Raw genomic sequence first — 57,671 nt, 5'->3', positions numbered from 1 at the left:
CGAGGTCGAGGGGGCCCGGGCAACCGATCCCGACGCCGACGATATCGTCGCGCGAACCGCCGTGGCCGTCGAGGACTTCCGCGATCGCGTCTCCGGCCATGCGCTTGATATCCGCCACTGCAGCGTCCGCACCGCGCTCGGGCTCGGTGGCACGAGAGCGCAAAGCCACCGGATCGCCTCCCCCGACCGGGACAAGACCCACAACAAGGTTGGTGCCCCCGATGTCGACGCCGACGACCCAGCGGCCGCTCACGCGGTCGTCTCAGGGTCGATGCGCACGTCCACCTCGACGGCCTCGGTTTCTGCCAGACCGCTCGGCGCACGCGTCTCCCGATGTCTACGAATACGGTCGCGGATGTCCCGGTTCGCCTCTGTCGCCGCTGGGTCCTTATAGGGGCGCTCGTGGTGCAGGTGCACACAAACCGCTCGGTGCCGAATCTGCTTGCCGCGGACGCCGGCGTTCTCGAGCCGCTCGCCCACGGCCCGGTCGAGACCACCCCACCCCATGTCCAGGTCGAAACCGTTGACGCTCACGAGGTGTTCCTTCCAAGTCGAGGCACTGTGTCCGTTCCAGGTCGGTCGTGTCGGCGTGATGGCGTCGAGTGCGCGAGCGAGCATGAGGCTCCTGGTGAGCCGCAAGGCTCGACGCCCCGGACGGTATCCCTTCCTCCGGAGCCACGACACATCGAAGACGTCTCCGGTGTCGATGGCCGTCTCGTTCACCGCCCGTGTCACCGACTCCGGAAGCTTCAGGTACCCACCTGACAGGAATCGGTCCGGTTCTGCAAGGCGGACGTGTGTGGCCACGAAGTCGTCTCTGGGAACGCAGTCGCCGTCGCTGAAGATCAGGTACGCGCCGTAGGCGGCAACGATCGCGCGATTGAGCGCCTCGGTCTTCCGGAATCCCCGGTCTGCGTGCCAGACATGGCGCACTTCGAGTCCCTGGTCGGCGGCCCGTCGCACGACGCTCGCCGTCTCCGGCCCCGAACCATCGTCGGCGACGACCACTTCGAAGTCCGAGAGGGTCTGGCGTGCGTATCCGCGCAAGGCCAGCGCCAAGGGGCGCGGCTGTTCGTACGTCGAGAGGACGACCGAGACCCGCTCGTTCAATCGTCACCCAGGTGCAGCACGGCGAGAAAGGCCTCCTGAGGGATCTCCACGGTCCCGACCAACTTCATGCGCTTCTTTCCCTCTTTTTGTCGTTCAAGCAGCTTGCGCTTACGGGTGATGTCACCGCCGTAGCACTTGGCGGTCACGTTCTTCCTGAGCGCCTTCACGCTTGCGCGGGCGATGACGTTGTTGCCGATGGCCGCCTGGAGCGTGACCGCAAACTGCTGCCGCGGGATCAGTTTCTTGAGCTTCCGCACCAGGTCACGGCCATACAGGAAGGCCTTGTCTTCGTGGATGATCACGCTGAACGCGTCCACCGGATCGCCGTTCACCAGAATGTCCAGGCGGACGAGCTTGTCCGGCCGCATCTCGATGAACTCGTAGTCGAGCCCAGCATAGCCACGCGTACCGCTCTTGAGGCGGTCATAGAAGTCGAGCACGATCTCGGAGAGTGGTAACTCGAAGTCCAATTCGACGCGCTGGGGATCCAGATAGTTCATGCCTTTGAAGGTTCCCCTGCGCTCGTGGCAGAGCTTCTGCACGTTCCCGATGTACTCGGACGGGCAGAGGATACGCGCCCGCACGATGGGTTCGGCGATCGACTCGATTCGCCCGGGGTCGGGGAGCGCGGTCGGGCTCTCGACGTGCAAGTCCGAGCCGTCGGTCAACGTTACGTAGTATTTCACGTTCGGAACCGTCGTGATGAGCTCGACGCCGAACTCTCGATCGAGGCGTTCCTGAACGATCTCCATGTGGAGTAGCCCGAGAAACCCGCACCGGAAGCCGAAGCCGAGCGCGATCGACGTCTCCGGTTCGTAGTGCAGGGACGCGTCGTTGAGTCGGAGGCGCTCCAGCGCGTCACGTAGGTCCTCGTAGTCGTCCGTGTCCGTCGGGTATAGGCCTGCGAACACCATTGGACGGGCTTCCTTGTACCCCTGCAGGAGCTCGTCCGCGCGGTTCTCAGCATCGAGGATCGTGTCTCCTACCTTGGTATGGGCGACCGCTCTGATCGTGGCGACGACATACCCCACCTGCCCTGGCGTGAGCTCCGGACGGGGCACGCGGCCCAGGCGTAGGCTCCCGACCTCGGTGACTTCGTACTTCGCATCGACGGTGCCGAACGTGATCTTCGTTCCGGCCTTGATGGTGCCGTCCACGACCCGAATCGAGGGTACCGCTCCGAGGTACTTGTCGTAATACGAGTCGAAGATGAGTGCACGCAGCGGCGCATTCTTGTCACCCTCGGGCGCGGGCACTCGTTCGATGACCGCCTCGAGGATCTCGTCGATGCCGATGCCTTCCTTCGCGCTCGCCATGAGCACGGAGGCAGCGTCGACGCCCAGCAGGTCGACGACTTCGTCCCGCCGTCGCTCGGGTTCCGCCCCCGGCAGGTCGATCTTGTTGATGACCGGGATGATCTCCAGGTCGGCTTCGAGCGCCAGAAAGAGGTTCGAGAGCGTCTGGGCCTGTACACCCTGGGTCGCGTCGACGACGAGGATCGCCCCTTCGCAGGCCGCCAGCGAGCGCGACACCTCGTACGTGAAGTCCACGTGCCCCGGCGTGTCGATGAGGTTCAGCTCATACTCCTCCCCGTCCCCGGCCTGATACGCCATGCGGACCGCGTGCAGCTTGATCGTGATCCCACGCTCGCGCTCGAGCTCGTTGTCGTCGAGCACCTGCGCTCGCATCTGCCGGGGGCTGAGCGTCTGAGTGCTTTCCAGGAGCCGGTCGGCCAACGTCGATTTGCCGTGGTCGATGTGCGCCACGATGCAAAAGTTGCGGATCCGATCTGTGTCCAAGAATCAGCGCGTTTGTAAGAGGCACGAAGGCTGGAGCGAGCCAAAGTTAATCGTGCGCCGAGAGGTCCCGAAGTCCTGGGCGCATGGCTGCTCTTGGCATCAAGAACGGCAAGAAGTGCACGATCTCGAGCAAATTTTGCCTAGCTCTCGCCGGAGACGCCCTGAACTCTAGCGATTCCGGAGTCGGCACGGATCTCGCAGCGCGCCCTCGAGTGGAGTCCTACAACCCATCTCCACCGGCCGACCTCCGAACGTGAGCGGTGCGTCAGGAGATCTCCCTTGACCCGGAGCTCCCTTGCACACCGAGAATCCGCAGTCGCTCGCACCCGTCGGCGCTCGTCCGTCGCGCATCGTTCTCTGGCTACAACGCATCATTCTCTGGCTGCATATGCATAAGGAGTAGCTCATGAAGCTTCCCTGGCTGGCACCCGTTGCTGCGGGATGCCTTCTCTTCGCCGGATGTGAAATCCCCACCGAGCCTCCGATTCTGGAGCAGCGGTGGATCATCCCGATCGAAGAGACGACTTTGTCGGTCGAGCAATTGCTGCCCGCGGGTGTCGCGGTAAGCGGCAGTAACTTCAGTGTGAGCATCGACCCGTTCGTTACGAACCAAACGCTGGCCAGTAGTTGCGCCGGCTGCGTGGCTTTGAATGGCCTCACGGTGCCTGCCCCCCCGTTCACGACTTCCTTCAGCGCGAGTGAGGACCTGCCGGCCGGCGTCACGGCCGCCATGATCTCGAGCGCGTCGATTGAGATCCAGATCGCAAACGGCTTCTCTTTCGATCCGATCGCGGGTGGCGGCACGCTCACGGTCACGATCTCCGACGGGCAGGGCGGCGCCGAGCTCGGCCAAGTCGTCATCGACGGCGCCACAGAGGCGATGACCGCAGGCGGCACCCTGACGAGAACGATCTCGATCGCATCGAAGAGCATTGGCACGACGTTCTTCGCCTCCGTGGACGTCGTCTCCAAGGGGGGGCAGGTATCCCTGATCGATACCAGCGACCAGATCACCGTTACAGCGACCACGACATCTCTGCTCGTCAGCTCGGCGACCGTGAACGTCACGGGCCAATCGGTCGAATTCGACGCCGAGCCACTGGACGTCGAGGACATCGACAGCCAACTGATCGACCGAATCCAGGAGGCCTCGCTCGTACTGGATATCGTGAACCCGTTCGGCATTTCGGTTTCCGCGACGATCGTCATCGGTCCCACGTCGAAGACCCTCTCGATCGATGCCAGCGCTGCGTCCAGCACAAGCATCACCTACACGAACGATGAACTGCGGATGTGGCTCGGCCAGCCCGACATCACCTTCTCGGGATCGGGAACCGCGAGCGGTGGATCGATCACGGTGACCCCGGGCCAGGAAATGACCATCCAGGTCACGCTCGACGCAACCATCCGAATCGGTTAGGAGAGAAACCATGCGCACGAACAGATTTTTCGCTTCGATCGCCTTGGCGGCTCTCGCCGCCGGGGGACTCATGCCAGTACCGGCAGCGGCCCAACTCGCCAACGCAAGCGCGTCGACGCTCGGCCTGTCCGGCAACAATACCGCCACGGTACGCGGCTTCGGCGCGATCAGCGTCAATCCCGCGGGGCTTGCCATGCCCGGGTCGGGGTTCAGCCTCACGTTCCCCCTCCTGTCGCTCCAGCTTCGGTCCGGACTAGATCCGATCACCTTGAGCGACCTAGCCAAATTCGATGGGATCCTCGTACCGAACGCCACCAAGCAGACTTGGCTGGACGAAATCACCGCTCAGGGCGGCCAAACGGGCACGGTCGGCGCCGACGTCTCCGAATTCGCGCTGACCCTCGGCAACATCGGCCTTCAAGCGTCCACCATCGTTTCCGCCGCCGTCAACCTGCCCCCCGGGATGATGGAAGCGTTGCTGTTCGGAAACGCCGGCAGGACCGGCTCGGCCGTCAGCCTCGATCTGGGCGGAGCTTCGATAGACGCTTTCGCCATGACGACTGCAGGCGTCAGTCTCGGCATCCCCTTGAGCACCGCCTCCGGGGACATGGCGCTCGGCGTCACGTTGAAGTACACGGTTGGCCACGGACTCGCCATCGGGCGCGGCTCGGGAAACGTGCAGCTGGATCCGATCGAGGTGAACGCGAACTTCCCGATGGTACACTCCTGCGAAGTCGTTGACAGGGGGGATGGCATAGAATGCGACGACTTCGATCCATCCGGCGGCGGTACGGGGATCGGACTCGACCTCGGCTTCATGATGAAGCAGGATCGTTTCTCGCTCGGAGCGTCCGTGACCAACGTGCTCAACACCTTCGAGTGGGATGTGGCGAAGCTGGCGTACCGACCGGGTACAGCCTCGTTGGAGCTGGGTAGCAGCGACAGCAGCTTCGATCCAGAGGCTTATGGTGGCGCGCCCGCCATGCTGAAGGCGGCGGTCGACGCACTGACGTTCAAGCCGTCCCTTCAGGTCGGGGCCGCGCTCGACCTGTCCGAGGACTTCACGATCTCAGGGGACCTGCACAATCGTTTCAGCGACGAAGGGATCGCGCTGTCGCCCAAGTTTCATCTGGGCGCCGGCGCCGAGTTCCGGGGCCTCAAGGTCCTGCACCTCCGGGGTGGCGCAGCGGTCATCACCGACGGAATTCAATACAGCGGCGGTGTGAGCCTCGTGCTCGGCCCGCTCAACCTCTCTACGGCTGTCGCGCTGCAAACCGGCGACATCGGAGAGAACCTGCTGGCGCAGGTCGTGATTTCATTCGGAAACCGCTAGCCCTCCGCTAGCCCGGATTCCCACGCGACGGGGGAAGCGGTCGGGCTACTTTCATTGGCGTGACCTGGAGAAACTATGGACTAGGGAGATCGTCCAGGCCCATCTCCGCCTGACAGGTGCCAGGTCGGGCGTTAGGTGGATTCCTTCTCAGCCCGCTCCATCTCGAGGACTCGAGCCCACTGGGGCTCCAAGGCGAGCTCTTCGACCCACCGCTCGATTCGGACTCGGTCCAGGACAGGTCCCTGAACCATGAGGATCCCCAAGACGTCTCGTAACTGCCGATCGGACTCCCCCAACTTCGCCCACTCGAGCTTGGCGACAACCATGTCGTCGGGACGGACGAGGCTCAGAGAGAGACCAGCTACCTCAGCGGATACCCTGCCATCGAACTCAGAACGACTGAAGGGGCGGTCCTTCAGAAGGATGAAGTCGACTTTCCACCCAGAACTCTGATCGATGGCGTTGAATACCCCCCTGACCTCTGAGGCGTGCTTGATCGCCTCCGCGTCGGCGTAGAAGCCAGACTCGCGAAGACGCGCTCCCAACGCATCAAGGGCTCGTCGCTCACCATCGATGACCAAGTCGATGTCCTGAGTCGCTCTCGGATCACCGTGAAATGAGCTCGCCAACGATCCCGTGAGCATGTAGCCAATGCCCAACTCCTCCATGCTCTCCACGAGCAGTCGGAGAATCCGGACCAGAGTCACCGATCGCCGCGGTGGTCGGCCTCGAGATCGACGGTGTTCACGACACGTTCGCTTGCCGCGCGCTCCCGGAACCGAGCACCCTCCCGCTGCATGGCGAGCGTGAATTCGCTCAGCGCGAGCGCTTGCCCGAGGCGCTGCCCTCCGTCAAGTGCAGCAAGCACCGCCCACCGCGCCCTCGCCGCTTCCGGTGTCGTGTCAAAGGCCATGGACTCATACTACTTCCGGGCGGTTCGACAGGGAATCCACGCGATTCCGACGGCCCTTCTCTGCGCGGTCTACCCGCCGCGTCCACGGCGCCTCGGTGGGGGTTTTGGCCGGGTCCTTATAGTCGGGCGCCTCGCCGGAGCCGCGCGCGTGCTCGGCCTGGACATCGTCGGCCGCGCGCCACTCGCCGCGGGTCTCGCGCGCGTCGTGATCGGGCGTGATCGGGACACGGTCGGCCTGGACAGGGCTGGCGGCGAGCGGCGGGCCACCGGCGCGTTACGAGTCACAGGCGCGCGACGGGGCTGCGAAGCCCTAGGTTGAGCACGCGGGCGACTCGGCAGAACCACACGTGTTCGCGAGCCTGACCCTGCGGGAGTGCGGGTCGTACTCGGCCGGGAGCCGTTCGGCCGCGACGTGTTCGCGCGGTCGAACGTTCCGCCCCGGGTCGTCGTTGAAGGCGGCCGGCGCTGTAGCGTGGGCCGAGAAGGAGTCGCCGAGCGCGGAGTTGCTGAGCGAGCCGTGCTCGGGCGCGTGGTGGAAGCCCCGGGCCTGGAGGTCGACGTCCGCGGGGTCGACCCGGACGAGGACGGACGTCGGGGTGTTACGACGGACGGGGTCACGGGCTGCGCCGCACGCCGTGCCGAGTTGGGAGTCACCGCCGCCCGGCCCGGCACTGATGTGAACCGGCGGGGGACGGCACCCTGTGCCGCTGCACTCGGAGCCCGAGTCTGAGGGCGTCGGGCAGGCGTCGCCGATCTCGGTGTCGTGGCCACCTCCGGCTCCTTGTACTGCGTCACCCGGCGCGGAAGTGGCGGCGCTTGGCGCGTACGTACCAGCGGAGACCAACCCTCGCCGGGCGCGCGCACAGCGACCGTGTACCTCGGACGATTACGAAGAGGTCTCGGGAAGACGACGCGAGTGCCCGCGTAGCGATACGCGGCGTAGTAGTACGGGTCGTCCCAAAGCACTACGCGAAAGTCCGTGCACGCGTAGGTGTAGGGGTTCCAGCTCGTGTAGGGCCGATATCCGTGGCAATCATAGCAGAGAAATCGTGGGTAGCTGTGCGCTTCGCCCACGCTGTATTCGATGAAGTCCAGCGCATACGGGGCGACCTCCCAGTCCGAGATGAGCTCTGCCACGTAGGCGTCGATGGCGACGTACGGGTCCTCGTAGACGGTCTCCCCGACGCGACCCAGGTCCCACCGATCCTCGTCCGGGACGAACTCGAAACGAGAGAAGTCGAGTGGCTGCTCCGAGGCGACGATGAAGTAATACCCGATCCCTGGATCCTCTGCGACGACCCATTGCGCCGACTGGGGGAACAAGAGGCGATAGTCACGACCCCCTCGAATGAGCTCCTCGGCGCCGGGATGCGCGGGCTGCACCAGCGTGACGCGGCCGTCGGTGTCGATCCTGAAAATCGCGGTATGCGCGTCCACCGACGTCCGGTAGTACACCCTCACTCGGTCGCCTCGCTGAAGCACCGGATCGTCACCACGGTCGAGCCAGACGCGCGCCTCGAGCGGCGAGTCATACGCCCTTTCCTGGCCCTCCACCGGTGGTGAGACGAAAGCGGCCAACAGCCCCAGCGACAGCACTCTTCGCATCTCCGATCCCCCTCTGTTGACCCTTTAGAAGGGCAACAGCCGTGCCATGTCTCGAACCCCTTCATTCCTGGCGCTTGGAGCCGTTCACGTCCCCAGCCGAGGACACGCTCACGACGCGGGAGGACAGGGTCGTCGAGGCGCCTAGCGCCCCGTTGAGCGGTGCCCGGCACGCCAGTAGCTTTTAGCGTTCTATGGACAACCCACGCACCGCTTCGCCTACATCGCGACCCGATCTGCTCGATCCCGCGACGCTCTCACAGCTCGGTGGCATCGAGTTCATCGCCCGTAAGGTCGTCGAGGGCTTCTTGATGGGACTGCACCGCTCACCCCACCGGGGTTTCTCGGCGGAGTTCGCGGAGCTGCGCGCCTACCAGGCCGGGGACGATCTCCGCTACATCGATTGGCGCATGTACGGCCGCTCGGACCGTTTCTACGTAAAGCAGTTCGAACAAGAGACGAACCTGCGCGCCTACCTGCTGCTGGACGTCAGCGAGTCGATGGGGTGGAGCTCGGACCCCGGGGTGCTGCCAAGCAAGCTGTGGTACGCCAAGCACCTGGCTGCCTCGCTCGCGCTCATCCTCTTGCGCCAGGGCGACTCGGTGGGGCTTGTGGCGTTCCACGACAGAGTCGTGGAGCGCGTCCAGGCGCGGGGCGGGCGGCGTCACTGGAGGGAGCTCGCGCGCAGACTGACGGCGCTCGACGCGGCCGGCGGAACGTCAGCCGAAGGGGCGCTGCGTGACCTGGCGGTGCGCCTCCGGCGCGCCGGCCTCGTGGTCTTGCTCTCGGACCTACTCGTCCGCACGGACGAGACCCTGACCGCGCTCAAGTTCCTGAGGCATCACGGCCACGAGGTGCTCGTCTTCCATCTTCTGGATCCCGGCGAGCGTGAGTTGCCAGCGGCTTCGGAGGCGCGTTTCTACGATCCGGAGACGAACGACGAACTGTTGGTGAGCGTAGCCGACATTCGGGTCGAGTACCGGGAGGCCGTTGCAGATGCTCTGGCGGAGTGGAAACGGAAACTGCGGCCCCACGGCATCGACTATCAGGTGATCGATACCGACCAACCGCTCTCGTTGGCTCTGCGTGCCTACCTGCGCAAGCGAGAGCGTCTCGGATGACGACGCTCGCGGGGGTCGACTGATGGGGGCCCTCAGTCCGCTCTTTCTCGTGTCTGTTCTCGCGGTCGGGGTGCCCATCTACCTCCACTTGTTCCACCGGCACGAGACCCGGCGGGTGAGCTTCCCCGCGCTCCGGTACCTCGAGCGCACGGAGCGCGAGCACGCCCGGCAGATCCGACTTCGCCAACTGATCCTGCTCGCCATGAGGGTCGCCGTTCTGATCCTACTGGTCGGTGCCGGTGCTCGCCTCTTCTTCAACGGCCGTGGCTCCGCGCACCCCGCGACCGCGGTGGTCTTGGTCATCGACAACTCGATGAGCAGCGGCCTGGTGGTTGGAGAGGCCCGGGTACTCGATCGACTCAAGGAGCTCGCGCACCGAACTCTTGACGGTGCCTCCGACGAGGATCGGTTCTGGGTCCTTCGCGCCGGCGAGCCGTGGCTACCGGCCCTGCCCGCCTCGGCGACGCAGGCGAGAGAAGCCGTCGACGCCATTGAAGCGAGCGACGCGGCAGGAGACTTGACCGCCGCGCTCGAGCGAGCAACGGAACTGCTGCGGACCGTGGACCTCGAACACCGGGAAATCCATGTGCTCTCCGATCTTCAGCGCTCCGCCTTTCAGAGCGCTGAGGAGGCGCCCGCCGGGACGCTGCCGGTAGTGGCATGGGTCTCAGGCACTGCCCCGGCGCCGAACCACGCGCTGAGTGGGGTGCTGGTCGGAGGGGGTCTGCCGCCCCTGGAGGGCCAGCGGACCACGGTGACTGTGACCGCGCTGGAAACGGGGGACACCTCGCGACTACCCCTCAGGATCGTCGTCAACGAGCGCATCCGCGGTGCGGCGACCATCCCGCCCGGCTCGGCGACGTCGGTGGTGCTACCACCGGCTGGACGCGGCTGGGTCCGCGGGTATGCCGACACCGACCCCGACGCCCTTCGCGCCGACGATCGTCGGTACTTCGCGTACCGTTCGCGCCCGGCGCCACTGCTCGCATCAACCGGTGACACGGGCATGTTCATCGACGAGGCCATCTCCGTGCTCGAGTCCGCCAACCGAATCATCAGTACCGGGCCGGCCGATGCGGAACTGCTCATCTCGGCTGGTGGCGACGGTCTGGACCAACTCGGGGCGAAGGGAGCGGCGCTGATCGTGCCCGCATCAGATCCCACGCTGCTGCCGGCACTCAATCGCCGTCTGGCGGACGCCGGTATTCCGTGGCGGTACGGGGTGCACGCGCGATCGGGCGCCGCGGCCCTGGGTGGCCGCGCGCTTCCCGCCCCACTCGAAGGCGTGCGCGTCGAGGCGTGGTACGGCATGACGCTCACCACCACCCCGACCACACCGACCCGAACGCTGGCCGAGGTGAGCACCGACCCGTGGGCCGTTCAGGGCACCGACGCGTTCGGCCGTCGCTATCTTCTCCTAGCCTCCCCGCTCGATGCACGGTCTACCTCATTGCCGGTATCGACAGGTATGCTGCGATTCATCGACTGGGCGGCAAGCGCGTGGGCTGGTCGGGCGGGCTCCGCGGGCGAACTGGAAGCAGGTACACACCTACCCGCGCCCGTGGGGGCCACGCACGTGCGCTTCCCATCCGGCGAAGAGTTCGAAATTGATGGCACGCGCATGGTCCGTGGCACGGGCAGGGCCGGCTTCTACACGTTTCTCGCTTCGGATACGACGGTGTCGGTCGTCGCGCTGAACACGCCGGTAGACGAGTCGGGCTTGGAACGCGTCTCGGAGGACGAACTGTCCAAGGTGATCGGACCGGGCGTGGTGTCCGTCGATCGAGAAGAAGATTGGGCTGGCGCCGTCTTCCGGACGCGGCAGGGTCCCGAGCTCTGGTGGCCGCTCCTTCTGGCCGCGGCGGCTCTGATGGTGATCGAACCACTGATGGCGGCCGCGGGTCGGGTCGAGACGTCCACCAAGAAGCGACGGAAGGCTCCGAGAAGCCCCGTGCCCGATGCCGCGGCCTGACCCGATCCTAAGCGCAGTCGCTTCGTGCCCGACGGTCGAGGCCCTCGCCAAGAGGCTTCCGACACCAGGTACGGTGGCCCGGGTCGGGGGAGCGATGGGTTCGCTCGGCCCTCTGGTGCTCGCGGCGCTACACCGAGCGAATCCGGAGCGAGTTTTTGTCGCTTTGGCTCCCACGCCGCTGGACGCGATCGCGGCGGAGGCCGACCTCGAGACAGTACTGGGCGGCCCCGGGGCTTCCCACCTGTATCCGCAGAAAGAGGCACTGCCCTACGAGGAGTCGGAGCCGCATCTCGAGATCGGGGGCTTGAGGGTCGAGGCCGTGCAGGCCCTGTTCTCCGGCCGGACCCAGATCCTCGTGACCACCCCGCGGGCGCTCCAGGAGCGAGTCCCGATTCCGGAACGACTGGCCGAGCTGAGGCGGACGTTCCGAACGGGTGACGCGGTGGTCTTCGCGGAGGTGCCCGCGTACCTCGAGGCGCAGGGCTTCGAGAGGGTGGCTCTGGTCGAGGCGGTGGGCCAGTTCGCCGTACGAGGTGGTATCCTGGACATCTTCTCGGTTGCCGCAGGGGACCCGGTGCGCATCGAGTTCTGGGGCGACGAAATCGAGTCGATCCGCAGCTTCGACATCCTGGATCAGCGCTCTACGGGAGAGCTCCCGGAAACACACGTGCTACCCGTCGACTTTCGGCGAAATGAAGAGAACGCGGATCGTACCGTTGCCAGATCCCTGCTCGAGTTGCTGCCCGCCGACGCGATCATCACTCGTCTCGGTGCATGGGAGATCCCGGAGGATGTGCAACGCACGTGGACACGGGTCTCGACGTTGTACGAGGAGCTCGTCCACTCGGGCGCGACTCCGCCCCCGCCCTCCTCGCTCTTCCTGGAGCCTGAAGACTTCGCTCGACGGGTGGGGCTCTTTCCCGGACTCGAACTGGACGAGGCCCCCGGAGCTGCCGCGAACCTTGCGGCGAGCGCGCCACCGGCGATCGATCGGGACATGACGAAGCTGGAGGCCTACCTCCGCGAGGGCAGCGCTAGCGGCCACGATACGCTCCTGCTCTGCGAAAACGACGGTCAGCTTCAGCGGCTCGAGGAGATCCTCGGCGGCGCCGAGCGGCTCCCGCCGGGTACGCGCATCGGTCTGGGGTGCCTCTCGACGGGGTTCGAGCTGACCTGTGGCGATGTGCCGCTGCGCGTCCTCAACGACCACGAGATCTTCCGCCGAACGCGCAGAGTTCGTCGCAGCCGCCGCTTTCGGGGGGCAGTCGCTCTGGAGAGCCTCGCGCAGCTGACCCCCGGAAACTACGTGGTGCACATGGATCACGGCGTGGGGCGCTTTGTCGGCCTGGAGCGCCTCGAGATCGCCGGCGAGGAGATCGAGGCGTTGACGATCGAGTACGCCGATGGCGAGTTGCTTCGCCTTCCTGTTTACCGGCTCGATCTGATCGAGCGTTGGGTCGGCGAGTCGGACGACGCCAAGCCCCCGAGTGTCCACCGGATCGGCGGCAAGCGGTGGAAGAACCTCAAGAGGAAGACCGAGCGGGTCATCGAGGCAATGACCGTGGAGCTGCTCGAGCTCTATGCGCGCCGGGAGACCGCCACGGGCTTCGCCTTCTCGAAAGACACCCGCTGGCAGATGGAGATGGAGTCGTCGTTCTTGTACGAGGATACTCCGGATCAGCGGCAAGCCAGCGAAGACGTGAAGCGGGATATGGAGTCCGCGCGTCCCATGGACCGCCTCATCTGCGGAGACGTCGGCTACGGCAAGACAGAGGTCGCGATCCGAGCCGCCTTCAAAGCAGTCCAGGACGGCAAACAGGTCGCGGTACTGGCGCCGACGACGATCCTGGTCGAGCAGCATCGCCACACCTTCGAGGAACGCCTCGCGGACTACCCTGTACGTGTCGCCGCCCTGAGTCGATTTCGCTCGGCCAAGGAACAGAAGGAAATTCTCGCCGGGGTCGCGACCGGTGAGATCGACATCATCGTCGGGACCCATCGTTTGCTCTCTGAGGACGTCGTGCTGAGGGACCTGGGCCTGCTTATCGTCGACGAGGAGCAGCGCTTCGGCGTGAGGCACAAGGAACGCTTCAAGAGGCTGCGCGCGTCGATCGACGTGCTCACCCTCTCGGCCACGCCGATTCCCCGCACGCTCTACCTCTCGCTCTCGGGGATTCGCGACATGTCGCTCATCCGCACGCCACCCCGAGACCGGATGCCGATCTTCACCAACGTTCTCCCCTGGACCGACCAGCTGCTCTCCGAGGCGCTCCACCGCGAGCTCGACCGCGGAGGCCAGACATTCTTCCTACACAACCGCGTGGACACGATCTACACCATCGCGGAGGACGTGAGAGCACTCGCGCCCGAGGCGCGGATCGAGGTCGCGCACGGACAGATGAGTGCCCGGGAGCTGGACAAGGTCATGCGCGACTTCGTCGACGGCGAGGTCGACGTGCTCGTCTGCTCGTCGATCATCGAGAACGGCCTCGACGTGCCGAATGCGAACACACTCATCGTCGATCGCGCCGACCGCTTCGGCCTTTCCCAGCTATACCAGATCCGAGGAAGGGTTGGGCGCTCCCACCGGCAGGCGTACTGCTACCTCTTGGTACCGGACCCGGTAGCCGAGGATGCGGAGCGGCGACTACGGATCCTCGAGCACCACACCGAGCTCGGCTCGGGCTATTCGGTGGCACTTCGTGACCTCGAGCTTCGTGGGGCCGGCAATCTGCTCGGCGGCGATCAGTCGGGCTTCGCACATCAGGTCGGACTCGACACGTATATGCGTCTCGTCAAGAAAATCGTCGATCGGCTCCAGAAGGGCGAGCAGCAACCGGAGTGGCCCGATCCCGACGTCTCATTGGCGGGACCCGCATACTTGCCGGAGGGGTACGTTTCCGACCCCGGTCAGAAGCTCCATATTTACCGGCGGCTCTCGCGGGTCGAGGGCCGGACGCAAGTGGAGTCGCTACGGCTCGAGTTGGTGGACCGCTTCGGGTCGCTCCCCACCGAAGTCGAGAGTCTTCTAGACGCGGCGGTTCTCCGGGTGTTGGGAAGGAGCCTGGGCATCGATCGCATCCTGGTACGGGAGGACTCTGCGCGAGTGACGTTCAGGCAGGGTTTCGTGCCCCGCATGGCGGTGCTCGAGAGTCCTCTGCGGCAGAGGCAAGCCGAGGTCGAGATACGTCGTCTGGAGCCGCTTTCGATCGTGCTTCATCAAGTTGGTATGGACCCCATCCTGGAGACGCTGATGGTCGCGCTCGAGGCCCTCCGGTCCGCCCACTCGGCGGCCGCGTGATTGTGTTGGAACGTGGACGCTAGGAGAATCGATTCGATGAAAATGTGCTGGACGCTCGGTATCGCGGCCCTTCTCATGTCGGGCGCAGTCGGCTGCAGCAACACCGGCTCGAACGAGGGCCTCGTCGCCCGCGTCGGAGACTATGAACTGACGGTTGAAGACGTCGCCGAGCTCATGGTCAACGAGGAGCGGCTTCCGGCCCAAGTCACCGTCATCCAGCAAGTCGCCGATCTTTGGATCCAGTACACGCTACTCGGGGCGGCAGTGTCGCTGGATACGGCACTGGGCTCCATCGAGTTCGAGCCATTGGTCCGCCAACAGTTGGATCAGATGATGATCTTCCAGCTCCGCGATTCGGTCGTCCAGATCGACACGGTGATCCCCGATGACGAGCTCCGGGAACTGTATGCTGCGGAGGACCCTGCGCTCGAGATGCGGGCGCGCCACATTCTACTCCAATATCCGTCCAACGCATCCGCCGCGGAACGCGGCGCTGTGCGCAGGGAGCTCCAGAGTATCCGTGACCGGATCGTGCGCGGCGAAGCGTTCGAGTCGCTCGCCGAGCAGTTCAGCCACGATCCAGGCTCGGCGTCTTTCGGTGGGGACCTCGGCTTCTTCGGGCGCGGCGACATGCTGCGTCCCTTCGAGGAGGCCGTACTCGAGCTCGAACCAGGCGAGTTGAGCGGTCTGGTCGAGACGCAGCAGGGTCTTCACCTCATCCGACTCGAGCAACGGCGCATCCAGAACTTCGACGAGATCGCTCCGGGCTTTCGTCAGCGAGTCCTTACGGAGCGGTTCTTGCGAGCCGAATCCACATACATCGCCGACGTCGAAACGCGCGCGGAGGCGGAGCCCGCGGAGGGGGCGCTCGCGGTGCTGCGAGAGCTCGCGCGCAACCCGGGCACTAGGCTGAGTGGCCGAGCCCGACGCCGCCCGGTCTTCGAGTATGCTGGTGGAGAGCTCACTGTGGGTGAGGTCCAGCTCGTGGTGCAAAGCCAGACGGCCGAATTCCGGGATCAAGTCGTCGCCGGGGACGAGGAGCAGCTCGACCGATTCCTGCGCGGCATGGTCCAGCGCAAAGTGCTCGCGGCGGAGGCGGAGGCGGCAGGGTTCGGGGTCCCGGCAGAGCGCGTCGATTCGATGATCGACGACGCCCGGGCGCAACTCCGCGGTGCCGCCGAGGTGCTGGGGTTGGTATCGCCCGATCGTGCGCCGGGAGAGGAGCTGGAACGGGCCGTTGCGCGCGCTGTCCTGGAGGCCGTAGGCAAAGTGCTGACAGGTGCGACCGAGATGATCCAGCTCGGAGGGATCGAATTCCAGCTCGGGGAAGGCTCGTCCGCGGCGGTCTTCGACCGGGGCGTGGGCGAGGCGATCCTCCGGATCGCGCAACTGCGAATGAACCGTAGTCCATCCTTGTTGGAAGAGGCTGCGGATACCTCGAGGAAACCCTAAGTCCACATCGGTTTACGACGGACCATGCCGAAAAAAGTGATTCCCTACCTTCTGGGGCTGGCTCTCCTTCCAGGGCCCGCCGAAGCGCAGACTTCGACCAACGACGACATCGTAGACCGCGTCGTCGCGGTTGTCGGCGACTCCGTCGTCCTCCAGACCCAGGTAATGGAGGCGGTCCAGCGCGTCCTGATGATGCAGGGCCTCTCGGACCTGGAGCCCGGGCCCGAGCTCGAGAAGCTGATGAGTGAAATGCTCGACCAGCTCGTGAGCACCGTTTTGATCTCTCAGGAGGCGGCACGCGACTCGCTCATCATCGTGGACGACGATCTCATCGAGGAGCGCGTGAGCGAGGAGGTCAACCGGGTGATCCAGGAGGTGGGGGGGCAGTCTGCGCTCCAGCAAATACTTGCCGGCCAGGGCCTCACTCTCGCCGAATACCGAGACATGCGCCGCAGCGACATTCGCGTCGAGCAGGTGCAGCAGATGTTCATACAGTCGCGGCTTCGCAACGCGCCGCCGATCGAGTTGACGGAGGACGAGTTGCTCGCCGCTTTCCAGGCGTCGAGGGGACAGCTCGACCAGCGCCCGAAGACGGTGACCTTCGATCAAGTGGTGATGATGCCGACGCCGTCCGACGCCTCGGTCGACAGCGCGCGGACGCAGCTCGAAGGGCTGCTCACCCAGATCCGAGAGGGAGCGGACTTCGCCGAATTGGCCACGGAGCACTCTGACGATCCCGGCACGGCCGCGAACGGTGGCGACCTCGGATGGTTCCGGCGAGGTGGCATGGTCAAAGAATTCGAAGAGGCGGCGTTCGCGCTATTCGACGGACAGGTGAGCGGTATCGTCGAAACGCAGTATGGACTCCATATCATCAAGGTCGAGCGGTCCCGGGCGGGCGAGCGAAGAGCTCGCCACATCCTGCTCATTCCACAAGTGACCGAGACCGACCTCCAGCGCATGCGTGACATTGCGGCGGAGGTGCTCGCACAGCTGCAGAGCGGCGGCGACATCGATCCATTGGTCGCACAGTACGCCGATCCCGAGGCTCCCGATTCGGTGACGATTGATTTCGATCAGATCACGTCTCTACCACCCGGCTACGAGGCAATCGCTACTGCGTCGGCCGGCGACGTAATCGGTCCGATCGAGTACGATACCGGTCAAGGGACCAAGCGGATTTCGGTGCTCAAGGTGACCGACGTGCGAGAGGCCGGGGCGTACACTTTCGAGGACCTCAGAAGTCAGCTCGCGGATCGACTGCGACAACAGAAGCAGGTTGCGAGGATCATCGAAGACTTACGCGCCAAGACGCACATCGACATCCGGCGTTAGCGCGCAGGGGATGCGCACTCGCATCGCGGTCACACTCGGAGATCCCCGGGGCATCGGGCCGGAAGTGGCCTTCCAGGCGGTTGCGGAAGAGGCGCCCCCAGACGTTGAGATCACTTTCTTCGGAAGCGATACGCTCCGGCCCCAACTCCCCATGGGTTGCGACTTCGAGTCCGTAGGCACCTTCGACGGAAGTGAGGAGAGCGCCGGGAGCGTTTCGGCGCTCGCGATCCAACGCGCGGTCGAGCGAGCGATGGGGGGAGAGTATCGGGCGATAGTGACGGCGCCGGTCTCCAAGCCGGCGCTGCGCGCCGCAGGGCGCGACGTTCCGGGACAAACCGAGCTGCTGCAGCAGCTCACCGGGTGCCGGCGTGTAGGCATGCTGATGGCCGCTGAAAGGACCCGGCTCGGGCCGCCGCTTCGGGTTCTGCTCGCCACCACGCACCACGCGCTGCGGGACGTGCCTAAGCTGGTCACAGAGGACCTGCTGGCCGGGCAGGCGCTTCTGCTTTCCGCGGCGCTTCGGCGGGACTGGGGTATCGCCGAGCCCCGGCTCGCACTGTGCGCGCTCAACCCCCACGCATCCGACGGGGGCCTATTCGGGGACGAGGAAACCCGAGTCTTCGAGCCCGCCGTCCGCCGCGCTGCCTCGGCCGGCGTCGACCTCTCCGGCCCGCTTCCCGCCGACACCGTCTTTCAGCGAGCATTGGCCGGACACTTCGACGCGATCATCGCTCCGTATCATGACGTGGGAATGGCGGCCTTCAAGACAGTATCGTTCGGTAGCGGCGTCAACGTGACGCTCGGGCTCCCCTTCATCCGCACTTCCCCGGACCACGGCACCGCCTTCGACATCGCGGGCACGGGGCGTGCGGACCCATCGTCCATGCGTGAAGCACTCCGCCTCGCGCAACAACTCGCGTCCGCGCGCTTTGACACAGATTCTGCCGATGTCTAACCTTTCGTCCCGGGACTACGCTTCCTCTGCCAGCCTTCTCGAAGCCACGATCCGGTGATCAAGCTCACGAACGTATGCAAAGAGTATGCGAAGGGTCGCTTTGCGCTTCACGACGTCTCGCTCCACGTGAAAAAGGGCGAGTTCGCGTTCCTCACCGGACACTCCGGGTCGGGAAAGTCCACGACGATGCGGCTGGCGCATATGGCCGATCGCCCCACCAGCGGGGAAGTACGGGTCACCGGGTACTCCTCTGACCGCATCACCCGACGAGCGCTCTGGAAGATCCGGCGTCGCGTCGGGTTCGTCTTCCAGGACTTCCGGCTCCTTCCGGGTCGTACGGCTCTGGAGAACATCTCGTTCGTGCTGGAGGTGACCGGAACCCCACGAAAGGACATCGTGCCTCGCGCACAGCGACTTCTGACGCAGGTCGGGCTCGCTCCGAAAGCCAGCGCGCTCGTGAACGAGCTCTCCGGTGGAGAGCAGCAGCGCGTCGCGATCGCGCGGGCTTTGGCCAACAGTCCGTACGTACTGCTCGCGGATGAGCCGACGGGGAACTTGGACGACCGTGCGACACGCGGGGTGATGGACCTCTTCTGGGATGTCAACGCGAACGGCATGGCAGTGCTCATGGCGACGCACGACCTGGAGCTCGTGCGCCGCTACCCGCGTGCGCGTGTACTCGAGCTGGACAACGGCCGGCTCGTTTACGACTCGGCCGCCGCCTAGGGGCAGCCGCATGTACGCGCTACGAGAGGCACTTTCGGCGTTTCGGCGCGCCCCCGTGCTCACGGGCCTCGCCTCGGCCATGGTCGGCCTCGCGCTCTTCGTTGTCGGACTCTTCGGACTCGCGACCTACAACCTCCAGCTCGCGTTGAGCGCGATCGAGGATCGCGTACAGATCGCGGTGTATCTGCGCGACGACGCGAGGCAGAGTGAGATCGACCTCGCTCAGGCCGAGTTGGGTGACATCCCCGAGGTGCGAACGGTGCGCTTTATCTCGAAGAGACAGGCTCTCGAGCGCGCCCGCGAGGAGTTGCCGGAATTCCGCGAGCTGTTCAGCGATCTCGATGTCAACCCGCTGCCCCAGTCGCTGGAGGTGGAGCTACTCCCCGGGCAGCGCAGCCAGGAAGTGGTGGAAAAGATCTCGACGGCCGCCATGCGATACCCGTTCGTGGAGGACGCCCGGTACGGCCGTGAGTGGGTGGACCGGCTCTTCGCGCTGCGACGCATCGCGGCCGCGACCACCGTCGCGCTGGGTTCGGCGTTCGCCCTGGTCGCCGCCCTCATCATCGGAACCGCGCTGCGCATCGCGATCTTTGCCCGCCGGGAGGAGATCTACGTTATGCGTCTCGTCGGGGCCACGAACGGCTTCATCCGCGGACCGTTCCTGCTCGAGGGTGCCATCGCAGGACTCATCGGTGGTGGCCTCGCGTGGCTGATGACCTGGGGTACGTACTGGGGCGCGCACGCCTTCCTCCAATTCGAGGTTGCCTGGATCCCACCGACGTGGATCTTCGCGGGGCTCGCCACGGGCGCGGTCTTCGGCGCTATCGCGAGTACGCTCGCGATCGGCCGGCACCTCCGGGAGGTGTGAGCGTGCGCTGCGTTCGAACCGTCCTCGGCGGTTTCGTTGCGGTCGGTGCCCTCGCATTCATGGCGGGGGGCCTCGCGGGGCAGACCGACCTACGCCGCGAGATCCTCGAGAGCCAGCGCCGGCTCGAGCAGATCCGTGCCGAGCGTGCGAGGCTCGAGGGCGAGATCGGCGACGTACGGAACCGGGTGAGGGACGCGTCGGAAGATCTCGTCAATGTTGAGCGTCGACTCTCCGCGTCGCGCTCGGTGGTAGCAGAGATCCAGTTTCAGTCGGACGCGGTCACCCAGTCGATCCAGGAGACTACGCGTGAGCTCGTGCAGGCGCGCGAGCGGCTCGCGGAAAGAGAAGCCGTGCTGAACCGACGCCTGCGAGACATCTACAAGATGGGGCCATTGCACACCGTCGGGGTTCTCCTGAGCGCGTCTTCTTTCACTGATCTGCTCAACAGGTACCGCTACTTGCAGCGAATCGCATCGTTCGACCGCTCGTTGGTCAACCGAATTGAAACGATCGAGAACGAGCTCGCGGACCGCGATGACGACTTACGGCAGCGCATGGCTGAGCTCGGGAGCCTCCGACAAAACCGGCTCTCAGAGGTCGCCCAGTTGCGCTCTGTCGAGTCCGAGCGTCAGACAGCCCTCACCGAGTTCCGCAGCCGTGAGCGACGCACGGCGAGCCGGCTCGATCAGGTCGACGCCGATGAAGTTCGCATGACCCGACTCATCGGCGATCTGGAGATCCGACGCCGCGAGATAGAAACACGCGCCCTATCGGCAAGTGCGGATGCTTCACTCTCGCCTGATGATGCAGGCTCACTGGACTGGCCACTCGACGGCGATCTGATCTATCGCTTCGGCCGTGAGCGACGCCCGAACGGGACTGTCCTGCGGTGGAACGGGATCGGGATCGCCGCTTCGCCGGGGACCCCGGTCAAGGCGGTACGGTCCGGAACCGTCGTGCTCGCGGGTCCCTTCGAAGGGTACGGGCCGACCGTGGTGTTGAGCCATGGAAATGGCTTCTACACACTGTATCTGTATCTGGAAGAGATCGGGGTGGTTGAGGGGCGCACCGTCGCAATCGGGCAGGTCGTGGGGACCGTGGGCGGGACCGATACGCCCGAGGGTCCGCACATCGAGTTCCAGGTCCGCGCGCCCGTGAGCGGTGGCCCTCCGCACGCTCAGGATCCGTTGAAGTGGCTGACTGCTCGAGGGAACGAGTGAAGCTTCATCCAGTCGTTGGACACCAGGATGTGCTTCAGGTGCTCGCTCGGGCGCACGCCCGGGACTCCTTGCCGTCCACGCTGCTCCTTCACGGACCGAAGGGAGTAGGCAAACAGCGCGTCGCGCTGTGGCTGGCCCAACTCCTCGTGTGTGAGGCGCCCTCAGCGCACGGGCCGTGCCAGGCGTGCCGAAGCTGCCGTATGGCGCTCCGCATCGAACACCCCGACCTGCACTGGTACTTCCCGCTCGCCCGCCCCAAGGGCGTGAGTGGGGAGCGTCTGGCCGGGGCCCTCGAGGACGCCCGAGTGAAGGCTCTGGCCGAGCGGCGCTCCGCGCCTCTTCGCTCGAGCTACTACGACGAGTTGCGAGGGCTCTACCTCGGTGTGGTGCAAAGCATCCGCAGCCGCGCGTATCTGCGCCCGACCATGGCGAACGGTCAGATTTTCATTGTCGGGGATGCCGAGCTGCTCGTCCCTCAGGAGTCGAGTCCGGAGGCCGCCAACGCGCTGCTCAAGCTGCTCGAAGAACCCCCCGGAGCGTCCCGATTCATCCTGACGTCGAGTGAGCCAGGCCGCCTCCTGTCGACGATCCGGTCCCGGGCCGTACCACTCCATCTCCCACCTCCGACCACCGATGAGGTCGAGGCGTTTCTGATCGACAGCGCTTCAGCGGAGCCGGACGTGGCGGCCTGGGCCGCTACGCTCTCCCGGGGCGCGATCGGACGTGCCCTAGGCTTCCTGCCTGACGGAGACGAGAAAGGCCCTCTAGAGGCCCTGAGGCGCAAAGCTTACCTGCTCGTGGACGCGGCTCTCTCGGAAGGTTCGGCCGCCGGCTACTCGGCTGCGCTCTCGTACTCGCCCGCAGGTGCAAGGAAGCTCATGGACCTCTTTGCGTTCGTCGAAGAGTGGCTCAGGGATCTCGGCGCGGTCGCATCTGGTGCCGGCGACGCCGTCTTCAACCACGACGCCCGCTCGCGCCTGGAGGAGATCGTGAGCCGCTCCAGCATCGCCGCCAGCGACCTGACGCTCGCAATCTCCGCTGTCGAGGAAGCGAGGGAGCTCGCTCGTGGGAACGTGAACCCGCAACTGGTGATCAGCGGCCTGATCCGGAGTATTCAGTGTCGGGTGCAGCGCCGGCGTCCCCTGGAGCTCACTCCATGAGCGACGGCAGCGAGGGGCTGACGCATCTGGACGAAGAAGGCCGCGCGCGCATGGTCGACGTTTCCCAGAAGGCGGTGACGGACCGCCGTGCGACTGCGACCGGACATATCGTCATGGACGCGGCTACACTCGCACGGATCGTGGCGGGGGACGTCCCGAAAGGCAGCGTCGCCCAGGTGGCTGAGCTCGCGGGGGTGCTCGCGGGCAAGAAGACCGCGGAGCTGATCCCGCTCTGCCACCAGCTGCCCGGGGCAAGCATCACGGTTCGCCTCGAGCCCGACGAGCGGCTGCCGGGTATCGTCGCGTATGCCGAAGCGACTGTTGCGGGGCAGACAGGCGTCGAGATGGAGGCGCTGACCGCGGTCAGCGTGGCCCTGCTCACTGTCTACGACATGGTGAAAGCGGTCGATCGGGGCATGCAGATCGGGGGGATTGGTCTGGTGAGCAAAGAGGGCGGCGCCTCTGGCAGTTGGCGCAGGGAGTCGGGGGAGTCGGGGGAGTAGCCCGAGGCTACCTCAGCTCGCCGGTGCCGAACCTCTGCGCACGCTCGGCGACACCGGTACCGTGATCAACGCCCCGATGCGCATCCGCCTTGGCCGAATGAGAGGATTGGCGGCTCGAAGATCCGCGAGAGGGATGCCGTACTCACGCGCGATGTAGCCCAGCGTCTCACCGGCCGACACCTCATGCTCGACGAAGCTCACGCGCTCACCGAGGGGAATGCGGGCGTAGTTCAGGTGAAAGGTCAGACCCTTCCCGGGCGGCACTCTCACCAGCACTTGCCGGCCCGGAGGCGTCATGCCCCGTACGTACTCGGGGTTGAGCCGTGCGATCTCGCTCTCCGTGCTCTCCGAGGCGCGCGCGACAACGTCGAGCGTGGTCGCATCGGGGATCATCACCTGTTCGAAGTCGAAGCCGCCGGTCTCAACCACTCGATACCCGTAGGACGCGGGTGAGCCTGCCACCACGATCGCCCCGAGCAGCTTCGGCACGAAGTCCTGCGTCTCCTTGGGGAGATACCGCCGTAGCACCCAGTAGAGGCTATCCGAGCGTGGAGCGAGTGGGGCATACCGTTCGAGGACTCGCTCGACACGTCCGGGGCCCGCGTTGTACGCGGCCAGCGCGAGGAACCAAGAGCCGAAGTCCTGACGCAAGGTCGCGAGGAAGCGCACCGCGGCCGTCGTCGACTTGTATGGATCGCGGCGTTCATCGACGAGACGGGTGATCTGCATGCCGTAGCCGCGCGCGGTGGGCTCCATGAACTGCCAGAGGCCGGCAGCGCTCGCGACGCTCACCGCGTCAGGGCTGTAGCCGCTCTCGATCAGGGGTAGGTAGCGGAGCGACGGCGGCAGGTCGTGAGCGGCGAGCGCGGAATCCACGGTTTCCTCGAACCACGCCATGCGCTCGAGGTAGCGCGGGAACCAGCGCGACGACTTCGTCCGCCAGAACTCGATCCACTCATCGATCTCCGCGCGGAACGCCGGGTTTCGCAACATCGGAGAAGTGAGGATCTCGTCGTCGAGTCCCGTCAGATCGGGCGGGACGAGGAAGTCGGTCACCGGCAGCGTCCGCAGGACCGGCGCCTCGGCGACGATGACCGGCTCATCAGGCGGGGCGGGCGGCTCCACTAGGACTAGGACTAGGGGCGCTCCCCCGACGCAACCACCCGCTACGCCCCCGACGAGACATGCGAGCAGACCGATACCGAAACCGCCGTTCCGCTTCATGGAGTCAAGCTATGCCACAAAGGCGGAATGAGGCCAGACGACGTCTACATGTGGTAGTTCGGCGCTTCCCGCGTGATCGTCACGTCGTGGGGATGTGACTCACGTAGGCCGCCCGCGGTGATGCGGTTGAAGCGAGCCGTTCGCAACTCTTCCAGCGACGCGGCTCCGCAGTATCCCATCCCGCTGCGGAGGCCGCCGACGAGCTGGTAGATCGTGTCCGAGACGGGCCCCTTGTACGGTACCCGTGCCTCGATGCCCTCGGGGACCAGCTTGGCCGCGCTGCCTTCGCCCTCCTGGAAGTAGCGGTCCGCGGAGCCCTCTTCCATCGCGGACAGCGAGCCCATCCCCCGCACCGTCTTGAAGCGGCGACCCTCGAGCAAAAAGCTCTCCCCCGGCGACTCGTCCGTGCCGGCGAACATCGAGCCCATCATCACCGAACGTGCCCCGGCCGCCAGCGCTTTCACGATGTCGCCCGAGTACCGGATCCCCCCGTCCGCGATGATCGGTACCGATCCCTCCACGCCGTCTACCACGTCCATGATCGCGGTGAGCTGCGGAAGACCTACGCCGGTCACTACGCGCGTGGTGCAGATCGAGCCGGGACCGACGCCCACCTTCACGGCGTCGACGCCTCGCTCGATCAAGGCCTGAGCACCCTCCACAGTCCCGACGTTTCCGCCCACGAGCTGAGTGTCGGGGAAGCGCTCGCGGACGCGAGACACGGCCTCCAGGACGCCCTGGGAGTGTCCATGAGCCGTATCGACCACGATGAGGTCGGCGCCCGCATCGACAAGCAGGGCGGCGCGCTCCAGGTCAGCCTTCGAGGCGCCGACGGCCGCGCCCACCCGTAGGCGGCCGTGCTCGTCCTTGCAGGCGTCCGGATACTGCCGGCGCTTGAAGATATCCTTGACGGTGATGAGGCCCTTCAGGTGCCCCGCCTCGTCGACCACCGGGAGCTTCTCGATGCGATGCTCGTGCAGGATCGCCTGAGCCTGGTCGAGCGTCGTCCCCACTGGGACGGTCACGAGATCCTTGCGCGTCATCACATCCTGGATCGACCTGCCCAGGTCGGTCTCGAACTGAAGGTCACGGTTGGTGATGATCCCGACGAGCCGACCTCCTTTCTCCACGATCGGCACACCACTGATCGAGAAGCGCGCCATGAGTTCGTGGGCGTCCTGAAGAGTCGCATCGCGCATGAGCGTGATCGGATTCAGGATCATCCCACTCTCCGAACGCTTCACCCGGTCGACTTCCGCCGCCTGCTGCTCTGGCGGCATGTTCTTGTGGATGATCCCGATGCCGCCTTCTCGCGCCATCTGGATCGCCATCTTGGATTCCGTGACCGTGTCCATCGCGGCAGAGAGCAGCGGGATCTTGAGGGCGATTTCCCGAGTCACCAGCGAGGACAGGTCGGTGTCCTTGGGATGCACGAGAGCGTGCCCCGGGACCAGGAGAACATCGTCGAACGTCAGCGCTTCCGTTGCGATCCGGGCTCGCTGGCCCGATCCGTCAGCCATCGCTCGTAGACGTGGAAGCTTCTTCGGCACCCTTCCCGACGCTCTGACGAGCCTTGTCGGGATCGGCTTCGATCTGCTCAGCCCCGTCGTCGTCCTCAGGCGTCGAGTCGAGAACCTGATTGAGCTCGGCGAGCACTCTCCTGCCGGCCGATGAGACTCCGGACAGTACGCGGTCGGCGGCCGAGATCAATTGGAACGCCTCGCGTATCGTGTTCGGGCTGACTGCCTTTTTCCTGAGCTTGTCCTCGAGCCCCTCGGCGAACTTCTGGAGACCTGAAGCCTCCACGGCCTCGGCCTCGGCGTACTTGGCCTCCAGGAACTCGATGTAGTCGAGGACCTGATAGATCTGCTCGTCCGGGAGAGATTCGATCGTGCGCATGAGGCGCTGGCGAAGAACGTCGTGCATGGCTCATAAGTTACATGCGCCCTGGCCACGAGCCCACCTTGCTTCCGTTTCGAATCCGGATAACGTCCTGCATGTCCTTCCTTCCCCTGCGTCCCGTGCCGGTCGCCGACGGTGCCGACGCCCTTTATCAGGAGTGGCTGAGCTGGCTTGGCGAAGAGCTCGGGCGTCCCGATTGCGACCGGAACGAGCTCGTTCGCACGGTCCTGACGGACATCTACTTCCCCGAGCTGGCGCTTCGGGATGCGTCGACCCTGACCCGTACCGCCCAGGTCACGCTCGCGCAGATGGATCCGAGGAATGTCACGTTGGAGCCCGAGTACTATCAGGAGATCGACCTCGAGAAATACGCCCCGAGGAAGCCCCTGCTGTGGTTCTGGGAGATGTTCGATCGCAGCGCGTTGGGCGAGAACATCGAACTGGGGATCCACTTTCGGCGCATGCTCGCGCACCACGTGTTCGCGAGTTGCGGGAAGAACTTCAAGGCATTTACCCACGTCCGCGTGTCGTTCGGCTACAATCTCAACGTGGGAGACGACGTGGTGATCCACCGCCACGTCCTTCTCGACGATCGGGGCGGCATCGACATCGGAAACGGCTCTTCGGTGTCGGACTTCGCCAATGTGTACTCCCACTCCCACGATATCGTGGACGGCCGCATCGTCTATATGCGCAAGACGGTCATCGGCAACGCGGTGCGCATCACGTACCACGCGACGATTCTCGCGGGCACCCACGTCGCCGACGACTCGATGATCGGCGCAGGGTCCATGCTTACGCGCAGCACCGAGCCGCACTGGGTCTACGTCGGCGTGCCGGCCCACAAGGTGAAGGAGAAGCCCGGTGACGAGCGCGCGCAGAAAGCGCCGCCCACGCTCGACCCGATGGCTGACCCGGAATAGGGCGAGCAGCCTGTGACAGAAGTGTTCACGACCAGCTTTCCAGCGGGTATACGTATGTCTCATACCGTGATATACGTAGACTGTTGAGTTCTTCTACGGGGCTGCTGCTCAAGACGCACACTCCCCCGATCTTGATCAGCGCGGTCCCGCCCGGCACGAGACCTCCTCCCTCAGCCGTGTGGTCGCCCGCTGGACCATGGCAGCGCCCCGGGTGCGGGGGCACCCATGCTGATCGAGCCTTCGATCTATCCGGATGCAGTGCTCCGAGATGTCCTGCTCGCGGAAGCGAGCTGGTCGTGCGCGAATTCGACAGCCTGAGGCGCTTCTGGCTCTGACATCATGGGCACCGAGGGCCTGTCCACGATTCCGCGAAGGGACGGTATGCTCCTCGGCGAGACCTGGGAGCGCGGCGAAGCGTCACCCAATTGGGCATTCCGACGTCCCGCACGTCCACGCATCGTTCAAGCGCAGCCCATAGAGATCGGAATGTATATCCACACAGACAACTACTTGATATCCGACTGATCTCATTTTAGATTCCTATAAGGACAGTTAGTGATATCTCCGTTACGGCGTGTCCGGCAAATGGCGAAGCGAAAGACGAGCATCGAGATCGATGTGGCGCTCCTCGACAAGGTCCGAAGCGCGCTGGGAACGTCGACCATCAGAGAGACCGTCGAAGAGGCGTTCCTCGAGGTTCTGCGAGGCCGGGCTCGCCGGGACGAGGTGGATGCGTTGGCACGGATGCGCGGGATGGATCTCGATGACCCCGAGGTGATGACGGGGGCGTGGCGCACATGACTGCCCGCTACATGGTGGACAAGAGCGCCCTCGAGCGCATGCCGCTCGGGCCGGTTCGCGAGCGCCTGGGTCCCATCATCGACGCGGGAGCAGCCGCCACCTGCTCGATCATCGATCTGGAAGTGCTCTTCAGCGCGCGAAGCCACGAGGACTATCGCACGATCCGAGAACGGCGACGGCTCGCCTATGCTCAGATCCCGCTGACCCAGGACATCTTCGAGCGCACGGTCACGGTTCAGGCGAAGCTCGCCGAGACGGGCCAGCATCGGCTGCCAATCCCCGATCTCATCATCGCCGCATGCGCCGAGGCGAACGAGCTCACGGTGCTCCACTACGATGCCGACTTCGACCGCATAGCAGCCGTCACTGGCCAGCCCGTCGAATGGGTCGTACCTCGGGGAAGTGTCTGACCGACGACCCCTGGGCGAAGACTCCGGGCCCCGCGCCTAGTGCGTGACCCCGTAGATGAAGTAGTTCACGCCGATCCTGAAGGCTTCGTTGGTCGGGTCGATCGGATACCAGCCCTCGGCAGCCCACTCCCCCGGATCGCCGACGTCGGCTCCCGCGTTGGCGATCGCGAACAGCCGCTTGTCATCCTAGATCAGGCCTAGATCTCCAGCATCTTCCCAGCGGGCATACGTATATCCCACACCGTGATATACGTAGACTGTTGAAACCTGATACGGGGCTGCTGCTCAAGACGCACGCTCCCCCGATCTTGATCAGCGCGGTCCCGCCCGGACGAGACCTTCTCCCTCGGCCGTGAGGTCGCCCGCCGGAGCATGGCAGCGCCCCGAGTTCGGGGGCAAGCTCCGCGATGGCGACCCCGGCTCAGACACCCACGGCATGCCCTCGTGGCAGAGATCCGGCGGGTTCAGCTCCTCTTGGTCGTGGCTGGTCTCGCGAGTGTCGGGAGTCATGAGTTCCCTTTTTGTCCGCTCGTGGGGTACTATGAAAACGAACTGCATCACAGCAATCGAGGAGTCCCGCTGCCAGCACGATCTGACGCGCTCCGGCTGCCGGACCGCCTTCGGCGGTACTTTTGGGAGACGATGCCGACCGTCTGTCGTGGCACGAGAACCGTCACACGATCCTCCGAAAGCTCCTGGAAGACGGGGGGTGGGACGCCGTTCGGTGGCTGCGCGCGAATGTGAGCGATGATGAGCCCTCGCCCCAGCAGCGAGTGCTTCGGCAGCTTGGGTCGCTCACCACTGAGCGCGGTTTCACAGGCCTTCGGGAGATCGACGCCGCCACGATCTTACTCCTCGTCCTCCTCGTGCATCTCCTGTAGACGCGCCACCACGGCGGGATCGGCAAGCGTCGTCGTGTCCCCGACCGTTCGACCCTCCGCGATGTCGCGGAGGAGGCGACGCATGATCTTGCCGGACCGAGTCTTCGGAAGATCCGCCGTGAAGACGACGATTTCGGGCTTCGCGATCGCTCCGATCTTCTTGCCGACGTGGTCGCGGACCTCGCTGAGTAGCTCGTCGGTGCCGTCGTACCCATGCTTGAGCGTCACGAACGCGGCGATCGACTGGCCCTTGATGTCGTGACTCTTGCCGACCACTGCCGCTTCAGCGACAGCCGGGTGATCGACCAGCGCGCTCTCGACCTCCATCGTCCCAATCCGGTGCCCCGCGACGTTGAGCACATCGTCCACACGCCCGAGAATCCAGAAAAACCCGTCGTCATCCCGTTTCGCGCCATCGCCGGGGAAGTAGATCCCGTCCCACTTCGACCAATACGTCTCTTGGTAACGCTGGTCGTCCCCCCAAATCGTTCGCAGCATCGACGGCCACGGAGATGTGATCGCGAGGTAGCCCGCCGGAATCTCGTCGCCGGCCTCTGACTTGATCGTCGCCTCGATTCCGGGAAACGGGAGCGTCGCGGTCCCGGGCTTGGTCTGCGTCACACCAGGTAGCGGCGTGATCATGATCGCGCCGGTCTCGGTCTGCCACCACGTGTCGACGATGGGACACGACTTCCCCCCGACGACTTCGTGGTACCACATCCACGCTTCGGGGTTGATTGGCTCACCGACGGTTCCGAGCAGCCGAAGCTTGGAAAGGTCGTACTTCCCAGGCCAGTGATCGCCCCACTTCATGAAGGCGCGGATCGCGGTCGGCGCGGTATAGAAGACCGTGACGCCATACTTCTCACAGATCTGCCAGAGTCGACCCCAGTCCGGCGTGTCCGGAGAACCCTCGTACATCATCACGCGCGCTCCGTTCGCGAGTGGCCCGTATACGATGTAGCTGTGGCCCGTGACCCAGCCCACGTCTGCGGTGCACCAATAGACGTCGTCATCCTGGAGGTCGAAGACGACCTTGGTCGTGGCGGCCACCTGGGTCAGATATCCACCGGTCGTGTGCACGACCCCCTTCGGCGTTCCGGTCGTGCCGGAGGTGTAGAGAATGAAGAGGATGTCCTCAGCATCCATCGACTCGGCCGGGCAATCGCTCGAGGCAGAAGCAGTCAAGTCATGATACCAGTGGTCACGACCCGCCTGCATCGCCGCATCGACCTGCTCGCTGAGCGCCCCGCCCCGCCGAACCACGACCACGTTCTGGACCGTGGGCGACGACTCGAGCGCAACGTCCGCATTGGCCTTGAGCGGTACGATCGCGCCTCGCCGCCAGCCACCGTCGGCGGTGATGAGCACCTTGGCCTGGGCGTCGTTGTTGCGGTCAGCCAGGGACTCGGGGCTGAAGCCACCGAATACGACCGAGTGGATCGCCCCAATGCGTGCGCACGCGAGCATTGCGACTGCCGCCTCGGGAATCATCGGAAGGTAGATCGTGACTCGATCCCCCTTGCCCACGCCGAGCCCCTTCAAGGCGTTCGCGAATCTGCTCACCTCCTCGTGTAGCTCCGAGTACGTGAACGTGCGCGCATCTCCTGGCTCGCCTTCCCAGATCAACGCCGTTTGATGCGCCCGGGGGCCGCCCAGGTGCCTGTCCAAGCAGTTGTGGGCGACGTTGAGCTTGCCCCCCAGGAACCACTTGGCATGTGGTGGCGTCCACTCGAGCACCGTGTGCCACGGCTCGAACCAATCGAGTTGCTCGGCCCAGCTCGCCCAGTACGCCTCACGGTCGGACGCAGCCCGCTCGTAGATCTCGCCGTCTCGCACCACGGCGCGGGCAACGAACTCCTCCGTGGGCGGGAAACGGCGATCTTCGGTGAGAAGAGCGTCGAGCGCGCCAGAATCGTTGCTCATTGAGGTCCTCGCAGTCGCTGATAGGCTCGGATGGTGAGGCTTGCCAGAAAAGTGGGCTGATCAATCTGCACGCTTCAAACCACGTAGCAAAGCGACCGATTCGTGGCCTTCCACCCGGACCGCCCGATCAGTAGCTTATCAAGAATCATTCTTGATACGAGTGTGTGGTGGGTAGCTACTGCGATCCGTACGAAGACCGATACGAGGAACGCTGGCGTAGGAGCGCGCTGTCCACGCTCACGTGTGGCGTTGCCTGGCTCGGGGGCTTCGCCTTGGCATCCCTCGGCATGTCCGAGGCCTCGCTGACCCTCCTGCTCCTCGCATACGCCTCCGGCGGGTGGGAGGCCAGTGGACGGGCTTTCACTGCGCTCCGTAAAGCCACGCTCGACGTAGACGTGCTGATGCTGCTGGCAGCAGCTGGTGCGGGCGTCGTCGGCCACTGGTTTGAAGGCGCGGCCCTGCTCTTCTTGTTCTCCCTCGGGAACTCGCTGGAGAACTACGCGTTCGGCCGTACGAGGCGCTCAATCCGAGCGCTCATGGAGCTGCGGCCCGACGAGGCGAGCCGCGTCGAGGACGGGCAAGCGCATGCGGTCCCGCTCGACTCGCTGGTCCGTGGCGACATCGTACGCGTTCAGCCAGGCGAGCGTATCCCGGTCGATGGCGAAGTCGTGGACGGCCGGTCCCACGTGGACGAATCCACGCTGACGGGCGAACCCATACCGGTTTCCAAGGAGGTCGGGTCTCCGGTATACGCCGGCAGCCTCAACGCTTCGGGTTCCCTGGATGTGCGCATGACCAGCGCGGCGGACGATACCACTCTGGCACGTGTCATCCGGCTCGTGGAGAGCGCACGGGAGACACGTGCCCCGACGCAAAGCTGGATCGAGGCCGTCGAGAGCCGCTACGCGGCAGGCGTCATTGGCGCCTCCGTGGTGGCCGTGCTGCTGCCGTGGCTGCTACTCGGGTGGACGTTCGACGACGCCTTCTACCGTGCCATGACGCTACTTGTCGTGGCGTCCCCCTGTGCGCTGGTGATCTCGATTCCGGCCACGATCGTCGCGGCAGTGTCGAACGGAGCGCGACACGGCGTGCTCTTCAAGGGCGGAGCATCGCTCGATGCCCTCTCCGATATACGCGTGGTCGCGTTCGACAAGACCGGAACGCTCACGGTGGGCCGGCCTGAGTTGGTCGGCGTCGCCTGGCTGGGTGCCGCCCACGCGACTGTCGGTCCACGCTCACAGGGCGCAGGGACTGACACTGCATCCGACGAAGACCAACTGTTGAGATTGGTCGCCGCCACCGAGTCACGTTCTGAGCACCCGCTCGCCGGTGCGCTCGTACGCGCCGCGCTCGAGCGGGGCCTCGACGTGCCCGAGCCCGAGTCGTTCCAATCCACTCCGGGACAGGGGGTCGAGGCTGTGGTCGAGGGAACTCGCGTGCGAGTGGGGCGGCGTTCGTGGGTGACGGCCGCAAGCGACGCTCCCATTCCTGCGGGACTCCTGGAGGCGATCGCTGAGGACCGGTCCCCGGGCACGACGCCGGTGTACGTGAGCCTCGACGGACATGTCGACGCTGCGCTGGAGATTGCCGACATGGCCCGCCCCGGGCTTCAGCACGCGCTTGCGCGCCTCCGTGAGCAAGGTGTCCGGCACTTCGCGATGCTCACGGGGGACGACCGGCGCACCGCGGAAGCGATCTCTTCGGACCTCGACATCGATGAGGTCTACGCAGAGCTCCTCCCCGATGGAAAGACCGAGGTCCTGGAGAGGCTGAGAGAGCAGCATGGTCCGGTCGCCATGGTCGGGGACGGCGTGAACGACGCCCCGGCGCTCGCCGTTGCTGATGTCGGGATCGCGCTCGGTGCGGCTGGCACGGACGTCGCCCTGGAGACTGCCGACGTGGTGGTCATGGGAGACGACCTCGACCAGATCGGTCACGCCTTTCAGCTCAGTCGGAGGGCCCGCCGGATCGTGCGCCAAAACCTGGTTTTCTCCGTGGGAGTCATGGTAGGCCTGGTCGCGCTCGCGCTGGCCGGTCAAATAGGCCTCACCGCCGGAGTCATCGCACACGAAGGGAGCACGATCATCGTTGTCTTCAACGGTCTTAGATTGCTCGCCGACGGGAGCGGCGGATGAGGCCCCTACCCTTCTTCCGGGGGCATCAGTCCCCGCAGGGCGTCCGCCCCCAGCAAGAGCTCGAAGGCCCGCACGGTACTCTGGGCGAGCTCCGCCACGGCAAAGTGGCCGGCACCGATGGTAGCACGTGGGAACCGCAGCTTGAACCGAACCTGGGCCTCCGCCGCCGCGGGATCATCTCCCGCTTCGCGCAGGCGGAGCCGAAGCGACAAGGGCGTGCGATGCCCCTCGGGGAGCGACGCCTCACTCAACTCGCCCAGGACTCCCAGGGAAGTCTGCACGCGACCCAATTCCTGGAGGTCGAGCAGGTCGACCACGAGCGCCATGTTCCCCATGAGCCCTCGACTCGTCTCGTCGAGATACACGTCGATACTCACGTCTTGCGGTCCCGCGTCGAGATGGAAGAAGAGGTACGCGCTGCGGGTCGACTCTCCGTCCCACCGACCCTCGAACTGATGGCTGGTGGTCTTCTGGAGTCCGGACAGCTCCCATCCGGCCGTCAGGACGCCTTCCCGGACCGCCTCGATGAGCGGCTCGAGCGTAAGAATGGGATCCGCGGGAAAATCAGTCACGACCGGTTGACACCCTTCCGGAAAGCTGGGTAACATATGCCCATGCACGATCCATCAAGCGAGCTACGTTTACGAAGAGCCCTCGAGGGCAGCGGTCACCGCTTCACGGAGCAACGGGCTGCTGTGTACCGGTATCTGGCCGATACGGATGTGCATCCCACCGCAGACGACGTGCATCTCGCGGTACGCCAGGACCTCATCGGAATCTCGCTCGCGACCGTGTACAAGAGTCTCGAAACCCTCGTCGGCTGCGGGCTGGCGGTCAAGCTCACGTACGGCGACGGCCCGGCCCGATACGACGGTCGAACCGACCCACATCATCACGCACGCTGTCTTGTCTGCGGGCGGGTCGTCGACATCCATGGCAAGATCGCCGACTCCGAAATCGAGGGTCTACAGGCGCGGACCGCGGGCTTCACGGTCACCGGGTTCCGTCTCGAGCTCTCCGGCTACTGCGCGACATGCGTGCCCGAGGGCGGGCCCGACCGCGTCCGTGCCTAGAAGGCCCCACTGCCTCTCGAGCATCCCTGGCCCGGTGTGAGGTCACTGCACCTGCGCCTGCTGTTGGGAGGACTTCTCGTCGCCGCTCTCACGGCCACGCAGCGCTCCGAGGCGCAGGAAGTCTCTCGACTCCGGTCGGACCTCACCGAGGCGCTGGAGACGTACCGCTGGCCGGACGTGCAGTGGGGTGTGCTCGTGGTCTCCCTGGACCAGGGCGACACGCTCTTCTCGGTCGAGCCGAATGCGGCGCTCGTGCCAGCCTCCAACCTGAAACTGCTCACCACGGCCGCGGCGCTCCGACGGCTAGGCGCTGACTTCCGCTTCCAGACCTATCTGTTGACGGACGGCGTCGTGAGCCACGGGGTGCTGCACGGTGACCTGGTACTCTACGGGACCGGCGACCCGGGCATCTCCGACCGCTTCTTCTCCCAGAAGGACGAGGTCTTCCAGTTGCTGGTCGATCAGCTCGAGCAACTCGGTATCACGTCCGTCACCGGTCGGCTGATAGCGGACGCGTCGCATCTGCCGGGTCCGCTGCGTCCGACCGGATGGGATCCGGCCGACCTGAACGATCACTTTGCGGGCGCCGTCTCAGCGCTCTCGTACAACGAGAACGTCGTGTCGTTCAGGGTCGTTGCCGGCGCCCGGAGCGGGGTGCGACCCGAGGTCCACACCGTGCCGGACCACGCCGGCCTAGACGTCGTGAACAACGCGCTGACCGTGGCAGGTCGGGCGAGCCCGCGGCTCGCCATTCTGCGCGAAAACCCGCTTGATCCCATCAGGATCGAGGGTCGTGTCACGCGCGGGGCTCGAGACGTTTGGCGTCAGATGACGGTGTCCTCCCCACCGCACTTCGCGGCATCAGCGCTGCGAGCCGTGCTCGTGGAGCGCGGAATCCGAGTCCAAGGGGGAATCCATGTCGTGGAGACGCCCGCCAACTCGATCGTCGGGCGTGTCACGGCCCCGAGGACGCAGGGTCGCAACCGAACCCGGATCCTCGCTAAGCACGTCTCCGCGCCCCTGCGCGTGTACCTCGCCGTAGTCAACAAGAGAAGCAACAACCTGTACGCTGAACTGCTCTTCCGCACCGTGGGCCGTATCGTCGAGGGTCGCGGCAGTCCGGCGGCGAGCGCCAGAGCCGTCCTCGATGCTGTCGCTGAGCTCGGGGTTCCGATCGCGGATCTGGTGCTCCTGGACGGATCTGGACTCTCAGCCGGGAGTCGCGTAACGGCTGGTGCGTTCGTGGCCCTCATCGCGGGAATGGCCGAGACCGAGCAGTGGCCGGTGTATTGGGCGTCGCTTCCGGTCGCCGGGCAACGGAGGGAGCTCGGCCGCATGTACCGCACGGCAGCCGCCGGCAATCTGCGTGCGAAGACAGGCACGATCGAGGGTGTGTCGGCGCTCACTGGCATGGTACGATCCCGAGATCAGGAACGTCTCGCGTTCTCGATTCTCTCCAACGGGACACCCTCGACCACGCGGGCAAAGCGTGTCGAGAACATCATCGGCGCCCGCCTCGCCCAATTCGCACGAGCGCCGGGCCGGGCTCCCCTCGTCACCGTCGCTGAAGCGGCGCCTGCCACAGGGGAGAACGGGGACGAAGGGGACGACGGCAGATACCGGGTACGTCGCGGCGAGAGCCTCAGCGTGATCGCCCAACGCCACGGGCTCACGCTCGACGCGATGCTTCGAGCCAACCCCCGTGTGGAGCCAAACCGCATTTTTGCCGGGCAATGGCTCACGATTCCTCAACCTGGCGGGGGTGGCTAGTAGCCTCACGCTGTACTTCTTCAACAGCCTTCTAGGATCTCCACGACTTGCTCCATCTCTTCGACCGTGTTGTAGAAGTGCGGCGCGAAGCGAATCGCGCCGTCGCGCACGGAGAATACGACCCGCTCCCGTCGCAGGGCGGCGGCGACCGCGCTGGTGTCCCCGGGGAAGAAGGAGATGATGCCGGCGCGCTTCGCTGGCTCCGAAGGCGTCCACAGGCGCACGTCGGATCTCGCCAAAGCCCACTCGATCAACGGCTCTTGCACGCGGAAGATGTGGTCACGTATGGACTCGACCCCCATCTCGAGCAGAATCTCAACCGACCGGGCGAGCCCGAGGTAGTCCTGGACGCCCAGGGTGGCCGGCTCGAACTTGCGGGCGTTCCTTCGCCACTCCTGTCGGTACTCCCGCGTGTCCAAGACCTCCGGGGATCCCTGCAGCGCCAGCCAGGAGGCGATGGGAGGCTCGAAGCGACCCAGCAGCTCCTCGCGGATCCATGCAAAGCCTGAGCCCCACGGAGCGCACAGCCACTTCTGGCCACCCGCCGAGACGATGTCTGCGTGAACGTCATGAACCCGAAACGGTGCCGCACCGAGGCCCTGAATCGCATCGACGCAGAACAGCACATCGTGTGCCTTGCAAGCGGCTCCGAGGCGGGCCAGGTCTGCTCGATACCCGGACGCGAACTGCACCATCGATACCGAAAGAGCCCGGACTCCCTGCCGCGCTACGGCAGCGAGAAGCGCGGATTCGTCCGGCCAAGCATCTGAGCCACAAGGCACTACGACGATGCGGAAGCCGAGCCGCTCCAGCGACTTCCACGGCAGTACGTTGGCGGGAAACTCACCAGCGCTGACTACGACATCGCCCGGTGGTCCGCTTCCCGCCAACGCGGCTGCCAGGCTCATGCCAAACGTAGTGTTCGGTACGAGCGCGATCTCATTCGTTGACGCGCCGATCAGTTCGGCGAGCGCTGACCGGCACCGGCGCTGAGCGGCACCCAGTTCCCGCTCCTCGAAGCCATGCGTGCGATTCCGACGGAGCGTGAGCTCGGCCGACTCCTGCGCCGAGGAGTCCGGGACCAATCCCCAGCTCGCGCAGTTGAAGAAGACCCCCTCGGATGGCCGGGCGTACTCGCGGGCGCGGACCCGCGCGATGGTTTCGGTCACGACCCCCGCACGGGAGTCACGCCGGGGGCAGCGCGGTATCCCGCCCGACGGCCGACCTGAGCCTCTTACGCAGTTCCACGATCGACATCGTCATGAGAGTCCGGCGTGCCGTGCGCTCTGAGTTCCAACGGACGTCGACCAAGGAATTCTCCTCACCGGCGTCGTTCGTGAGAACCAGATAGAACCGGCCCTTGTAGTCCGCGCCAGCCTCTTCACGGACGGACGCGGTCCAGGTCCGGTCTCCCGCGTCTGAGAAGTCTCGCATCGTTCTCTCGCTTCAGATCCAACCGACGTCACTACGCGACGAACAAAGTTGACGGCTGGTCGCGTCCGAAGCCACACGTCCCGAGGAATGCGTCCAACACCGGCTTGAGACCTCCAGCCTCCCGGATCCCCATCGGCGTCGACCCCGTGTAGTTCCGCAGAGCGCGTCGAAACGCCGCTCCGCTGGAATACTCCAGTTGCCGGGACACGCTCTCGCCGGTCCGACCGGGGTCTCCGAGCCAACGGCCCGCGTGCAGGAGCTTGGCCCACACGAGCAGGTGACCCGCGGAGGGAAGTCCTCTCGCCTTCAACCGAACGGACAAGTGAGCCCGTGTGACCCCGGCACGCGCCGCCAACTCGCCGGTCGTCCAGCCGAGCTGAGCACCCCGCAGCGCGAGGCGCACTGCCAAGGTCTCGCTGGCCGGCAGATGGGGGCTCACAGCGCGGGTTACCAGAGCCTCGGTGCTCAGGCCGAAGCCGATGCGTATCGCCCTTGCGACCCCCGAATGCAACTCGTCGAGGTGTGTCAGAACGAGGTTTTGAAGTCCCACGCGTCCCAGCCGAAAAAGACCCCACGGATCGGTGCCGGAGCGCGCCACGAGCACGAGCCAAAGACTGGGAAAGCGAACAGTGAACTCCTCGACGGCAGCCTCTAGGCCTACGTCCCCGGGAACCAGCTCGGCGTCGAGCACCACCCCCGTCACCGGTCTCTCCGCAGCAAGCCACATCAACCGGACCCACGAAGTCGCACGGACGAGCGCGTGATCCGTCCAGACCGCGTTGGACACAGCGCGGCTGACCTCGAAATCCCTGGTGAGAACCGCAAGAAAGGACATGATCTTCGAAAAAGACATACCAGGACGCTTAAGAGATGTTAACGCGGGGTGTTGGTCAAACGTAGGCTTGTGAAGGTGGATGGCCCAATCTCGTCTCGAGAGGAACCAGATTATGAAGACCCTACTTCGCTCGTTGCTCGTGCTGACGCTCACCGTGAGCATAGGCGCGTGCACGTCTACGATTCTCGGACCGCAGGACGTTGAGCAGCACGGTCCGGACGCCGGCAGCCACGGTCCGGACGCTGGCAGCCACGGTCCGGACGCTGGCAGCCACGGTCCGGACGCCGGCAGCTAAGCCGAGTCGAACAGAGAGATCTAGGCTCCGGCGCCGATCGCCTCAGTTTTCATCTCACGAAGTCCGATTCGGAGCTCCGCGGAGGTAGCCACGGCGGGCGCGGCGGCCGGGATCTGCTCCGGGCACTCCAGGGACTTTCGGGCCGCCTCGGCTGCGAACAGCGTCCGGTTGAAGCCGTGCCGCTCGGCAAAGTCGATCGCGCGCGCCAGCCACTCGTCGGCCTCGCGCAGACGACCGAGAGCCCGGTACGACAGGCCGCGATAGTACAGGATCTCCGCAGCCGCCGCACGTTGCCCGCTTTCCCACCCGAGCGCGTCGCATCGCGCGGCTCGGAGCTCGAAAGCGGTCTCGTCACCGCGCAGGGCAGCCAGATACGCCAAGGCGTCCCAGGCGTATACCAAGTAGTAGTTCTCGTGAGACTGGTATGCCACCACGGTCCAAGCGTCTTCGGCCGCGGACCATTCGCGGGCTTCGGCGAGCGCGCCCCCGAGGACCGCCAGGCAGCGGAGTCGCTTCGACTGCTCCTGACTTGTACTGACCGCTCGCCACCCGTACTCCAGCGCCCGGGGAAGATCGTCAGCCTGCTGCTCGAGCGTGACGAGCTCCAGGTATACCGTCGCCAGGGTGCCCGAGTCGCCGCCGGCTGTCGCAAACTCGAGCGCTTCGAGCAGGCCCGAGCGAGCTGCAGGCAGGTTCCCGCGCTCCCGATGGATGACCGCGATCCCCGCCATCGTGCGAGCGACTCCGGTCTGGTCACCAACCGCCAGCGCCACCTGCTGCGCGAGCAGGTACCAGTGGCGAGACTCGTCCCAACGACCGAATCGACGCAGCACGCGCCCTGTGAAGCGCGCGGCGTCGATCGCCTGAGCCGGAAGGCCCGTGGAGGCCGCAATGTCGTAGGCGCAGCCGTATAGCTCGATAGCTCCATTTTCGTGCCCGTCCGCCTCGACTTCCGCGCCGAGCTCGGTGAGAGCAACCGCAAGTTCGTCGAACCGGATCGCCTCGAATGCGTCCAGGACTTGGTGCCAAAGGTCGACCTCTGCGCACTCGTCGAAGCCGGCCGCCGCGATTTCCCTTCGCGCCAAGATTACTTGCTCCGCCACCCGATCCGCGGGAAGCGTCATGTCGTCGTCGATCAACATCCGAACCAATCGCACGACCGCGAAGCGCTGGCTGATCTTGCGACTGACGCCTTGGTCGGCCTCCCGCCCCTCGATATCCTTGAGGGTCGGCCAACCCGCAAAACGTCGTTCAGAACTCCCCGCCTCTCCGCGCTCGCTCTCCGTCCCGTCCAGATCTCGGTGCAGGACCACAGCGGAGCATTCGCCCGCGAGGAACATGATCCGCTCCCGCGCCTCCGTGTCGAGCGTCGCTCGAGAAGCGGCCGACTCGGCAACGAGGAACCACGCCCGGGTGCCGTCGCTGCCCAGCGCGACCGCCAGCGAGCTGTGCATAGTGTACGTGCCGGGCTCATCGAGTGCACCCGGAACGCCCAGTTCCCAAGCCCTGCGCAGCGGCTCCGCCGCGAACGAGCGGCGGGGCTGGTCTGAACGCAGGTCCAGAACTACGTGGGGATGCACCAGGCCTGGGCCGTACTCATCGACCCACACGATCGCAGCGCGATCCGCCCCGGTGATGGCGGCGGACTCAGCGACGTGTGTGAGGAGCGCGAGGCGACTCTCCGAGGCACCATATAGCGATTCCGCGATCCGCAGGCGCTGGGCGCGTCGATCGCGATATTCCTCGAAGCGGAGAACGTTCGAAGTGGACACGGCTCTCCTCGCCAATACTATGTCGGGGGCATATTCCAATTTAGCGAAAGTCGCGAGCCAATCTAGCGAAAGTCGCGAGGGTCACACAACGACCCAGCCGTCGACCGATTCCCCATGACTCTCCCCATGCGGGGCCTCCCCACCGATCTCGGCCTTCTTCTCATGGCGGCGATCTGGGGGATCAACTTCTCGGTCCTCAAGGTCGTCCTCGGCGATCTCGATCCGCTCGCGCTCAACGCGTTGCGCTTCCCGCTCGCGGCACTGGCTCTTTGGACCCTGGTCCGCCGGCTTCCGGGATCCTCTAGGCCGAAGCCTGCCGACATCGGCCGAGTCCTCTTCCTGGGCGTTCTAGGCAACATCGCGTACCAGCTCTGCTTCATCTTCGGGCTCGACTGGACCTTCGCTGGCAACGCTAGCCTGTTGCTGGCGACCACTCCGATATGGACCATCATTCTCTCGAGCGCCGTTGGGCACGAGCGCCCCGGGACATGGATGTTCGCCGGGATCATCGGCACGGTCGCCGGCATGTTCCTGGTGATCGCGGGACGCGGCGACGCGCTCGCCTTCGGCAGCGATTCGCTACGAGGCGACCTCCTGATGGTGACGGCCGCCATTCTTTGGTCGATCTACACGGTCGGGGGCCGCAAGCTCGTAGGCCACTACGGGGCCCTGCGCATGACGGCGTGGACCCTGTGGGCTGCCACGCCGTTTCTGGTGCTCATGGGGGTTCCGTCGCTTCTCAGGACGGACTTCGGCGCGGTCTCGATCGGCGCATGGCTGGGCGTCGTGTACTCGGGGCTGATGGGGATCGGGGTTGCCTACCTGCTCTGGTACCGGGGCGTCCAACGCCTCGGCAATAGCCGAACGGCGGTCTATGCCAACTTGGTTCCGGTAGCGGCTCTGATCACCGCATGGATCTGGCTCGGCGAGGTGCCGTCAGGACCGCAGGTCGCGGGCGCGGCGGTGATCTTGGCGGGGCTTTCTCTTGCGAGGTTCGCTCAGTCGCCGGAACCCAACTGATCGCGGTGGAGAAGCTCGGGAAACTCGTAGTACAACACGCCTTCCTTGGAGATCTCCGAACGGATTCGAAAGCCGTCGTCCATCGACGTGAGGATCTTGTCCGCGGTGGCAATCGGCAGGTTCATGTCCGCCGCGACCTCGGTGACGGTCAGCCTCCCCCCCCTCATGCCGGCGAGCTTGAGGATCTTCCTCTCGAGCCCCTGCATGATGGCTTTGCGACGGTCCTGCAGGCCCTGCCATCCCCAGTAGAACGCCGCGGACCCACCGGCGCCAAGGACCGAGCCGACCGCAACCGCGGCCATCTCCCATTCCACGAACCCGATCAGCACCATCAAGCTCGCCATCAGGATCATGGCCACACCGGCGATCCGACGTTTGAGGCCGGCGCTCGGCAGTCGTTCGTCCGGTTCCGCCTCGAGCATGAACCTCTCGGCGTCCGGACCGGTGGCTGCGAGCGCCCTCGACGCGTGCTCCCAACCCAGACCGCAACGGGCACAGATGAGGTGCTTGCGACGGGCGGCCCAGTAGATGAGGCCGCCGAATCCGTACGTGAACAGCGATACGCCCACGAGCATGCCGACGTGTCCAGCTCTACGGAAATAGGGAATCCCCTCGCCCTGGTAGGAGCACTTGGGGCACCGGCGCACTCCCGCGGGCCGCGTCAGCGCCATTCCGACCGGCGTGGACGTCCCGCATGTGGGACACCGTACAACGCCCGGTTGAAGATTCTCGCCGCAAGTAGAACAGCGCATGGACCGCCGGAAACAGATGGTTGTCTAAATCGACTCTGCTCCTTACGTGGAGCCAAGTGAGAAGATTCAGCCCTTTTGGCCTACTTTTCGAGGCTAGTTCAGCCGAATCACCCGCATCCTGAGGGCCGCGCCGGAGGGGCTCGCCCCCCCGGCCTCACCGCCGAGCCGTAACGTCACCGACCCTTGCAAGGTCGGTACCACAATGTAGTACTGCACGGATGAGGACCATAGCGATCCCGAGCGCGTGAAGTCCGCGGATCCGAGCGTCTCGGGCTGCAGCACATAGTCATCGCCGAGCAGTTCCCTGAGATCCAGTCCCGGATAAGTGAGACGGCTCTCGACCGCCTCGTGCCCATCCACGTAGATCGCTGTCCACCAGTCGGCGAGCAGCTTCTCCCATGGGACGCCGGCACGCACTGTGACGTTGTCCGTCCCGGTCGTGGTCGTGCGCGTGAGCTGTCCGAGAACGCTCCCTCCCTTCTGCGCGGCGAGGTACAGAACGTGCAGCCATCCCCCACCGCGTTCCGCCAGCGACCCGATACCGTCGGCCCCGAGCAAGCTCACGGCCGACGGGTCGAGTAGATATCGGCGGGCTCGTTCCAGGTTTCCCTCTCTAAACAGCTCAGTGGCGTGTGCGTTCTCTGCCAGCTCGTACTCGCGTGCGACCAGCTCCTCGGCCATCTGCGCCAGCCCCTCGGAAAGCCAGAGCGCCTCGGTGGATGCGGCCTCGAGGACCAGGACCCGTTCGTTGAAGTGTACCATGTGTTGGAACTCATGTGCCAGAATCGCAGGCGTTACTTCGAGCACCCTGTCCTTCGGCCTCGGGTCGGAAAACTGTCCGGTCGGGTCTGGCACCAGGGAGTAGAAGATCTCCGCGCTGTTGCTGCCTTCGCGTTCGGGGAGCAGGTCGATACCGTAGTAGAAACCGCCCACGAAGCCGACCGAGCCCTTCCGAGTGAGGCGATTCACGGTGGGCGTGAAGAGGATGACGACGCGTTGGTTACCATCCAGGTCCGACACACCTCCGAAGGCATCCGTCACCGTCGGATATACGACTTCGTCGAAGCGCCGCGCGAACTCTTCCAGGTCGTCTGGACCGAGGCCACCCGCAGGAGCAGTCTCGTCCACGTAGAGCACGGCTTGGGAGCCCACGTACTCCGCCACCGCGCGGACTTCGTCGAATTCTTTGTCCGCATTGAACACCTGGAAGGTCCGGCGGTCGCCCACGCTCGGTACGACGGACTCGACTCGAAGCGGCGCCGACCGTGTCCGGGCGACCCCCTCGCGCACGAGCGCGGCCTCACGGCGCCTGAGCAATTCCTCGAAGCGCGTCTGCGGCGGCACTCCTCCGTCCGTCGGTATCGCGCGAGCAGCGGGCGCCGGCTGAGCCAGCGCCAACCCAGCACCGACGAGTCCGGTCAGTTGGAACCCATGCTGTGCGGCGCCGATCGTGCTGGCCGACATCGCGAGCACCAGGTACGACGCGCCACCGAGACCGGGCATGCGCAGACACGGGAACGTGGAGTCATCGGACACGTCGACGACCTCGCCCACTGCGAGCACCGTTGTCTGCGTGCCCCCGACCACTTCGAGCGCCCGGGCTTCGCTCTTCACGGTGCCCAACTGCGCGGTCACCTGAACGGACCGGGTCGGCAGGCACGTAGGCACTACGACCTCGAGTTGCGTGGTGCTCGCAGACGTCACGCGTCCGCGGATGCCCGAGAAGAGTACGACGTTGTGATCCGGCGTTGGGCTGAAGCTGTTCCCCAGCAGCGTGATCGTGGCGCCCGCGGGCGCCTCCGCGATGGAGAGCGCGTCGAGCACCGGCCGTTCCACCGCGAAGAGTGTGAAGTTCACCGTCGCGGACTCCTGCTCGGTGACGGAGGCTTTGATCACGACGTCACCCGGTACGCCGCCAAGGCGTATGCTCGCAAACGCCGAACCCGACTCGTCGGTCAGCGTGGCTCGTGAGCCCGCGAACGTCGCGTCGCCTTCGACGACCTCCCAGAGGACACCGACGTCCTCCTTGGGCTTCCCGGTCGAAGCCGTACTCACGACTACCTGCAGGCGCGCAGGCAACGCCTGTCCCAAGGCCCCGAACTGTCCGTCACCGCTCGCGACGACGATTTCCACCGGCGCGAGAGCCGGCTCGGTCGGATTGTCGCTACACGCGGCCACACAGAGGAGGAGGGCAGCCGCAGCTCGTAGCCAGCTCGTTCTCACAGCCGTCGTCGCTCGCGCTCGACGCTCAGCAGGTCGACGATCGGGGTGCCGGTCAGAACGGATGCCCCAGTCCGGACTCTGGCCGTCACGGTGAGGAACTCGAGCGGAACCAATCCTTCCACTTCCGCCAGGCGATCTGGCGGGACAGCGACGTACACGAATTGTCCGCCCTCTCCACCAAAGCGGCACAAGAGGAACGGCTCCCCCTCGAAGAAGTCCGTTCGCACCGCCTCCGCCTTCTCCTGAGAGATGAACTGTAGACGCCACGAAACGACGCGCCCGGCGAACGCATCGGGGTCCACAGCGACATCGTCCGGCGACAGGACCGCGGGTTCGTCCGAGCCATCCTCGGACGTAGGGGTGTCCGGCTGCCATATCCACCCTTCCACTCGTACGCGGACCCAGTTCCCCTGCCTGGCGGTCACCTCGAGCTGGGCCCGTGGAGCCGCCCTCGCGAGCGTGTCACCGTCTGGCGCCGCGAGAATCACAGCCCCGTTCGCTCCGACGTCCAAGAAGCCGACGGGCCGGCTAGTCGACGGCGGCGAGGGAGTCGGGCTGGTGGGCGAGACCGGCGTGGGGACATCCGCGACCTCGGCTACCGAGGGGCCCCACACCCACCCCCGGCGGCGGATCAGAATCCACCCCGGAACCCGACGGACCTCCTCGAGTAGGGTGCCGCGTCTCAAGCGTCCGAGGATCGTCCCCGATGGCGTGTCCCTGAGGTTCTCTCCCTCTGGCTCGGAGACCACGAGCTCGAAGGCCGCGTCGGTACTCACTTGCAGGGAGCGGGTCCACATCCATCCCTCGAGATCCACCTGGACCCAATTGCCCCGCCGCCCCACGATCTGCATCCGAACTCCACCATTGAGGCGGGCGATGACCTCACCGTTGGGCGTCCTACGAAAATTCTCCTCCGCGCGAAGGCGTGCGGTGCCCTGTGCGTGGACCCCCTCGGCGCCGAGCAGAAGCAACGAGACGAGGAGGACAAACCATCCGTGAGTAGTACCTCTCTGGCTCGGCATCAGGGCTGAAACGATCCGGGTCGGATGGTGTTAGAAGTGCGTCCGCTCAACCTGAAATCTGCCCGGGCTGTCGAATATCGTCAATAAATCCAACGTGGGAGAGGAGCGCTTCCCCTTCATGCGCGTTTCGCTGCGTACTCTTCGCGGTGCCGCATTGCTGGCACTCATGCTGGCACCGTCGTGGGCGGACGCCCAGACGATTCCGTCTCCGTACTCGTATTTCGAGGCCAAAAAAGAGACCGGTCCGGTCATCGGGTACATGAGCGCGGCCACCGGTCGTTTCGGCTACGGCCCCCCTGGGGGGCCACTGCTGGGAGGTCGCTGGGGCATCGAGCTCACGGGCCCGCTGTCCTTCGAGGCTGTCGGAGGCCTCCTCAGCGGGAGCCGAGACATCGTGAACCCCGGTCGCGACGAAGGAGAGCGAACGGTGGGAGAAGCGGACGTGCGCATGATGACCGTGGATGTGCGCTTGAAGTTCAGCTTCGCAGGAGACCGCACTTGGCACGACATCGCCCCCTTCATCGTGTTCGGAGCCGGTATGGCGTTCGACCTGGCCGGTGCCGACCCGCTCGAGGACGACCTGGAGCCTGCGGACCGCTTCGATTTCGGTAACTCCTTCTTCGGTACGCTTGGCGGGGGAAGTCGATGGTTCGTCACGGATCGACTGGGGGTGCGGGCGGACGCAGTTTTTTCGCTCTGGAAGCTCAAGACGCCGCCCGGCTTCAGTGATCCTGAGCGGGGCTTCGACAACGTTGAAGAAGGTGAGTGGGTAAGGGGCCTCAGCTTCACCATCTCGGGCCTCTGGCGCTGGTAGTGACGGAGCAGTGAGCGACCCCTCGCCTACTCAGTTCGAAGTCCGCCCCGCGGACTGGCTGAGTCTCGACGAGGCGCAGAGCCGCATCTTCACCGAGGTCGGCCGACTACCGGCAGAGTTCATCGACGTCCCAGACAGCGTGGGGCGGGCTTTGGCCGAGGACCTCGAGGCGACCGCGACCCTGCCGCCGTGGGACAACAGCGCCATGGACGGCTACGCGGTGCTCGGTGAAGACATCGCCGGTGCGAGTCCGTCCACCCCGGTCGTGCTGACCGTGACGGGCGCGGTTCGCGCCGGCGAAGTGCCCGGCGCGCCGGTCGGGCCCGGGCAGGCGGTCCGGATCATGACCGGTGCGCCCGTCCCCTCCGGCGTGGACTCCGTCGTTCGCGTCGAAGACACCGACGCCGAAGCCGACTCCGGTTTCGTGCGCGTCCTTCGCGACCGGGACAAAGGACGCAACATCCGGCCCGCCGGAGCGGACATGCAGCTCGGAGAGGTGGTGCTCGTAGCGGGCCAAGTCGTGACACCGGGCACGATCGCGGCGCTCAGCGCTCTCGGGCTCATGTCCGTTTCCGTTGTCCGCCGCCCCACGGTTGCGATTCTGGCTACGGGTGACGAACTGCGGACGCCTGAGCGGTATGACGACGTCCGTGCCGGTGCCGGGATCCCGGAATCGAACGGGCCGATGCTCGCGGCGGCCGTCACACACGCGTCTGCGGTCCCCATCCGATTGGGAACCGCCACGGATGACGAGCACGACCTGCGCGAGCGGATCGAGAACGCAGCAGATGCCGACGCACTAGTGACGATCGGAGGTGCCTCGATGGGTGAGGCCGACCTGGTGAAGCGGGTTCTCGACGACCTCGGGTTCGAACAGAGCTTCTGGCGCGTCCGTATGCGCCCGGGGAGCCCATTCGGCTTCGGGTGGCTCCCGCGGTCGGAGGGCAAACAGCCTGTCTTCGGGCTGCCGGGAAATCCGTCTTCGGCGTTCGTCACCTTCGAGCTCTTCGTTCGTCCGTTCCTACTCGCGCTGGCCGGGCATCGGAACATTTTGCGCCGGACCGTTCGGTGCGTCGCGGGAGAGCCACTGAAGGGTCCAGCCGACCCCACGTGTTTCCTCAGAGTCGGCCTCGACTCGGCGTCGCACCCCCCCCAGGTCACGTTGGTCGGACCGCAGGGCTCAGGACTCGTGAGAACGCTGCATGCGGCCGACGGGCTGGCGGTGCTCCCACATGGAATCCGAGAGATCGCGAAGGGTGAGCCCGTCGATGTGATGCTCATCGACGACGCGCCGGCGGCGGAGCCGTTCCGGACGGCGTGAGGGGCGTTTGCCTCGCTCTGGCGGCCTCCACGGTCGTCGCTTGCTCGGCCCCGCGCTGGCCCGTCGATGCTCCGATGACGTCCCCCTACGGTCTGCGACTCATGGGGTTGCGACCGGATATCCACAGAGGCGTCGACCTGGACGTGCCGGAGGGGACGTTGGTACACGCCATGAACGACGGTCGCGTGCGTTTCGCCGGTGTCATGAGCGGGTACGGGAACGTCGTGTGGCTCGAGCACGGGAAGAACGTGCTCACGCTGTACGCGCATCTATCCCAGATCCGGGTCACGCGAGGTGATGACGTAGACGGCGGTGCCGTCATCGGGCTCAGCGGCGCCACCGGGGACGCGGCCGGGCCCCACCTCCACTTCGAAGTGTGGAGGTGGGGCCGTGAGGTCGATCCCGTCCCGCTCCTCGGTGGGCGTCCGGGTGGCCAGTCGCGCTAGACCGACTTGTTGGCGTCAGTCGGCCGCTTTCAATGCAGCCACCTCTTCCGCGAGCCGGGGTAGGATCTCGAAGAGATCCCCCACGATGCCGTAGTCGGCCACGCCGAAGATGGGCGCATCCGCGTCCCTGTTGATGGCTACGATCGTCTGCGACGTGCGCATTCCGGCGAGGTGTTGAATCGCGCCCGAGATTCCGACCGCGAAGTACAGCTTCGGCGCGACTGTCTTGCCTGTCTGGCCCACCTGCTCGCCGTGTGGGCGCCATCCAGCGTCCACCACGGCCCTGGAGGCGCCGAGCGCGACGCCGGGCCCCAGGGCGTCTCTGAGCGCCTCCAGTAGGCCCCAGTTCTCCGGATCCTTCATGCCCCGCCCTCCCGAGACGATGGTCGTCGCCTCGGACACATCGAGCGCCCCGTTCGACGCGGCCTTCCGTTCCACGACCCGAATCCGCCACGTGGACGGGTCGACGTCCGGGGTGAACGTGGTCACCTCGCCTTCCGCGGCATGCTGCTCGACCGGGAAGACGTTGGGCCGGATCGTGATCATCGCTGGCACCGCATCGATCGACAGGTGCGCGAATGCCTTGCCCGAATAGACCGGCTTGATGATCGACAGCACTCCGTCGTCAACCTCGATACCCGTAGCATCGGAAGCGAGAGGCACGTCGAGCATCGCCGCAACCCGAGGGGCGACGTCCTTGCCGAGTATCGTGGCCGGCAAGATCACTGCCGCGAAGTCACCCGACCGGATTTGGTCCGCAAGGATCGGCGCGTAGCCTTCCGGGTTGTAATCCGCCAGCGCCTCGTGCTCTCCGACTGCGACCGAGGCTGCACCCACCGCGCCGAGCGCGCCGGCCGCCTCGGACAGCCCCGGACCCCCCAGCGCCACGACGCGCGCTGAGCCGCCGAGCTGGCTCGCCAGACGTGCCGCGGTGCTGACCGCCTCACGCGCCGCACTTCCGATCTGTCCGGCCCTCTGTTCGGCGAAGGCGAGTACGTCCGTCATAGCGCGTTCGCTTCTTCGCGAAGAAGACGAAGGAGCTCGGGGACTGCGGCGGGACCTTCGCCCACGATGCGTCCGGCCGCACGCGGTGGCGGCTCGCTCAAACGAGCCACCCGAAGACGCGCAGGGGTAGACGTGGCCTCTTTCTCCTCGAGTGGCTTCCGCTTGGCGGACATGATGCCCTTTAGGGAAGCGTAGCGCGGCTCGTACTCGCCCTTGGTGATCGTGAGCACCGCCGGCAGGTCGACCTCCGTCACCTCCACGCCACCTTCCACCTCGCGGTGACAAACCGCCATGTCGCCATGCACTTCGAACGACGCCACACCGGTCACGCAGGGGCGGTTCAGGAGCGTCGCCACCATCGGGCCGACCTGCTGCTGGTCATCGTCCGCTGCTTTGACCCCGAAGAGGATCAACGCAGCGTCGGAGCCGTGCAATTCGCTCGCCAACGCCTTCGCCGTCGCGAGACCGTCCATGCCGGCGTCGGCAGTCAAGAGAAGTGCGCTGTCCGCGCCCATCGCGAGGCCCGCGCGCAGCGATTCCTGGGTCGACGCGTCGCCGAGGCTCAACAGAGACACGGTCCCGTCGCCTGCGGCTTCCTTGGTTCGAAGCGCTGCCTCGATCGCGAATTCATCATACGGGCTGACAATGAACTTGACCCCGGTAGGGTCGATTCCAGTTCCATCGATTCGGATGCGGGTCTCGGTGTCCGGAACCCGCTTCACACAGACTGTGACGTTCAACGACGTGCACTCCGATGTGGCGTGGACGCGACCGGTCCACCGCTGTTTGGTGTCGCGGCGGGTACCCCCGTCCCAGGGTCGTGATCCGCTATAATGTCGCGCCTAGAAGACCGAAGCAGATGGTGGCGATCCCGCCACCGATCAGAGCGTAGGGAAGCTGAGTGCGAACGTGGTCGATGTGGTCGGTCGCCGACGCCATCGACGAGATGATGGTGGTGTCGCTGATGGGCGAGCAATGGTCGCCGAAGATGCCGCCGGACAGCGCCGCGGCCAAGAACGGAGCGATCGGCAGACCCAGGCCTGCGGCGGCCGGCACCGCGATGGGAAGCATGATCGCGAAGGTGCCCCAGCTCGTTCCGGTCGAGAACGCGATTCCCCCTGAGACGAGAAACACGAGAGGCAGGTAAACGAAGTTCGGCATCGTGCCCCGGGTCACCTCTGCAACGTATTCGCCGGTCCCCATGAGGTCCACGACGTCGCCGAGCGCGATCGCGAGTAGCAGGATTAACGCAAGCGGCACCAGACCCCCGGCCCCCTTCAGTCCGATCTTGACCAGCTCGGCGGTGGTGAACGCCGCTTGCACGCGCAGCATCACCCACGCCACGGCGAGACCGAAGAGCACCGACCACAGCACGCTCGTCGAGCCGCTTCCGTCGGCGAAAACGCCGTTGCCGGTGATGTACAGCCCGATCGGCATGAAGGCGACCATCGCGGCAATCGGCGCGACCATGTTGATCGCCCGCGGCGGGATCGTATCGATCGGCTCGGGCGAGAGCACGTCCTCGTCGATCATCGGGGTCGCGTCCGGCCATAACAGCTCACCCGCCTGGGTCCGCTCCTCCGCCTTCTTCATCGGGCCGACATTGATGTCCCACAAGATCACGGCGAGGACCATCAATACCGCCACGATCGCGTAGAAGTTGAAGGCGATCGACTGCACGAAGACGCCGAGGGCGTTCTCGACCCCGAGGCCCTCGAGAATCTGCAGGTTGTACGCGCCCCACGCATTCAGGGGGATGAGAATGCAGATCGGAGCCGACGTCGAGTCGATGATGTATGCGAGCTTTTCTCTCGAGCACCTGTAGCGATCAAAAAGAGGGCGGGCGGTCGAGCCGGCGACAAGCACCGTGATGTTCGATTCGATGAAGATCACGACTCCGGTCGCCCACGCGAGCAGTTGCGCCCGTTTCGCCGAGTTGACCCACTTGTTCTGCTCCAGGAAGAGCACGAAGCCGCGCACGCCCCCGGACGCCTCCACCGTCGCGATGAGCGCCCCGATCGCGATCGTGAACATGATCGCCCGCGCGTCGCCGTCGCTGCCGAACACGTCGACCGTGCCCTGGATGGCTGCCGCGAGCCCGGCCACCGGGTTCCAGCCCGAGAGGATGGTCCACGCGAGCCACAGGCCCCCCGCCAACGACAGATAGACCTGTTTGGTCCAGATCGCGAGCACGATCGCGAGCACTGGCGGGAGCAGGGAGATCCAGGTCGGATCGCTCATTCGCGTGTTCCTTCGCAGGCCGTTGAAGATCGTTTCGTGCCCCCCGGATGACGGGACACTCCGGAGGCGCCGAAAACATAGAACCGATACGGCCAGTCCGCCGCTGCGCTCACGCCGATGCGCGTCGAGACGCCCACCAGATCGCGCGGCACGGCCCATCCGGCCTGCAACTGCAGCGGCTCGGCACGCAGGTCGTGTCCGTACAGATCACCGGTAACCCCCAGCGCCTGACAGAGCCTGCCCGGGCCCGTACTCAACGGCTCGCGACCTCGGCGCTCCTTCATCACCTCCAGCCCCTCCAGCGCATGCAACCCCCGCAGCAGCACAGCTCCTGCTTCCCCCTCGGGCCCCGTGACAACGTTCATGCACCAGTGCATACCGTAGATTCGATACACGTAGCTGAAGCCGGCCGGGCCGAACATCACGGCGTTCCGTTTCGTGAGACCGCTGACCGTCGCGGCATGAGACGCGGGATCCGCCGGACCGTCGTACGCCTCCGTCTCGACGATCACGCCAGATGTTCGCCGGCCACCGATCGTTGATACGAGACGATGCCCGAGCAGATCCCGTGCCACCTCGAGCGTGGGCCGGCGGAGGAGACCCTCAGGAAGCTCGGCGGCGGGAGCGAGGCCGGACGTCCACGGCAGGAGGCTAGGACCGACTCCGTGGGCCACGGCCTCGACCGCCCCTGCGTCCGCCGCGTCCGCCCTTGCTTCCGCCTGCGTCCGATTCGCCTGAAGTACGCCGCGTGTAATCGGCACGCCACGCATCGAGCAGTTGCTCCGCACGGGAAGGCGGGACGGCTGCCGAAATCGCAGCGGGGTCATCCCGCAATGTTCTGAAGAGGTCCGTTCCAAACCGCTCGACCAACGTCTTCGCGGTCTTCTCCCCCACGCCCTTGTAGCGGTGCGTCAGGTACCGGACGATCGCATCAGCGTCGCTCGGCAGACCCAGCGAGTCGAGATCGACCTCGGCGTCGGCCGGTGTCTCATCGACTGAGGCCGACGCAGACTCCGGCGCATCTGCCGCTGGACTGGAAGTACTGAAGGCCTGGCCCTCGAACAGCAGCGGCTGGTCGTCCGCCCCTCGGCGGCGCGTAGACCCGCGGCGGGGACCGAGGCGAAGACCCAGATCTCCCAGATCGGAGGGGAGCACCTCTACGATCCTGGGGTCGCCGCTCTCGGGCTCTGGAGCGGATTCCGTGGCCGGCTCCGACGTCGATTCCGTGGCCGGCTCGGAGGCCGATACGATCTCGGGTGCGTCGTCGGCTGCGGCCCGAGACTCGAGTTCGGGAGCCGCGTCACCGGCGGCTGCTCCATCCGAAGCGCCGCTCAGGAGCCTCACCTGGAAGTTGCCGCGGTCCGTCCGCTCCACTCCTATGATGCCGTGCTCTGCCGCCTGGGCCAGAAACTTCGAGAATTTCGGGAAGCCCAGCTCGGCCTCATCGAACGCGCGGTCTTTCTGCAGGATCTTTCGCTTGACGTCCGAGTCACGTATGGACTCACGCCCCGCGGCCCGAAGATCCTCCAGCGCGGCTGTCAGCAGAGCATAGGCATCCTGGAGCGGGTCATCGGAGGTCCCGGACACGTCCACCGACGGGGACCCCGTGTCCGGCTTGTCGCGATCGTTCCGATCACGCCGCCCTCGGCCGCCACCTCGGCGAGTGCTAGCCTCACGCGAGTCGGCGGTGGCGGTGGCGGTGCGCCGACCCCGCCCTCTCATGGGTCCGACCTGGTACTGTCCGTTCTCGAGCTTCTTGAGCTTCACGAGCCCGCGCGAAGAAGCCTCCGCAAGGAACTTACTGAACTTGCTGAAGCCCATGCCCGATTCGTCGAAGTTCGCATCCAGCTCCTGCATGACCTGCTTGAGCCGGTCCGACCGCATGACGTCACCTCGCGCAACCATTTTCTTCAGTGCTTCGGCAACGAGCACCCATGGGTCCCGGGCCGCCTGGTGCAGTTCGGTAGTCTTGGTGAGTCCGGTAAGGCTGGTGTAGGAGTAGTACTCGTCGCAGTTCTGGACGAGGATGTCCGAGCTCGATTCCTGAATGCCCACACCGATGACGTACTTTCCGTACTCCTTGAGCTTGAGCACCAAGCTGGAGAAGTCCGAGTCCCCGGTGAGCAGGATATACGTCCCGATCTCGGGACGGATGAAGACGAGCTCGACCGCATCGATCGCCATGCGAATGTCGGTCGCGTTCTTCTTGTTGCTCCCGTAGGCAGGCGCGAAGATCAGATCGACCGACGCCTCCGAGAGCGGCACAATGTACTGCGGATAACGACGCCAGTCGGCATAGGCTCGCTGCACGCTGACCTTTCCCTTGATGACGTCGTTGTCGAGAAGGCTCTTGAGTTCCTTCGAAAGGTCGCTGCGCATACCCATCGTGACGTTGTCGAAGTCGATGAGGAGCGCTGCGTGAGGCGTGTCTTGCGCCGAGGAGCCCGGTCCCCCTTGATGGGGGGCCCTGGTATAGGGTGTACCCATTGCTTTTGTCTCGCAAACTGAATTGTCTTGCCGCGAGACCTCCCCACCCCACCCGCGTTGTTGGATCACGAGAGGGGTCGGGGAAGCCTTCCGGGGGCGCCCACCATGGGCGCCGCGACCCCGTTAGACCGATTCGCTCTCCGACTGAACCACGCGGGAGAGCTCGACCCGCCGCACCTTACCCGTATCCGTACGCGGTAGCACGTCCAGGAAACGGATCAGATCAGGGACCTTGTCCTCCGCGAGGGTCTCGCGGCACCAGTCCACGATCTCGTGACCTGTGACGATTGCACCTTCGACAAGAACGATGCAGGCGCAGATGGCTTCTCCGAGGAGCGGGTCGGCCACGCCGATCACCGCAACCTCTTGTACCGCCGGGTGAGACTCGATTCGGGTCTCGACTTCGCGGGGATACACGTTGAAGCCAGAACGGATGATAACCGTCTTACGTCGGCCGACCAAATGCAGATAGCCCTCTTCGTCCAGGAGTCCGAGGTCCCCGGTGAGGTAATATCCGTTCTCATCGTACGCGTCCGCGGTCTTGTTCGGCTGTCGGTAGTAGCCGATCATGACCCCCGGGCCCTTCACTCCGATCTCGCCAACGCTCTCGACGGGCAGCTCTTCCCCGTCCGACTCGGTGATGCGGATCTCCGTACCGGAAAGCGGCTTGCCCACGGTGAATCGGCGCTTGTCCGCAGGGTCATCTGCGCGCGCGACAGCGAGCGTCGAGGCGGTCTCCGCGAGCGAGTACGCGTTCAAGACCGTGACGCCCAATTCATCGCCGATACGCGCGACGAGATCGTCGTGTACGGGAGCCCCGGCCACCACGGCCAAGCGGAGCGAGCTCAGGTCGCGGCGGCGGACCGCCAGCTGCGCGAGCTCGCCGACGAAAAGCGTCGGTATCCCATAGTGGACGGTGGCCTGGTGCTGTTCGGCCAAGTCGAGCGTCGCGGCGGCGTCCGCCTCATCCTGTAGGATGATGCTCGCTCCAACGAGCAGCGTGGACAGCAGCCCTGGCCCGAGTCCAAAGACGTGAAAGAGTGCCGTGACACCCACCAACCGATCCGATTCCTTCAGGCCGAGCGCATCCGCCGTGCCGGCGGCCGCGTGGATCAAGTTCGTATGACTGAGCTCGACTCCTTTCGGCTTTCCCATCGTGCCGGACGTGTACACGATCGCGAAGCAGTCGCGGCCCGGGTCGAGCACGGGAGCGGGAAAATCGCGTCCTGCACCCGCCGAGATGAGGTCCTCGAACTGAAAGATCCGGTCGTCATACCAGAGGTCCTCGTCCCCGACGGTCGCCAAGTATTGCAGCTCCGGGAGCTGTGGCATCAGCTCCTCGAAGAGCTGGAGATAGTCGATCCCGAAGGCATGCTCCACCGTGACTGCGCAGACCGCCTCCGAGTGCCGCAGCACGTACTTCAACTCGGGGGTAGTGAGACGAGGATTGAGCGGAACGATCGTCGCGCCCAGCTTCGCTGCCGCGAACATCGCGACTACGAATTCCGGACACGGAGGCAGCAGCAGCGCGATCCGGTCCCCGGCCTCGATCCCCAGGTTGGAGAGCGCGGCCGCGAGCGCCTCGGCGTCGCGCTCGATCTCACCGTAGGTCAGCACGCGGTCGTGGAAGCGCAGGTAGGCGCGTCCGGAATCGGAGGTGGCCCGGTTGGCCAGTGCGGACGCGATCGTGAAACCTGCGAAGCGCTCGGTAAGCGCCATGTCAAGCGAGCTCCGCGAGCACGTCCCGCACGAGCGAGTCCGGAATTTCGCGGCTCCATCCTCCGTCGTCCTCCACCTCGCCGAGCCGACGAAGTAATACGTACCGTGTCCTCCCCGAGCGAACTTTCTTGTCGGAACCGAGGAAACGCAACGCAGCTTCCACGTCGAGGGACGGCACGGAGTCGAGCGATAAACCCAGCGTCGAGAGGCTGGGTGCGATCTTGGCTCTCGTGCCCTCCTCCGTGATGCCGAGACGTTCACCGAGCTCAGCTTCGAGCAACATTCCCGCCGCCACCGCGGTGCCGTGACCCATGCCGTACCCGGTAGCCGCCTCGAGCGCGTGGCCCACCGTGTGGCCGAAGTTGAGCACCTGTCGAAAGCCGCCCTCTCGCTCATCCCTCGTGACGACGTCCGCCTTGATGCGCACCGAACGGACGATCGCCTCCGTCGCGGTCTCGATCTCGGCTGCGAGAAGCCGGTCCGCAGCCGCCGTAAGCCACTCGAAGTACTGAGCGTCGAGGATCGCGCCGTGCTTGAAGGCCTCCACGAGACCCTGTACTCGCTCCGCGGTGGGCAGTGTCGCGAGCGTGTCGGGGTCCGCGACCACAGCTCTGGGCGCATGGAACGACCCTACGAGGTTCTTCCCCGCTCGGACATCGACCCCGGTCTTCCCACCCACCGACGCATCGATCATCGCGAGGTAGCTCGTCGGGACCTGCACGACCGGAATGCCGCGTAGGTATGTCGCGGCCACAAAGCCGGCCAGGTCTCCCGTGACACCGCCACCCACGGCGACCACGCAGCTGTCCCGACCATGCCTATCGTCGAGCATGGCGTCGGTGAGGATCGACCAATTCTTGCGTGTCTTGCACGCCTCACCGGCCGGAAAAGAGTAGAGTCGGGCGTCGACCCCGGTCGCCGTCAACGCTTCGAGCACGGCAGAGCCGTACAGCGGCGCCACGTTCTCGTCGGAGATCACCGCGTACCGGTGTGCCCGCGCGTCGTCCGGAAGCAAGGCGGGGAGGCGATCCAGCAGCCCGGAGCCGACGAACACTTCGTAGCTCCCGCCGGCGACTCCGACCTCGACGCCGGTGCCGCGCTCGAGACCCCGCACAGGGATAGTGTCGGTCACTGACGACCTAGAAGGGTGATCGGAGAGGGAGGCGGGCCGCGTTCCCTTCCAGCGCCGTCACCTCTACCGAGACGCCGTCGGGGAAGCCGACTCGGAGCACGGTGGCGGCCAGGCCATCCACGTCCGCAACCTCGAGCGACGCCACCCCGCCGAGGGAAGCGAGCGCGCTGCGGAAGCGCGCCGCGAAGCGATCCCGTGCGGCGGTATCGTCCCAGACGGCGTACCAAATGAGGCCGCGTTCGCCGTTTTCGCCTTCGACGAGTACGTACCGGTCGCCACCCCAACCGTCAGCGAAACGGCCGTTTCCGGGCCCCAGGTGCTGGTCGAGCATCACTCCCAGCTCCAAGCGGCCGAGCACGTCCTCGTGCAAGACCGCGGCGCCGCGGACCGAGATCGCCAGTTCGACCGGCGCATCGTCCCGACTTCCGCCGAGGATTTGCTCCGTCGACGCCGGCAGGTGCTCCCCGAACGGCGCCACCCGCTCCCCTTGCTTCCAGAGGTTCTGGACGTAGCCCGCCCCCTCGAGGTAGGGGAAGAGCAAGCTCTCCTGGATCACCGGTGGCGCGGCCGCAAGCGCCGGAAACTGCGACCTCACGCTTTCGAGCGCCGGGCGAAGTTGCGCCGCGAAGTTCGGGATCGCCCCGAGGTCCACCGGCGAGCCCTGCATCTGCTCGGTCATGTACTCGAGCATCACGAGCGTCGCGTGACCTTCGATCGCTGCCTGCGCGGCGGTCGCCCGATCGTTCCCCAGCTTCGGGTCGGTGAGCGCGTCGAGGTCGACCCACTGATCCTGGATCGCGTGCACGAGCTCGTGCACCAGCAGTCCCTGTAACGACGCCTCCGGCTGGTCGTCCAACACGAAGAGCGCGGTCGAGTCCGGATCATAGAAACCCACGACCTGCTCCGTGTACAGCCGCAGCAGCACCTCGCGCAAGTCCAGCGTCCTCGGAACGAGCCCGAAGAGTGCGTAGGCGTCGACCGTGGCCCGAGCCTCCTCCTCCGGTAGCTCCTCGTCGAGCTTGTTCTCGAGGTAGCGGACCAACTCGTCACGACTCCGCATCTCGATCCGCACGGGTTCGCGCAATTCGAGGCCGGAACGGGTGGCGAGGTCCGGCAACAGCGCCGACGCCAGTTCCCTGAGCTTCGCGTCCGACGATATCACCAAGACGGACCGCGCTTGCTGCGCGGTTCCGCCGCACGCGCCGAAGATGAGGAGCGCGGCGGAAAAGGCTAGAATCCTCCCGACCCTGAACGCACCGAATATCCGCTCGCTGCTACTGCTTCCGGGCGGTATTCGGAGCACGGTCATCGCGAGCAT

The 57,671-nt window shown here is 65.5% G+C and carries 50 protein-coding genes (1 of these 50 running past the window's edge); 24 read left to right on the top strand and 26 right to left on the bottom strand.

Annotated features, from left to right (window positions below; translation table 11 throughout):
* The 3 genes in view from IIB36_10790 to lepA are tightly spaced (each overlapping or abutting the next) and all read right to left on the bottom strand, a layout consistent with a single transcriptional unit that may run on beyond the window.
* Window positions 1-253: the beginning of an ROK family protein gene (locus IIB36_10790; GenBank protein ID MCH7532226.1), read on the bottom strand. The gene continues 734 nt to the left of window position 1, outside the view; only the first 253 of its 987 coding nucleotides appear in the window; the start codon lies at window positions 251-253; the stop codon falls past the left edge of the window.
* Window positions 250-1,110, bottom strand: a complete 861-nt coding sequence (locus IIB36_10785; protein MCH7532225.1) for a glycosyltransferase — start codon at window positions 1,108-1,110, stop codon at window positions 250-252. Before IIB36_10785 ends, IIB36_10790 begins: the two co-directional genes overlap by 4 nt.
* Window positions 1,107-2,909: an elongation factor 4 gene (lepA, locus tag IIB36_10780; protein MCH7532224.1), complete on the bottom strand. Its 1,803-nt coding sequence runs from the start codon at window positions 2,907-2,909 to the stop codon at window positions 1,107-1,109. Before lepA ends, IIB36_10785 begins: the two co-directional genes overlap by 4 nt.
* Before the next feature lie 406 nt (window positions 2,910-3,315).
* Here lepA and IIB36_10775 point away from each other — a divergent pair, with 406 nt between their 5' ends.
* Together IIB36_10775 and IIB36_10770 are read left to right on the top strand one after the other, a co-directional pair.
* The gene (locus IIB36_10775) at window positions 3,316-4,329 is read left to right on the top strand and encodes a hypothetical protein (protein ID MCH7532223.1); all 1,014 of its coding nucleotides are present in this window, start codon (window positions 3,316-3,318) and stop codon (window positions 4,327-4,329) included.
* Between the two features lie 10 nt (window positions 4,330-4,339).
* Window positions 4,340-5,662 carry a hypothetical protein gene (locus IIB36_10770; GenBank protein MCH7532222.1) on the top strand — a complete coding sequence of 441 codons (1,323 nt, stop codon included), beginning with the start codon at window positions 4,340-4,342 and terminating at the stop codon, window positions 5,660-5,662.
* Window positions 5,663-5,793: 131 nt separating this feature from the next.
* Here the strand turns inward: IIB36_10770 and IIB36_10765 are convergent, their stop codons facing one another.
* The 3 genes from IIB36_10765 to IIB36_10755 all read right to left on the bottom strand — a co-directional run bounded on the left by IIB36_10765 (window position 5,794) and on the right by IIB36_10755 (window position 8,180).
* On the bottom strand, window positions 5,794-6,369 hold the full coding sequence (locus IIB36_10765) for a hypothetical protein (GenBank protein ID MCH7532221.1): 576 nt from the start codon (window positions 6,367-6,369) through the stop codon (window positions 5,794-5,796).
* Window positions 6,366-6,575: a hypothetical protein gene (locus IIB36_10760; protein ID MCH7532220.1), complete on the bottom strand. Its 210-nt coding sequence runs from the start codon at window positions 6,573-6,575 to the stop codon at window positions 6,366-6,368. Before IIB36_10760 ends, IIB36_10765 begins: the two co-directional genes overlap by 4 nt.
* 69 nt (window positions 6,576-6,644) lie before the next feature.
* Window positions 6,645-8,180, bottom strand: coding sequence for a DUF4384 domain-containing protein (locus IIB36_10755; GenBank protein MCH7532219.1), 1,536 nt, complete (start codon window positions 8,178-8,180; stop codon window positions 6,645-6,647).
* Window positions 8,181-8,371: 191 nt separating this feature from the next.
* Between IIB36_10755 and IIB36_10750 the strand changes: the two genes are divergently transcribed.
* From IIB36_10750 to moaC, 11 genes are all read left to right on the top strand, one after another.
* Window positions 8,372-9,298, top strand: coding sequence for a DUF58 domain-containing protein (locus IIB36_10750; GenBank protein ID MCH7532218.1), 927 nt, complete (start codon window positions 8,372-8,374; stop codon window positions 9,296-9,298).
* A gap of 22 nt (window positions 9,299-9,320) precedes the next feature.
* Window positions 9,321-11,270 carry a BatA and WFA domain-containing protein gene (locus IIB36_10745; GenBank protein ID MCH7532217.1) on the top strand — a complete coding sequence of 650 codons (1,950 nt, stop codon included), beginning with the start codon at window positions 9,321-9,323 and terminating at the stop codon, window positions 11,268-11,270.
* Between the two features lie 94 nt (window positions 11,271-11,364).
* Window positions 11,365-14,571, top strand: a complete 3,207-nt coding sequence (gene mfd / locus IIB36_10740; protein ID MCH7532216.1) for a transcription-repair coupling factor — start codon at window positions 11,365-11,367, stop codon at window positions 14,569-14,571.
* Window positions 14,572-14,607: 36 nt separating this feature from the next.
* Window positions 14,608-16,023: a peptidyl-prolyl cis-trans isomerase gene (locus IIB36_10735; protein ID MCH7532215.1), complete on the top strand. Its 1,416-nt coding sequence runs from the start codon at window positions 14,608-14,610 to the stop codon at window positions 16,021-16,023.
* Between the two features lie 24 nt (window positions 16,024-16,047).
* Window positions 16,048-17,358 (top strand): peptidylprolyl isomerase, encoded by a 1,311-nt coding sequence (locus IIB36_10730; GenBank protein ID MCH7532214.1) that lies wholly within the window; start codon window positions 16,048-16,050, stop codon window positions 17,356-17,358.
* Window positions 17,359-17,368: 10 nt separating this feature from the next.
* Window positions 17,369-18,313 (top strand): 4-hydroxythreonine-4-phosphate dehydrogenase PdxA, encoded by a 945-nt coding sequence (pdxA, locus tag IIB36_10725; GenBank protein MCH7532213.1) that lies wholly within the window; start codon window positions 17,369-17,371, stop codon window positions 18,311-18,313.
* A 54-nt stretch (window positions 18,314-18,367) separates the two neighbouring features.
* Window positions 18,368-19,039 carry a cell division ATP-binding protein FtsE gene (ftsE, locus tag IIB36_10720; GenBank protein MCH7532212.1) on the top strand — a complete coding sequence of 224 codons (672 nt, stop codon included), beginning with the start codon at window positions 18,368-18,370 and terminating at the stop codon, window positions 19,037-19,039.
* A gap of 10 nt (window positions 19,040-19,049) precedes the next feature.
* Window positions 19,050-19,907 (top strand): ABC transporter permease, encoded by an 858-nt coding sequence (locus IIB36_10715; protein ID MCH7532211.1) that lies wholly within the window; start codon window positions 19,050-19,052, stop codon window positions 19,905-19,907.
* 2 nt (window positions 19,908-19,909) lie between these two features.
* The gene (locus IIB36_10710; protein ID MCH7532210.1) at window positions 19,910-21,127 is read left to right on the top strand and encodes a peptidoglycan DD-metalloendopeptidase family protein; all 1,218 of its coding nucleotides are present in this window, start codon (window positions 19,910-19,912) and stop codon (window positions 21,125-21,127) included.
* Entirely contained in the window at window positions 21,124-22,287 is a 1,164-nt protein-coding gene (locus IIB36_10705; GenBank protein MCH7532209.1) for a hypothetical protein, read from the top strand. Before IIB36_10710 ends, IIB36_10705 begins: the two co-directional genes overlap by 4 nt.
* Window positions 22,284-22,790, top strand: a complete 507-nt coding sequence (gene moaC, locus IIB36_10700; protein MCH7532208.1) for a cyclic pyranopterin monophosphate synthase MoaC — start codon at window positions 22,284-22,286, stop codon at window positions 22,788-22,790. Before IIB36_10705 ends, moaC begins: the two co-directional genes overlap by 4 nt.
* A gap of 12 nt (window positions 22,791-22,802) precedes the next feature.
* Here the strand turns inward: moaC and IIB36_10695 are convergent, their stop codons facing one another.
* Genes IIB36_10695 through IIB36_10685 form a run of 3 tightly spaced genes read right to left on the bottom strand, consistent with a single transcriptional unit; the run spans window position 22,803 to window position 25,940 of the window.
* Window positions 22,803-24,014 carry a transglycosylase SLT domain-containing protein gene (locus tag IIB36_10695; GenBank protein MCH7532207.1) on the bottom strand — a complete coding sequence of 404 codons (1,212 nt, stop codon included), beginning with the start codon at window positions 24,012-24,014 and terminating at the stop codon, window positions 22,803-22,805.
* Between the two features lie 44 nt (window positions 24,015-24,058).
* Window positions 24,059-25,534, bottom strand: coding sequence for an IMP dehydrogenase (gene guaB, locus IIB36_10690; protein ID MCH7532206.1), 1,476 nt, complete (start codon window positions 25,532-25,534; stop codon window positions 24,059-24,061).
* Window positions 25,527-25,940 carry a DUF2281 domain-containing protein gene (locus tag IIB36_10685; protein ID MCH7532205.1) on the bottom strand — a complete coding sequence of 138 codons (414 nt, stop codon included), beginning with the start codon at window positions 25,938-25,940 and terminating at the stop codon, window positions 25,527-25,529. The genes guaB and IIB36_10685 overlap by 8 nt, the downstream gene beginning before the upstream one ends.
* A 71-nt stretch (window positions 25,941-26,011) precedes the next feature.
* Here IIB36_10685 and IIB36_10680 point away from each other — a divergent pair, with 71 nt between their 5' ends.
* The 3 genes from IIB36_10680 to IIB36_10670 all read left to right on the top strand — a co-directional run bounded on the left by IIB36_10680 (window position 26,012) and on the right by IIB36_10670 (window position 28,050).
* Window positions 26,012-26,839, top strand: a complete 828-nt coding sequence (locus IIB36_10680) for an acyltransferase (GenBank protein MCH7532204.1) — start codon at window positions 26,012-26,014, stop codon at window positions 26,837-26,839.
* A gap of 585 nt (window positions 26,840-27,424) precedes the next feature.
* Complete coding sequence (locus IIB36_10675) at window positions 27,425-27,640, top strand: hypothetical protein (GenBank protein MCH7532203.1); 216 nt, start codon at window positions 27,425-27,427, stop codon at window positions 27,638-27,640.
* Entirely contained in the window at window positions 27,637-28,050 is a 414-nt protein-coding gene (locus IIB36_10670) for a PIN domain nuclease (GenBank protein MCH7532202.1), read from the top strand. The genes IIB36_10675 and IIB36_10670 overlap by 4 nt, the downstream gene beginning before the upstream one ends.
* Before the next feature lie 848 nt (window positions 28,051-28,898).
* Here the strand turns inward: IIB36_10670 and acs are convergent.
* The gene (gene acs / locus IIB36_10665; protein MCH7532201.1) at window positions 28,899-30,857 is read right to left on the bottom strand and encodes an acetate--CoA ligase; all 1,959 of its coding nucleotides are present in this window, start codon (window positions 30,855-30,857) and stop codon (window positions 28,899-28,901) included.
* A gap of 167 nt (window positions 30,858-31,024) precedes the next feature.
* Here acs and IIB36_10660 point away from each other — a divergent pair, with 167 nt between their 5' ends.
* On the top strand, window positions 31,025-32,992 hold the full coding sequence (locus tag IIB36_10660) for a heavy metal translocating P-type ATPase (protein MCH7532200.1): 1,968 nt from the start codon (window positions 31,025-31,027) through the stop codon (window positions 32,990-32,992).
* Between the two features lie 5 nt (window positions 32,993-32,997).
* Here IIB36_10660 and IIB36_10655 read toward each other — a convergent pair whose 3' ends face one another.
* Window positions 32,998-33,564: a hypothetical protein gene (locus IIB36_10655; protein MCH7532199.1), complete on the bottom strand. Its 567-nt coding sequence runs from the start codon at window positions 33,562-33,564 to the stop codon at window positions 32,998-33,000.
* Between the two features lie 42 nt (window positions 33,565-33,606).
* On the opposite strand from IIB36_10655, the gene IIB36_10650 reads away from it, so the two are divergent.
* Both IIB36_10650 and dacB read left to right on the top strand, forming a co-directional pair.
* On the top strand, window positions 33,607-34,065 hold the full coding sequence (locus tag IIB36_10650) for a transcriptional repressor (GenBank protein ID MCH7532198.1): 459 nt from the start codon (window positions 33,607-33,609) through the stop codon (window positions 34,063-34,065).
* Between the two features lie 36 nt (window positions 34,066-34,101).
* A complete protein-coding gene (gene dacB / locus IIB36_10645; GenBank protein MCH7532197.1) occupies window positions 34,102-35,835 on the top strand; it encodes a D-alanyl-D-alanine carboxypeptidase/D-alanyl-D-alanine-endopeptidase in 1,734 nt (577 codons plus the stop codon).
* A gap of 20 nt (window positions 35,836-35,855) precedes the next feature.
* Here the strand turns inward: dacB and IIB36_10640 are convergent, their stop codons facing one another.
* From IIB36_10640 to IIB36_10630, 3 genes are read right to left on the bottom strand one after another with little or no spacing between them, the layout of a single operon-like run.
* A complete protein-coding gene (locus IIB36_10640; protein MCH7532196.1) occupies window positions 35,856-37,004 on the bottom strand; it encodes an aminotransferase class V-fold PLP-dependent enzyme in 1,149 nt (382 codons plus the stop codon).
* Between the two features lie 16 nt (window positions 37,005-37,020).
* Complete coding sequence (locus IIB36_10635) at window positions 37,021-37,269, bottom strand: hypothetical protein (GenBank protein MCH7532195.1); 249 nt, start codon at window positions 37,267-37,269, stop codon at window positions 37,021-37,023.
* Window positions 37,270-37,300: 31 nt separating this feature from the next.
* Window positions 37,301-38,122: a helix-turn-helix transcriptional regulator gene (locus IIB36_10630; protein MCH7532194.1), complete on the bottom strand. Its 822-nt coding sequence runs from the start codon at window positions 38,120-38,122 to the stop codon at window positions 37,301-37,303.
* 94 nt (window positions 38,123-38,216) lie between these two features.
* Here IIB36_10630 and IIB36_10625 point away from each other — a divergent pair, with 94 nt between their 5' ends.
* On the top strand, window positions 38,217-38,399 hold the full coding sequence (locus IIB36_10625; GenBank protein MCH7532193.1) for a hypothetical protein: 183 nt from the start codon (window positions 38,217-38,219) through the stop codon (window positions 38,397-38,399).
* Between the two features lie 20 nt (window positions 38,400-38,419).
* On the opposite strand, the gene IIB36_10620 is transcribed toward IIB36_10625, so the two are convergent.
* Window positions 38,420-40,171 carry a tetratricopeptide repeat protein gene (locus IIB36_10620; protein MCH7532192.1) on the bottom strand — a complete coding sequence of 584 codons (1,752 nt, stop codon included), beginning with the start codon at window positions 40,169-40,171 and terminating at the stop codon, window positions 38,420-38,422.
* A 114-nt stretch (window positions 40,172-40,285) separates the two neighbouring features.
* Between IIB36_10620 and IIB36_10615 the strand changes: the two genes are divergently transcribed.
* Complete coding sequence (locus tag IIB36_10615) at window positions 40,286-41,191, top strand: DMT family transporter (GenBank protein ID MCH7532191.1); 906 nt, start codon at window positions 40,286-40,288, stop codon at window positions 41,189-41,191.
* Here the strand turns inward: IIB36_10615 and IIB36_10610 are convergent.
* The 3 genes from IIB36_10610 to IIB36_10600 all read right to left on the bottom strand — a co-directional run bounded on the left by IIB36_10610 (window position 41,170) and on the right by IIB36_10600 (window position 45,188).
* Window positions 41,170-41,766, bottom strand: coding sequence for a hypothetical protein (locus IIB36_10610; GenBank protein MCH7532190.1), 597 nt, complete (start codon window positions 41,764-41,766; stop codon window positions 41,170-41,172). The genes IIB36_10615 and IIB36_10610 overlap by 22 nt on opposite strands.
* Window positions 41,767-42,036: 270 nt before the next feature.
* Entirely contained in the window at window positions 42,037-44,166 is a 2,130-nt protein-coding gene (locus IIB36_10605) for a hypothetical protein (protein ID MCH7532189.1), read from the bottom strand.
* The gene (locus IIB36_10600; protein ID MCH7532188.1) at window positions 44,163-45,188 is read right to left on the bottom strand and encodes a hypothetical protein; all 1,026 of its coding nucleotides are present in this window, start codon (window positions 45,186-45,188) and stop codon (window positions 44,163-44,165) included. The genes IIB36_10605 and IIB36_10600 overlap by 4 nt, the downstream gene beginning before the upstream one ends.
* Before the next feature lie 118 nt (window positions 45,189-45,306).
* On the opposite strand from IIB36_10600, the gene IIB36_10595 reads away from it, so the two are divergent.
* The 3 genes from IIB36_10595 to IIB36_10585 all read left to right on the top strand — a co-directional run bounded on the left by IIB36_10595 (window position 45,307) and on the right by IIB36_10585 (window position 47,769).
* On the top strand, window positions 45,307-46,002 hold the full coding sequence (locus tag IIB36_10595; protein MCH7532187.1) for a hypothetical protein: 696 nt from the start codon (window positions 45,307-45,309) through the stop codon (window positions 46,000-46,002).
* A gap of 10 nt (window positions 46,003-46,012) precedes the next feature.
* On the top strand, window positions 46,013-47,323 hold the full coding sequence (locus tag IIB36_10590) for a molybdopterin molybdotransferase MoeA (GenBank protein MCH7532186.1): 1,311 nt from the start codon (window positions 46,013-46,015) through the stop codon (window positions 47,321-47,323).
* 74 nt (window positions 47,324-47,397) lie between these two features.
* Window positions 47,398-47,769, top strand: coding sequence for a M23 family metallopeptidase (locus IIB36_10585; GenBank protein ID MCH7532185.1), 372 nt, complete (start codon window positions 47,398-47,400; stop codon window positions 47,767-47,769).
* 15 nt (window positions 47,770-47,784) lie between these two features.
* On the opposite strand, the gene IIB36_10580 is transcribed toward IIB36_10585, so the two are convergent.
* From IIB36_10580 to IIB36_10545, 8 genes are all read right to left on the bottom strand, one after another.
* On the bottom strand, window positions 47,785-48,774 hold the full coding sequence (locus tag IIB36_10580) for an electron transfer flavoprotein subunit alpha/FixB family protein (protein MCH7532184.1): 990 nt from the start codon (window positions 48,772-48,774) through the stop codon (window positions 47,785-47,787).
* Window positions 48,771-49,514, bottom strand: coding sequence for an electron transfer flavoprotein subunit beta/FixA family protein (locus tag IIB36_10575; GenBank protein MCH7532183.1), 744 nt, complete (start codon window positions 49,512-49,514; stop codon window positions 48,771-48,773). Before IIB36_10575 ends, IIB36_10580 begins: the two co-directional genes overlap by 4 nt.
* Window positions 49,515-49,602: 88 nt before the next feature.
* Entirely contained in the window at window positions 49,603-51,015 is a 1,413-nt protein-coding gene (locus tag IIB36_10570) for a C4-dicarboxylate ABC transporter (GenBank protein MCH7532182.1), read from the bottom strand.
* Window positions 51,012-51,785 (bottom strand): DNA-3-methyladenine glycosylase, encoded by a 774-nt coding sequence (locus IIB36_10565; GenBank protein MCH7532181.1) that lies wholly within the window; start codon window positions 51,783-51,785, stop codon window positions 51,012-51,014. The genes IIB36_10570 and IIB36_10565 overlap by 4 nt, the downstream gene beginning before the upstream one ends.
* Window positions 51,667-53,502 (bottom strand): NYN domain-containing protein, encoded by a 1,836-nt coding sequence (locus IIB36_10560; GenBank protein MCH7532180.1) that lies wholly within the window; start codon window positions 53,500-53,502, stop codon window positions 51,667-51,669. The genes IIB36_10565 and IIB36_10560 overlap by 119 nt, the downstream gene beginning before the upstream one ends.
* A gap of 123 nt (window positions 53,503-53,625) precedes the next feature.
* A complete protein-coding gene (locus IIB36_10555; GenBank protein ID MCH7532179.1) occupies window positions 53,626-55,221 on the bottom strand; it encodes an acyl--CoA ligase in 1,596 nt (531 codons plus the stop codon).
* Window position 55,222: 1 nt separating this feature from the next.
* The gene (gene aroB / locus IIB36_10550) at window positions 55,223-56,353 is read right to left on the bottom strand and encodes a 3-dehydroquinate synthase (GenBank protein ID MCH7532178.1); all 1,131 of its coding nucleotides are present in this window, start codon (window positions 56,351-56,353) and stop codon (window positions 55,223-55,225) included.
* Between the two features lie 7 nt (window positions 56,354-56,360).
* Window positions 56,361-57,671, bottom strand: a 1,311-nt coding sequence (locus IIB36_10545; GenBank protein MCH7532177.1) for a hypothetical protein, incomplete at its 5' end; no start/stop codon positions are given.

This window comes from Gemmatimonadota bacterium (assembly GCA_022560615.1).
GTDB lineage: Bacteria > Gemmatimonadota > Gemmatimonadetes > Longimicrobiales > Gaopeijiaceae > UBA1138.
This window is presented reverse-complemented; position numbering and strand designations above follow the sequence as displayed.

Excerpts from the sequence above, each read along its gene's own strand:
- IIB36_10670 (MCH7532202.1), top strand. The coding sequence starts at position 27,637 with ATGACTGCCCGCTACATGGTGGACAAGAGCGCCCTCGAGCGCATGCCG.
- IIB36_10630 (MCH7532194.1), bottom strand. The coding sequence starts at position 38,122 with ATGTCTTTTTCGAAGATCATGTCCTTTCTTGCGGTTCTCACCAGGGAT.
- IIB36_10560 (MCH7532180.1), bottom strand. The coding sequence starts at position 53,502 with ATGGGTACACCCTATACCAGGGCCCCCCATCAAGGGGGACCGGGCTCC.
- IIB36_10685 (MCH7532205.1), bottom strand. The coding sequence starts at position 25,940 with ATGCACGACGTTCTTCGCCAGCGCCTCATGCGCACGATCGAATCTCTC.
- IIB36_10755 (MCH7532219.1), bottom strand. The coding sequence starts at position 8,180 with ATGCGAAGAGTGCTGTCGCTGGGGCTGTTGGCCGCTTTCGTCTCACCA.
- IIB36_10695 (MCH7532207.1), bottom strand. The coding sequence starts at position 24,014 with ATGAAGCGGAACGGCGGTTTCGGTATCGGTCTGCTCGCATGTCTCGTC.
- IIB36_10565 (MCH7532181.1), bottom strand. The coding sequence starts at position 51,785 with ATGCGTGGCGTGCCGATTACACGCGGCGTACTTCAGGCGAATCGGACG.
- IIB36_10775 (MCH7532223.1), top strand. The coding sequence starts at position 3,316 with ATGAAGCTTCCCTGGCTGGCACCCGTTGCTGCGGGATGCCTTCTCTTC.
- IIB36_10735 (MCH7532215.1), top strand. The coding sequence starts at position 14,608 with ATGAAAATGTGCTGGACGCTCGGTATCGCGGCCCTTCTCATGTCGGGC.
- IIB36_10615 (MCH7532191.1), top strand. The coding sequence starts at position 40,286 with ATGACTCTCCCCATGCGGGGCCTCCCCACCGATCTCGGCCTTCTTCTC.
- mfd (MCH7532216.1), top strand. The coding sequence starts at position 11,365 with ATGGGTTCGCTCGGCCCTCTGGTGCTCGCGGCGCTACACCGAGCGAAT.
- IIB36_10600 (MCH7532188.1), bottom strand. The coding sequence starts at position 45,188 with ATGCCGAGCCAGAGAGGTACTACTCACGGATGGTTTGTCCTCCTCGTC.
- IIB36_10675 (MCH7532203.1), top strand. The coding sequence starts at position 27,425 with ATGGCGAAGCGAAAGACGAGCATCGAGATCGATGTGGCGCTCCTCGAC.
- IIB36_10680 (MCH7532204.1), top strand. The coding sequence starts at position 26,012 with ATGTCCTTCCTTCCCCTGCGTCCCGTGCCGGTCGCCGACGGTGCCGAC.
- IIB36_10570 (MCH7532182.1), bottom strand. The coding sequence starts at position 51,015 with ATGAGCGATCCGACCTGGATCTCCCTGCTCCCGCCAGTGCTCGCGATC.
- moaC (MCH7532208.1), top strand. The coding sequence starts at position 22,284 with ATGAGCGACGGCAGCGAGGGGCTGACGCATCTGGACGAAGAAGGCCGC.
- IIB36_10715 (MCH7532211.1), top strand. The coding sequence starts at position 19,050 with ATGTACGCGCTACGAGAGGCACTTTCGGCGTTTCGGCGCGCCCCCGTG.
- IIB36_10585 (MCH7532185.1), top strand. The coding sequence starts at position 47,398 with ATGACGTCCCCCTACGGTCTGCGACTCATGGGGTTGCGACCGGATATC.
- IIB36_10610 (MCH7532190.1), bottom strand. The coding sequence starts at position 41,766 with ATGCTCGTGGGCGTATCGCTGTTCACGTACGGATTCGGCGGCCTCATC.
- IIB36_10635 (MCH7532195.1), bottom strand. The coding sequence starts at position 37,269 with ATGCGAGACTTCTCAGACGCGGGAGACCGGACCTGGACCGCGTCCGTC.
- guaB (MCH7532206.1), bottom strand. The coding sequence starts at position 25,534 with ATGGCTGACGGATCGGGCCAGCGAGCCCGGATCGCAACGGAAGCGCTG.
- IIB36_10745 (MCH7532217.1), top strand. The coding sequence starts at position 9,321 with ATGGGGGCCCTCAGTCCGCTCTTTCTCGTGTCTGTTCTCGCGGTCGGG.
- IIB36_10595 (MCH7532187.1), top strand. The coding sequence starts at position 45,307 with ATGCGCGTTTCGCTGCGTACTCTTCGCGGTGCCGCATTGCTGGCACTC.
- acs (MCH7532201.1), bottom strand. The coding sequence starts at position 30,857 with ATGAGCAACGATTCTGGCGCGCTCGACGCTCTTCTCACCGAAGATCGC.
- IIB36_10650 (MCH7532198.1), top strand. The coding sequence starts at position 33,607 with ATGCACGATCCATCAAGCGAGCTACGTTTACGAAGAGCCCTCGAGGGC.
- IIB36_10770 (MCH7532222.1), top strand. The coding sequence starts at position 4,340 with ATGCGCACGAACAGATTTTTCGCTTCGATCGCCTTGGCGGCTCTCGCC.
- IIB36_10730 (MCH7532214.1), top strand. The coding sequence starts at position 16,048 with ATGCCGAAAAAAGTGATTCCCTACCTTCTGGGGCTGGCTCTCCTTCCA.
- IIB36_10625 (MCH7532193.1), top strand. The coding sequence starts at position 38,217 with ATGAAGACCCTACTTCGCTCGTTGCTCGTGCTGACGCTCACCGTGAGC.
- IIB36_10580 (MCH7532184.1), bottom strand. The coding sequence starts at position 48,774 with ATGACGGACGTACTCGCCTTCGCCGAACAGAGGGCCGGACAGATCGGA.
- pdxA (MCH7532213.1), top strand. The coding sequence starts at position 17,369 with ATGCGCACTCGCATCGCGGTCACACTCGGAGATCCCCGGGGCATCGGG.
- IIB36_10760 (MCH7532220.1), bottom strand. The coding sequence starts at position 6,575 with ATGGCCTTTGACACGACACCGGAAGCGGCGAGGGCGCGGTGGGCGGTG.
- IIB36_10555 (MCH7532179.1), bottom strand. The coding sequence starts at position 55,221 with ATGGCGCTTACCGAGCGCTTCGCAGGTTTCACGATCGCGTCCGCACTG.
- IIB36_10750 (MCH7532218.1), top strand. The coding sequence starts at position 8,372 with ATGGACAACCCACGCACCGCTTCGCCTACATCGCGACCCGATCTGCTC.